The organism is Chitinophaga sp., from assembly GCF_019236475.1.
GTDB lineage: Bacteria > Bacteroidota > Bacteroidia > Chitinophagales > Chitinophagaceae > Chitinophaga.
Genome location: NZ_JAFAIX010000006.1, coordinates 173,014 through 230,684, shown reverse-complemented (window position 1 = coordinate 230,684; position 57,671 = coordinate 173,014). Strand labels below are relative to the sequence as shown.

Genomic DNA, 57,671 nt, shown 5'->3' with positions numbered 1-57,671 from the left:
CATCAGGTGCTGGTTGATTTGCAGGTAGATTTCCCCGATTACGTGTAGGCCTGAGTTTTTGATCAGGCTGTAATTCGGTAAGATGCTGCCTGCGATGGAGTTTTCGATGGCCATGATACCGGCATCCACATCAGGTTGTGCTTTTACTTTTTTAACTAGTTCCGCGAAAGACGCGCAGTTTTCCGTTTCGATATGTTTACCGAAATACGATTGAGCAGCCACCTGGTGGAAACATCCTTCAAACCCCTGTATCGCAATTTTCATGTGTATGTGATTGATTGAATATTATTTTTAGTTGCTGTAGCAACTAGCTACTTAAAACAGAAAGGGCCCCGACAACGGGACCCTTTGCTATTTGAACTTTGATATGTAAAGTTTGATTATTGCAAACGAGTCCCCGGCTTCTTCGCATAAAAGAAGTAAGAGAAGTAATAAAAAAAGTAGCTAGTGAATTGCTTTTTCATATAATGAATATTGCTAAATCAAAAAGGCCTCCCGTTTCGCGGGAGGCCTTTTGTTAAGTATCTTTTATTTTAGAACACAAATGACCTCCCTATTCCTGGTACCAGAAATAATAAAAGCCAAAAAAACCAAAAGTCACTTGTGTGTTCATTATCGTGTTTGTTGTTTTTCGATAGAACAAAAATACAACGTGATTTTAATTATCCAATAGCCAAGACAGAAAAATACATTTTTTTCAAAAACACAGCCATTTCATTAAACATTTTCCAATACACATAAAAAATGGGCGGGTAGAATTAATGAAAAATGGGGTAATTACATTAATAATGTGAAAGCGGGCTAAGGCAGATTTTGGTATCTGGTCCTATCATATTGATCTGCTGCGAATTATTTTCTATAACCTTCAAAATATTTGGTTACTGCGTTGTGGATGAGTCTATTTAATCATTAATTTTAGAGAAATTACAAGAGTCATGTTTAAGTTAGATTTATTTACCATAGTACTTATTGTGGTTTACTTTTCAATAGTAGTAGGTGTTCCTTTGTTCATGGTTGTGAAAGCTTGTTTCTTTCCGATCAGGAAAATGAGGATTACAGGTAAATCCGGAACCACCGCCGAGTTGGATTTTAGAAAGAAAAATGATGTTGAATCCGTACTACATTTTGCGGATGTATTTCTTGGTCTTAAATAGTAAATCTTTTGGCAAATGTTAAACCCAAGGTCCTCCCCCCTGCCAAAGGAATTACCAACAACATTGATGACATAGCTGGAGCCGGTGGCGGTATGATATTACTGAAGCTGGCCCAAAACTTACCTGAAACCAGTCAACTGAAGTCCTGGTTAATAATTCTTGTGCCTGCATTTACCTTGTTAATGAAATATCTGTGGAGCTTCTGTTCCCCTGAGATAGTCTTTTTCATTAAAGGATACAAATCGAAGCGAGGCAGAAGAAGATTAATCACCCAAATCGATAATTTATTGAATGACCATTCTATCAGTGAGGCAAGTAAAGCAATGCTTCGAGAAAAAATAGAAAGGACAAAATTGTCTACTATAGAAGAATTGGAAGATCATCTCAAGTCGATTTCTTCTGTCGGATGAGGTAATTGATTGTCGTAGGCTTTGGCCAAACTGGAAAGGTATTAATAATTTGAGGAGAAGTAATTTTCCTTAAAAGGAGATGTTTTGCCTTGAAAGAATGGACTGTTATTAACAACTATTGGAAGAGAAACTGGTATAAGCGATAAAATAGGGAGAAGTAATTCTCCTCATTTAGGGATTTGCCTAGAAAAAGGTAGAAAAAGGTAGACGTGACGATACTGGGAGAAGCAATTCTCCTCATTTAGAGGTTTTGCCTAGGTAAAGATAGATGTGATGATACCGGGAGAAGTAATTCTTCTCATTTAGAGGTTTTGCCTGAAAAGGTAAAGGTGAGGATACCAGGAGAAGCAATTTTCCGCTATTAGAGGTGCGGCTTAGGAAGAGGGAGAAGCGATGGTTCAGCCTGAATAGGGCTTGGGATTGTTATAAATTATATAAAAATAATAACCGTCCCGGGATACGGGACGGTTATTTATTAATATGCGTTGTGTTGCAAATTATTTTTTAGCAGCAGCAGAGTCAACAGCTTTAGCTACGGAATCAACTGCTTTTTTAGCAGAGTCAGCAACAGCACCTACTGCTTGGTTAGCAGCGTTTGCAGCAGAGTCAATTGCTTGAGTTGCTTGAGTTGCAGTAGAGTCAGCAGCTTTTTGTTCTGCACCACCACCGCAAGCAACTGCGAAAATACCGAAAGCGAGAGCTAAGAAACCAAATTTGATAACGTTCTTCATTGTACAATAATTTAGGATGTTTTTTGAATGATTTACCTTTTATACCCAGATCACCCAAAAGGTAACCCATTGTTTTAAAAAATTTTTTTTTCGGTACTTTGGGTTACCAAAAGCCTTTTAACTGTATTAAAGAGTGAAGCATATTCAAGACATAGGAAAAGACAAGGATTTATTGCTGGGATTGGCAAAAAGTGATGGTAAATCATTGGAAATCATCTATTCAGAGAACTTTCCGGTTGTTTTACGCATGATTTTGCAGCATAATGGGTCTGAGGATGATGCCAAGGATGTGTTCCAGGAGGCCATAATTGTATTATATGAGAAGGTATGTGGTGGGGATTTTACACTGACGAGCCGGTTAAAAACCTTTCTCTATTCTGTATGTCGTCATCTGTGGCTGAAAAAGTTACAAAGCAACCACGGCCTCTATGCATTACCAGAGGAACTAGAGGAAACTATCCCAGCAACGGACATAATAGATGAACACCAGGCGAAAGATGAGCAATACAAGATAATGGAACATGCGATGGGAAGTCTCGGGCAACCTTGTAAAACCATTCTGGAAGATTATTACCTCCACAAAAAGTCCATGCAGGAAATAGCGGAGAAATTTGGCTATACTAATTCAGAGAACGCCAAAACCCAGAAGTACAAGTGTCTGATGCGACTCAAAAAAATATTTTTCGATAAATACAATACATCATTATAAGCAGCCATGAAAGAAGATTTGTTTCTGATCAGCGAAATTGAGCGTTACCTGGAAGGGGAAATGAGCGTGCAGGAGAAAGCTGCCTTTGATGAACTGCGTCGTACCAATCCTCAAATTAACCGCCAGGTGGAAGAACACCAGCTCCTACTCCAGGGACTGGACCACATGAGCCGTCGTCAACAACTCCAATCCCAGATGGATGCTATCCACGGAGAATTGGATATGAGTACTTTATGTATGGAGGCGATGGAAGCCAATCAGGCTGCCAAACGGACCCGCATACGTCGTCGTACAATTACCAATTTGGCTGCCGCTGCCTGCATTGCCTTGGTGACTTCACTGTCTACCATTGCGATTCTACAAAACAACAGCCGCAATAAGTCTACCGCTCAGTATGAGGACGTTAGACGCGTACTGAACAATATTCAACGCTCTCAAAACGCCCTGATCAACGATATTAAAGATAAAAACAAGGCACCAATCAATCCTGGCACCTATGGTGGTACCGGTTTTGCAGTGTCTGGAAACGGTTATATTGTTACCAACCTCCACGTAGTAGCTGGAGCCGATTCCATCTATGTACAAAATACCAAAGGGGAAGCCTTTAAAGCGGTCAGCGTATTTGAAGATATTTCCAGCGATCTCGCGGTTCTGAAAATAGCAGACAGTACTTTTAAAAGTCAACCACTGCCATACGCACTCAAACCTCAAAGTGTTACACTGGGTGAGGAAGTATTCACCATGGGCTACCCAAGAGATGAAATCGTTTATGGCAAAGGTTATATCTCCGCCAAAACTGGTTTCAACGGGGATACAACTGCCTACCAAGTTTCCATACCTGTCAATCCAGGCAATAGCGGCGGACCTCTATTGGACGCTAAAGGCGATATCGTTGGTATTATCACTGGCAAACAAACCACCGCAGATGGCATCGCCTTCGCAGTGAAATCAGCACATCTTAAACGACTGCTGGATGAAATGCCAAAAGATAAGCAACCTAAAAGGGAATGGAGCCATAAAAGCAAACTGGAAGGCCTCAACCGTGTAGATCAGATCAAAAAAGTAGAGGAATTCGTATACCTCGTAAAAGTATACAACTAATCGGGAGTACGGAAAGCTACCACCAACTAACTGTTAATGCAAGAACGACAGTGAACTGGTTTTAGCTCACACTCCATAGTATACAACTAATCCATTCAAGAAAAGTCAATAGATAGCTATAATAATACACTATAGCAGGATACTCCATCTTGCGCTATAGCAATTAACTAGCCTTGATAAATTTGCTGATTAAGCTAATATTCAGTGATTATTTAGAACAATTATGAATTGTTACTTCTTATTTAGGTAACTATTCATTAGATTTGAAATAATTGAGAATAGAGGTAACAGCCAACTATCAGTAAATATGTTCCTCTAACATTAGGCAGCAATCCACCAGAATTGGAATAATTAACAAAAGAGGTTACAGCCAACTATCATTTTCAACCATAGTGAAGTAGTTCCTCTCTTAATAGGCAGCAATTCATCAGCATAGGAATAATTCATAAAAGAGGTAGCAGCAAGCTTGTTAGACCATAGTGAACCAGTTCCTCTTGCATGGGCAACTACTCGTCAGAATAGGAATAATTTGATTTAAGAGCAGCCAGCTTGTAAGGCCATAGTGAACCAGTTCCTCTTGCATGGGCAACTACTTGTCAGAATAGGAATAATTTGATATAAGAGCAGCCAGCTTGTAAGACTATAGTGAAGTAGTTTCTATTTCATTGGCCGCAACTCTTCAGATGCTGGACTATAAATTAAAGCGATGACAATTAACTTTCGTTTTAACTACTAGTGAAGTAGCTCCTCCGATTTAAGAGTAATGCATCAAATTTGGAACTTTTACTGAAGCAGTTTGCAATCAGCTATTGACCACTATAATCAAATGGATCTGGTATCTAGAATAGCCTATCAATAGTCCAAGAAACATAATAAAAAAGACTAAAAACAAGCATTTTTAGTGCAAAAGCATAAAAATTGAAAGTATTCTAAGCTGTGATATGTTGATCTGACACCTAAGGACAATTAAACCCTTCCTTCAGCACAACTAATGGAAAGAAGGCACGTGTCTCCCGAAATTATCACTTTAATCACGTTTTTAACTGAAGATGAAAAATAAAGAAAGGGCCTGCATGATGCAGGCCCTTTCGACTTATATTCAGTCTCTTTTATTTCTTCTTCCAGCTTTTAAATCGGTCTGTAATCCAGTAATATAAATCATTCGTATCCATGCCACGCATCTGATCATAGGTAGGATAATTATCTCGTATGAAATGCTGCAGTGAATCACCCGACAAACCAGTTACCCGACTTACCAATAAAGGAGTAAACCTGGAATCGATATACTTCTCCTCCTCCATCTTTAAGTAATTCTCCTTAAACTGCCGCTTTTGCTTCTCTTTCTTGGAAAAACGGGTGATCGGACTGAAAACAATTCCCGCACCCTGTGGCGTATTTCCCCCTGCCAACGGTTTATTAGGCAAATCCAGGATATAGCCATATTGTTCCCTTCTGGCAATGGAATCCAGTTGATATGGCGAATACTTCGCACTGATATCCACCCCTTTCAGGAATTTACTGGTTACCGTCATTCTGATATTGATCGTCTGTTCCCCAGAAGCCGAAGTAACCGTTACCGTGTCGGAATTATACCCTACGAAAGAAACAGTAAGCCTATCTCCACGAGAGGCCGTAATCCTGTAAAACCCACCCTGGTCTGTAACGGAATGCTTTCCAGTTTTGAGGTTAGTAACGGTGGCATAAGGCAACACCAACCGGTTGGTATCAGATACCACCCCGGATACCGTCACCTGCGCCTGAACGAGCTGTATGGTTAACCATCCCCATGCACAGCATAAGGCCAAAATGCGGGCAAATTGCTTCATAATTTTCCTGTATTAGTTTAAATCCTAACGAACAACTCTTTCATTTCAACAGCTCAGACACTTCTTATGTTCAAGTTATTAACAATACAATATTAGGGGTTTAGTCTTTTATTAAAGCAAAAAATCCTTGCAACACGCAGTTGCAAGGATCTATGTTATTTGCTGCTGCGCCAGTAGCACAGCCATCTAATTTGTTAATTTTTACAGGATTTCTGTCTTGATGCAGGTATCAAATGTTCTTGTCTCACCTGGCGCCAGTTGTACTAACCCCAACCCATTATTGAAGGCATTGGGAGCACCCGTCAGATTTTCAATGGCAATACTATTGCGATGCGGCGGAATATATATCTGCAATACCGGATAGTTTTCCCCAGGGAAGAAACTGATACGAATCTGCTTTTTCGGATCATACAGTACCGCTAACGGTTGCGCCTGTACGAAATCTAACAGGAAAGAATTGTCCAACTCCACACCCGCTAGCAGCTTACCTTTTGTAAACTCCGTATAAGGCAACACCTTTCCGGTAGGAATCAGCTTGGCGTCGAATTCTACAATTTCCTTTGATGCAAATGTCAGTTCCAGTTCATCAACGGGAGTACCTGTGGTGAAATAAGGATGCCATCCGTCCATCAGCGGCATGATATCATTACTTCTGCTGGTGATACTCGTGCTTACCTGCAATTCATTGCCTGGCAAAAGCGTATAAGTTGCTGTGCAATCATACGCAAATGGATATCCTGCATCGTGCTGTTCATAGCTGTAAGCCAGTGTCAAAGATGCTTTGGTGTCATCGGCATGTTGTGCCACCACTTTGAATGGAGCATCGTACAGTAAGCCATGAATGGCATTTCCCGGCGCTATGGTCTGTTCCAGCACATAGTCTTTTCCATTGAAGGTATACCGAGCATCTTTAATCCTACAGGCATATGGACTTAGTTTTACATTCTTAAAGCTGCTTTTCAAATCCTGCTGCATATCGGCCAGGTCGCGATAACTATCAATCAAATTGAGGGTTTCCGCTCCTTTTGTAACCTTAAAACCGTGCAGCAATGCACCGTGTGCAGGGATGATTTCAACTGTGGCGCCAGCACCATCCTTCAGCGCTACAATATCAAAGCCTGCTTCATGTATTGAATGAATACTAAATCTCATTGTTCCTGTTTTTGAAATAAGGGCTTACAAATTAATTAAAAATATTAAATACAATTGTTAATAATATTTTCCAGCCATTCCTGTTTACCGCTGATCAGCTTAGGTTCCGGACCAGCAGCAGCGAAGTTGCGGAGGTCTTCCAGGGTCAGTTGACCTGCTTCGAATTCTTTACCTTTTCCACTATCGAAGGAGGCATATCTGTCCTTACGGAATTGCTTATACGTAGTTTGTGTCAGTACCTTTTCCGCTACAATGGCTGCGCGTGCAAAGGTATCAATGCCACCAATATGCGCGTGGAAAATATCTTCCAGATCAGTAGAGTTACGACGGGTTTTAGCATCGAAGTTTACGCCGCCACCAGCAAATCCGCCAGCTTCCAGGATGATCAGCATGCTCTCAATCAGGTCATTCAGGTTGGTAGGAAACTGGTCAGTATCCCAACCATTCTGTGCATCGCCACGGTTAGCATCTATGCTTCCCAACATACCAGCATCAGCGGCCACTTGTAGTTCGTGCTGGAAGGTATGTCCTGCCAGGGTAGCGTGGTTTACTTCTATGTTCAGTTTAAAATCCTTGTCCAGTCCGTAATGGCGGAGGAATCCGATAACAGTAGCGCTATCGTAATCATATTGATGTTTCGTAGGTTCGCAAGGTTTAGGCTCGATGAAGAAAGTACCTTTAAATCCTTGTTTGCGGGCATAATCACGCGCCATAGTAAGGAAGCGGGCCAGGTGTTCCTGTTCCCTTTTCATATTGGTGTTCAGTAAAGTCATATAACCTTCGCGGCCACCCCAGAAAACATAGTTTTCCCCATTGAGGGCAATAGTAGCATCCAGGGAGTTTTTCACCTGAGCGCCAGCATAAGCCACCACAGAGAATTCTGGGTTGGTAGAAGCACCATTCATATAGCGTGGATTACTAAATACATTGGCGGTTCCCCAAAGTAATTTCACACCACTCGCCTGCTGCTTTTCTTTTGCATAGGCCACTATTTGCTGCATGCGACTTTCATACTCCGCTACGTTGCTACCTTCGTCTACCAGATCCACGTCGTGGAAGCAGTAGTATGGCAGTCCCATTTTAGTGATGAACTCAAAAGCAGCATCCATTTTATCTTTCGCGCTCTGAACAGCATCGGTGGCGGTCAGCCATGGGAATTGCTTTGTACCAGGACCGAATGGATCTCCACCGGTGCCACAGAAGGTATGCCAGTATGATACCGCAAAGCGAAATAATTCTTTCATTGATTTGCCAGCGATGATCCTGTTTTCATCATACCAGCGATAGGCCAACGGATTATCCGTATTAGGGCCTTCATAGTTGATTTTACCGATGCCTTTAAAATACTCGCTGTTTCCAAGTGTAATACTCATAACTATGTGGATTTTTAAAATTTAGAGATTGTCAGCATTTTCACCGAGGGAAAGTTGCTGTTTCAGTCCATACAGCCAATGACCGTATGCATCCCGGTACTGTTGCTGTAAGTGTGACTGTGGTTCAATCACCGCCAAACATTCCATACCATGGAAGGCTGACTTAAAATTATAATAGCCTGCGCCGGTGGCTGCCCCTCTGGCCGCACCCTGAGCACCGTCTGTATTGTATAGCTCAATCACCACATTGGCAGTATTTGCGAATGCTTCGCGGAAGAGCGGACTAAGGAACATGTTTGCCTGTCCTGCGCGTACACGGTGTATAGAAGGTCCCATTTCTGCCATGATATCCATGCCATAATTCAGACCAAATACAATCCCTTCCTGCACTGCGCGCAGCAAGTGCGCTTGGCTATGAAGATTAAAATCGAGTTGACTAACGGTAGCCCCTATACGCATATTGCCCAAGATTCTTTCAGCGCCATTGCCAAATGGAAATACCTGTAATCCGCCGGCGCCAATAGGTGCAGTGGCGGCCAGTTCATTCATTTCTGGGTAGCTCATATCTCCTACGGCCGATTTCAGCCAACTGTTGGCGATACCGGTACCATTGAGGCACATCAATACGCCATTGCGTACGCCGCCACCATCCATGTTATTGACATGCACGAATGTATTGACTCTGCTCTGGCTATCGTGGGCATGTTGATCGCTGACAGCATATACGACGCCGGAAGTACCCGCTGTGGTAGCAGCTTCGCCGGGCTGTAGTACGTTCAGGGAGAAAGCATTGTTAGGTTGATCGCCAGCTCTGTAAGTAACAGGCGTACCTGGATGAAGACCCAGGATATCCGCGGCAGCTTCCGTTAGTAGGCCTTGCTCTCCGAAGGTAGGCACTATCGTGGCCAGCAATGCGGGATCAATGTTGTAATATTTTAATAGTTCGTCGGCTATGGATTGACGGGTAAAATCCCAGAAGGTGCCTTCAGAAAGGCCAGATACCGTAGTGGCGATTTGACCTGTGAGCTTCATGGCAATGTAGTCTCCCGGTAACATAATCTTATGTATACGCTCATACACATGCGGTTCATTTTCCTGTACCCAGCGCAGCTTGGAAGCGGTAAAGTTGCCTGGTGAATTCAACAGGTGGGTGAGACAATATTTCTCGCCCAATGCCGTGAATGCCTGACGGCCCGTTTCTACAGCGCGACTATCACACCAGATGATAGCAGGTCTCAGCACCTGCTGCTGTCTGTCTACGCATACCAATCCATGCATTTGATAAGCGATGCCAATACCCTTTACAATCTTAGGATCGAAGCTGAATTGCTGTTGCAATAACCTCGTGGCATTAATTATTTCACTCCACCACCGATCCGGGTCTTGCTCTGCCCAACCAGTATGTAAAACCTGCATGGGCATTTCCCTGGAAGGGCTGATAGCACTGGCCAGACATTTACCAGAATCGGCATCCAGTAATGCCGCTTTAATGGAGGAAGAACCTATATCGTAGCCTATAAAATACATATCGAATGATTTTTCGTTGGCAATAGATATTCAGCGGTCGCACCAAAATGGTGCGACCTACTGAAGTTATTTATTTTTAAGATTAAACGACTACCAGAAAACAGTGTAGAGTGCCATCAGGACACCGCAAATCAGCACTGCGCCAACAGTAAAGCCCAGTGATGGTTTGAACATAGAAGCATCGATGGCAAGTCCTTTCGGATTGTCTACGCTCTTAGGATTAGCCAGGGTGATAATCACCATACCAATCACGCAGATCAGAAATACGATACCCATTCTGTCGATGAATGGAATTTCAAACAGTCCTGAATCCGGGTTCATTACAGATAAGCCGATGGCGTTCAGGCCTTCTAAGTTTGCGAATCCAGGGAGGAATTTGAAGAAGAAAGACAGCATCAGACCACCGATCATAGCGAACAGTGCTGCGCTGGAAGTAGTGCGTTTCCAGAAGAAGCCCAGTGCAAACATGGCGAATACGCCCGGAGATACGAAACCGGTATATTCCTGGATGAACTGGAAGCCTCCTTTTTTGTCGATACCGAGGAAGTTAGAAATTACCACCGCAATCACCATGGCTATCACTACCACCCAACGGCCAACGCCTACGATTGTCTTTTCATCTGCATCTTTATTATAGATTTTCTTATAAATATCCAGGGAGAAGATTGTGGAGATACTATTCGCTTTACCAGCTAAAGATGCCACTACAGCGGCGGTCAGGGCTGCAAAAGAAAGACCTTTCAATCCAACCGGCAGCAGGTTCAGCAGTACAGGATAAGCGTTATCCGCATTTAAAGAACCATTTTTCATCATTTCCTGCTGGAACTGACCTTCTTTCCAAAGTACAAAAGCTGCGATACCTGGCAACACCACGATGATAGGCATCAGGAGTTTCAGGAAACCCGCGAACAACAAACCATTACGAGCCGTTTTTAGATCCGCACCCAAAGCACGCTGTGTGATGTATTGGTTACATCCCCAATAGTTCAGGTTTACAATCCACATACCTCCAATCAATACACTCAGTCCAGGTAAGTCCAGGAATTTCGGATTCTCCTTATGGATAATCATGTGGAAATGGTCGCTGGCATGTTGTGTCATCAGTTTGAAGCCATTCAATACGCCTGTACTACCAAACTGGCTGGATACCAGTTGGAGGGCCAGGTAAGTAGTGGCCAGACCTCCCAGGATCAAGAAAAACACCTGGATTACGTCTGTATAACCGATTACCTTCATACCTCCCAGGGTGATGATGATGGCAAATATCGCCAAGCTCACCATACACACGTAGAAATTAATACCAGAAATGGTAGTAATGGCCAGTGCGCCCAGATAAAGGATAGATGTAAGGTTCACAATCACGTACAATAGCAGCCAGAATACTGCCATGATGGTAGCTACCGTTTGATTATACCTGCGTTCCAGGAACTGGGGCATGGTATAGATCTTGTTTTTAAGGTAAATAGGCAGGAAAAAGACCGCCACCACTATTAGCGTAGCAGCTGCCATCCATTCATAAGTGGAAATAGCCAACCCTATATTGAAGCCGTTTCCAGACATCCCGATAAACTGTTCAGCAGAGATGTTGGATGCAATCAGGGAAGCACCAATGGCCCACCAAGTAAGAGAACCTTCAGCAAGAAAGAAATCTTTTGAGTCGGTTGTTGCCTTCTTTTTCTTCTTGTAAATGTAGTACCCGTATCCCGCAACGATGATAAAATAAATGAGGAAAACAAGGTAATCAAGATAATGCAGCGTGTGATTCATAACGTTCAAACGTGGTTGTTAAAATTAATAGCGGAACAATTTAGCGAAATAAATGTAAAAAATACCCTTACATCCCATCAAAACTAAAAACCGCAGTCAAAAATCTGCGGTTTTTAGGGTGGGTTCAAAACTATCATTTTCTGTCACATATCAAAGTCCGTTAACAAAAAATGTAACATTTGACACCCATCAAATTTACCGAACAATACCTTCCAGGGCTACTGTCTGGCCTTTTGCGGGTTGCAGTTGCACGGATTTTCCATTATACGTCACCGTTACCTTTTCACCTGTGAGCGATTTCAAACTGCCTTTTGTAAGCTGATGATCTTTCCAGGAAATACTTACTTCAAAACCTCCCCTGGTCCGGATACCAGAAATATTTCCCTCTTTCCAGGCAGCAGGGAGGGCAGGCAGCAACTCAATTACACCATCATTACTCTGAACTAGGGCCTCAGTGATACCAGCCGCTGAACCGAAATTACCGTCGATCTGGAATGGTGGATGATCATCAAAAAGGTTGCTGTAGATGGATTTCTTAAACAATGCCTGTACGTTTTCATATACCTTCTCCCCATCTTTCAAGCGGGCATAGAAGTTAATGATCCATGCACGAGACCAACCAGTATGGCCACCACCATGCGACAGGCGGTATTCCAGGGTTTTACGGGCCGCGGCATAGAGGTCTGGCGTATGTTCATTGATTTGATTTCCTGGGTACAGGCTGAATAAGTGCGACATATGTCGATGACCTGGATCTTCTTCCTTGTATTCTTTGATCCATTCCAGGATACGGCCGTCCTGCCCTATCTTGGTGGGCGGAAGCTTGCTAATGACCTGTTGCATGCTATCAGCAAAGGCAGCATCTTTTTTCAGTATATGCGCTGCCGTTATATAGCGGGTCAGGAATTCGCGGATAATTTGGTTATCCATCGTAGGACCGTAGGTAAGTGATTGATTTTTACCTGTTACGGGATCTACATACCAGTTTTCAGGAGAGTAGGCCGGCGCGGAAACCAGGTATCCTTCCGGACTTTTCACCAAGAAATCCTTGATAAACTGTGCATGTTCATACATCGCGGGATAAGCGGTATCCGACAGGAACTTCAGATTACGGTTGTAATCATAGTGATCCCAGAAATGCATCAGCACCCAGGTGGTGCCCATCGGGAAAGTGCCGTAAAACATTTCATTCTGTAACCCAGTTTTCCCGAAAGCATCCGTAGCATGGTGCATCGTCCAGCCGCGGGCACCGTACATTTTACGCGCCGTCATACGACCTTCCGGACGAATATTATTGATAAAATTCACCAGTGGCAACACCGTTTCCGACAAATTACCAGATTCCGCTTGCCAGTAATTCATCTGGAGGTTGATATTGGTGTGGAAATCGGACTGCCAAGGGGCATTGATATGATTATTCCAGATACCTTGTAAGTTAGCCGGCAAAACACCTGGTGCGCGGGAAGAACCCAGCAAGAGATATCGACCATACTGGAATAACAACGTGGTTAACTCTGGATCATAGGCCCCATTTTTAACGGCTTGCAACCTTTCATCGGTGGGAATATCCTTTCCATCGGTACCTAGGGAGAATTGTACCCGGTTCATCAAAGCAGCATGGTCTTTCACATGCGCGGCCAGGAGACTTTCCCAAGATTGGCCTTTCAGCTTAGCAGCCGCTTTGTTCAGCAACTGTACAGGGTCTGTATTATCGTTTATAGAGAGACGCGGGAAATCATAGTTGGTAGCGCCATCGATGAGTAGCACTATTTCGCTGGCTCCTTGGATCTTCAGACTGTCGGTTACTGCATTTAGGGTACCGTTCTGTTTCACTACGGTCACAGATCCTGCGAATTTCATATGTTTCCCTTCTGGGCCTTCTGCGGGGTTTGTATCCACAATTTGACCGCTGAGTAAAATACGATTAATGCCTGCTGTGCGGGTAGTGCAATCCTTGTACAAAGTGGTAGCTCCTTTGCTATCGTCTGGGCGGTTCACGTAAATGGTAGTGTTCAGGGCTTTAGGCGTACTGGCGGTAAGTCTTACTACCATTACATTTCCCGGAGCAGAACTGAAGGCTTCTTCTTTATATGTCACGCCCTCTTTCGTATAGGTACTGGTAACAACACCTGTGGTGAGATCCAATTCCCTAGAAAAATTGCTAAACTCCCGCCTATCCATGAGGAGGTTTACATTCATCAGGGTTTGATAGGAACGGAAGCTCCTGGCCAGTGTGGTGGAGTTTTCACCATTTACGGCTACCATGTTGGGACGAGCCAGGGCAGCGGCTTCTGACGTTTTCCCTTGGAACAGGAGTTGTCTTACGGTATCGAGTACACGAAGACTACCAGGGTTAGCGTCATTGAATTTCACGCCAGCCCAAAGGCTTTGTTCGTTCACTTGAATAGTTTCTGATTGGGGATGACTGAAGACCATGCCTCCTAGTCGGCCATTGCCTATGGGCAAGGCTTCCATCCATTTTTCGGCGGGCTGTTTGTACCACAGCTTTAAGGGTTTCTGCTGCGCAAACGTGGAATTGGTCGCCAAGAGGGCGAATACTAGCAACTTTCTCATTGCCCCAAAATATGTAAAATAGAAAGCCCTGTCAATACTGGGGTTAAACGGGTATTAGGAACGGGGATAATAATCTTAGCAATGGATTGCAAAAAGAAGTGAATTTGACGTCTGCGACGTCAAATTCACTTCTTTTTTTTTCGTCGTCCCTGGCCGCTGGCCAGGGACGACAGACAGGAGAGTTTTGCCTTTTTCTTATTTGGATTTTTTTCAGTATTTGCTCATTACAAGTAGGGCATTATTGCATTGCCATATGGGCTAGTTGTGCTCCTACCTTTGATCCTATGGCAACGCCCATCCCTCCCATTCTTACGCCTAGTGTGATATTAGTGGAATGATTGCGGATGATGGGTTGTTTGGTTTTTCCGAAGGCCATAATGCCGGTCCATCTGTCGGCGATGGTGAAGGAGTGGTTAGGAAGAATAACCTTACGTAATAAGTTTTCTAGTTCATATTGAATGCGATCGTTGTAGGCGAAGCTGGTAGTGGATTCTCCGGCGAAATCCAATTGGCGGCCGCCTCCAAAGAGCACTCTACCTTCGAGTTCGCGGAAATAATAGAATCCTTCTTCAAAATGAAAAATTCCTTTGAAAGGGAGTCCTGGTATCGGATTGGTGATGAGCACTTGGCCGCGTCCCGGAACCGTGTCTCCCTGATCCTGCAACAACTCTTTTGTAAAAGCATTGGTACAAATGATGAGTTTCCGGGCGCTGAAGATTAGATCTTCCTGCAAGAGATGATGCGGCACAACCACATTTACGCTATGCTGCAAATCTTCCACTCTTGTAACCGTGGCGCCGGTTTTCACTTCAACGCCTAAACGAAATGCCAGGTCAATCAGGCTACGCATCATTTTCCCTGTATGTAATTCGCCTTCGTAATTATTGCTGACGATGGCTTTCACGGTATTTCGGTCGAATCCGAATTCGGGGAGTTTACTACTAGCGATTGAAAAAGCTTTCTGTGGGAAGAAGTGCCCTAGTAGGGAGTTCACTTGTTCTATTTTATCAAGTGCCCATTCATCGTGGGTGGTGATGAGTTCATAGCTACCATTTTCCGTATAGCCGATAGGGTTATCGCCCAGGCGTTGGCGGAGTAGTTGCAATCCTTCATACCGCATTTGGACCAACTGGAGCACGTCTGGCTCCGGCATGGTTTGCAGATCAGAGAGGATTTCCGTCAGACTACCGATACAGGCAAAGCCCGCATTTTTAGTACTGGCCCCAGTAGGCAATACTTCTCTTTCCAGTACCAGTACGCGGGCATTTTCATCCGCCTCTTTGATACTGATAGCGGCAGACAATCCTACAATTCCGCTGCCAACGATGATATAATCGTATTGTAGTAAGCTAGTTTTTTCCCAATAACTCAGCATCTCTCTAAAAATTTATACGGTACCAACAGAGCCGCCATCTACCCGAAATACGGCGCCAGTAATGAATGAAGCCTGTTCTGAAGCCAGGAAGGCAACGATGCCGGCTGTTTCCTCCATCTGACCTGCTCTACCCAATACTTGGTAAGGGCGATTTTCTTTCAGGAATGTACGGGTAGCCTCTTCCCTGGTTGTGTTTGCTTCTTTCGCTATTTTATCCAACATATCATCTAGCAATGGCGTACGGATAAAGGCCGGTGATACAGTGTTTACCAAAATATTATCCTTGCCATAAGCCATGGATAAGGTTTTGGAATAATTATTCAAAGCCGCTTTTGTAGCGTTATAATGTGCCATCATGCGATCTGGTTGAACTGCATTTTCTGAGGAGATATTGATGATGCGTCCGCCTTTTTCTTTCAGCATGACGGGAATCACGAGGTTGGTCAGCTCTACGACGCCAAAGAAATTGACTTCGAAGATATATCGCCACTGGCCTAGTGAGATTTCATTGATGGGCGCAATGGTATCAATGGTGCCGGCATTATTGACCAGGATATCTATACGTCCGTAGCGGTGCAAAGTAGCGGCCACTAGTTGTTCCAGATCCGACTTTATGGACATATCTGCTTGTACAGCGGTTACATCATAACCATCGAGGCGGAGCGTTGCAGCAGCGTCTTCCACCTCATCCGTATTCCTTGCGCTGATAATCACTTTAGCGCCTTCTTTCAGGAGCGCTTCTGCAATGGCTTTTCCAATTCCTTTGCTACCTCCTGTAACGATGGCTACTTTTCCTTTTAATTGCAGGTCCATATCGTAATATTTTGCATGATGAGTAATCGGGATACCAAAACCGTATTCAATCTACAAAATCCGTAGCTTAGTTAAAATTTTTTCCTCATGAACGCAACCCAAGCTTATGCGGCGCAAAGCGCCACCACTCCACTAGGCCCCTGGAGTTTCGAGAGGCGCCCAGTAGGTGCACATGATGTACGCATTGATATCCTTTACTGCGGCGTATGTCACTCCGATATCCACCAAGTACGAGACGAATGGGGAGGGTCTTTGTATCCAATGGTGCCCGGCCATGAAATTGTAGGCAGGATTACTGAAATCGGATCATCCGTAAAAAATTTCAAAGTAGGCGATCTCGCTGGCGTAGGCTGTTTCGTAGACTCTTGCAGGGAATGTCATCCTTGCAAAGCAGGAGAAGAACAGTATTGCGAAAAAGGCAATGCCGCCACTTACAACGGTACGGAGATGGATCGCAAAACGCCCACCTATGGCGGTTATTCCACCCAAATTGTAGTGGATGAAAAATACACCCTGCATGTGTCCGACAAATTACCCCTGGATGGCGTAGCGCCCTTGCTCTGTGCCGGTATTACCACTTACTCTCCGCTGCGTTACTGGAAAGTAGGCAAGGGACATAAAGTAGCGGTACTCGGTCTGGGTGGCCTAGGACATATGGCGGTAAAACTAGCGGCTTCTATGGGTGCAGAAGTAACGATGCTGAGTACCTCTCCTTCCAAAGAACAGGATGCCAGAAGACTTGGTGCACATCACTTTGCGCTGATCAAAGATGAGGAGCATATGAAAGCTTTGCGTAACCAATTTGATTTTCTCATCAACACCATATCTGCTCCACACGAATACAGTAAATACTTATCCCTGCTGAATCTGAATGGTGTAATGATCTGCCTCGGCGTACCGCCGGAAGCCTCTCAGGTGCCGGCTATTCAGCTTATCCTAGGACGTCGCAGCATAGCAGGTTCATTGATTGGTGGCATACGTGAAACCCAGGAAATGCTGGACTATTGCGCCGCTCACAATATTACTGCTGATGTAGAAGTGATTGACATCTCCAAGATAAATGAGTCTTATGAACGTATGATGAAGGGAGATGTGAAATACAGGTTTGTGATAGACATTGCCAGTTTGAAGAAATAGGCAGTAGTTATAACTAAAAAAGTAGCTGTATCAAAAAACCGGAATTGACTGCGTCAATTCCGGTTTTTTATTTTTTCGTGATGCCTGCCCGCTGGGCAGGGACGATAGTCAGGAGAATTTTGTTAAACGAGATAGCCGAACAGGTTATCATCTTTATTCAATTCTGTAAAATTCAGGTTGTACTTCCGGAAGTTGGCAATCAGCACATCATAGTCTTCTTTCCTTCCTAGTTCAATACCAATCAGTGCAGGACCGGATTCTTTGTTATGCTTCTGGATGTATTCGAAGCGGGTGATATCGTCATTTGGGCCCAGCATGTGATTCAGGAATTCTTTCAATGCACCTGGACGTTGTGCGAAACGTACAATAAAGTAATGTTTCAGTCCTTCGTAGAGCAGTGATCTCTCTTTGATTTCCTGCATGCGGTCGATATCGTTATTGCTACCGCTGATAACGCAGACTACTTTCTTCCCGCGGATTTCATCGGCAAAATCGTCCAGGGCCGCTATGGAGAGGGCGCCGGCAGGTTCTACAACGATGGCATCTTCATTATATAATTTCAGGATGGTGGAGCATACTTTCCCTTCGTTTACGAGGTGCATTTTCTCCAGTACTTCCTTGCAAATTTCGTAATTGAGTGTACCTACGCGTTTCACAGCAGCACCGTCTACGAATCTTTCGATTTCGTTGAGTGTAACAGGGCCGCCATTTTCCAGCGCGGTGAGCATAGAAGCAGCTCCTTCTGGTTCTACTCCGATGATACGGGTTTTAGGACTATACGTTTTGAAATAGGTACCAGTGCCGGCTGCCAAACCGCCGCCGCCTACTGGAACAAAGAGGAAATCAACCTGGGATTGATCCTCTAGAATCTCCACTGCTACGGTACCTTGTCCTTCAATAATTTTTGGGTTATCGAAAGGAGGAATGAAGGTCATGCCTGCTGCTTTCGTATATGCTTGTGCTTCTGCGGAACAATCGTCGAAAGTATCGCCGACTAAGCGAATTTCGATGTTCTCTCCGCCGAACATGCGCACTTGATTTACCTTTTGTTTGGGAGTGATAATCGGCATGAATACCACGCCTTTAATATTCATTGCTTTACATGCATAGGCAAAGCCCTGTGCATGGTTACCTGCGCTTGCACAGGTAACGCCTAATGCCAGCAAATCGGCAGGTAGGCTGCTAATCAGGTTATATGCCCCACGCAATTTATAAGATCGTACAATTTGCATATCCTCTCTTTTCAGATACACATCGCATTGATAACGTCTGGAGAGGGTTGCGGAGTAAGTGAGTGGAGTACGGTTAACAACTGGTTTCAGTTTTACCGCCGCATCCAGTATGTTGAGTGAGCTGACGCCCGTGGTAGTATTGGTGGACATAAAAAGAAAAAATTTGAAATAACAGGCTGCAAGGCAGCCCTGCAGCCTGTTATAGTATATTACGCATTAGGGCGCAGCTTGCGAACAGCCGCACCTGCTTGCCACATTTCGCTTTCGCGCAGTTCTTTCAGTTCTTCGTTCAGTTTCTCGCGGTAATCCGGAGTACTGTTGGAAGCGATTGAACGTGCAGCTTCTTTACCAGCAGCAACGCTAGCATACAGTTCGTCGAATACAGGCTGAGTAGCATCTTTAAACTTCTTCCACCAGTCGAGCGCACCGCGCTGAGCAGTAGTAGAGCAGTTAGCATACATCCAGTCCATACCATTTTCTGCTACCAATGGCATCAGCGATTGAGTCAGTTCTTCTACTGTTTCGTTGAAAGCTTCAGAAGGAGAGTGACCGTTTCTGCGCAGGGTTTCGTACTGAGCAGCGAAGATACCCTGGATACAACCCATCAGGGAACCGCGTTCGCCAGTCAGATCGGAGAATACTTCTTTTTTGAAGTCAGTTTCGAACAGGTAGCCAGAACCAACGCCGATACCCAGTGCCACAACGCGTTCTTTAGCGCGACCAGTAGCATCTTGGAAGATAGCGTAGCTAGAGTTCAGACCTTGACCAGCCAGGAACAGACGACGCAGGGAAGTACCGGAGCCTTTAGGAGCTACCAGGATAACATCCACGTCAGCAGGAGGAACGATACCTGTTTGATCTTTATAAGTGATACCAAAACCGTGAGAGAAGTACAGTGCTTTTCCAGGTGTCAGGTGTTTTTGCAGAGTAGGCCACAGGGTAATCTGACCAGCATCAGAGAGCAGGAACTGAATAATAGTACCTTTAGCAGCTGCTTCTTCAATGTCAAACAGTGTTTCGCCTGGTACCCAGCCGTCAGCAACAGCTTTATCCCAAGTTGCAGAGTTTTTACGTTGACCAACGATAACGTTAAAGCCGTTATCTTTCAGGTTCAGTGCCTGGCCTGGGCCTTGTACACCATAACCGATAACTGCAATCACTTCGTTTTTCAGCACTTCCCTAGCTTTTTCCATAGGGAATTCTTCTCTGGTTACTACTTGTTCGAGTACGCCGCCAAAATTGATGGTTGCCATGTTGTTTTCTTTTTTGCATTTGGCCCGTGTAGTACACGAAGCCAGGTGTGAATTGTGAATGAATAAGATGTCTAAGATTAATAGCTGGCTACGGATTTATCCAGTTCTTTCAGATGTTCATGGAAACGACGACTCCACTTGACAATCGCTACGCGCCCGCTTTTAGTATATTCTATCAGCCCATATGGTTCCAGCTTCTTGATAAAATCAACCAGCTCTTGCTGATGGCCTGTTTTTTCTATTACGAAATAGTCGCCGGTAATAGTGAGAATACGTGCATTATTCTCGCGAATCAGCTTCTCCACATCTCCGGCAGTATGTAATGCCTTGGTAGAGATTTTATAGAGAGCCAGCTCCTGGTATACCACCTCGTCTTCCTCATGTACAAATGCACGGTGAATCTCAATCAGCCGCTCAATCTGTCCGACTACCTTGTCCAGCAGTTCGCGTGTAGACATTACCGTTATAACAAACTTGTACACACCAGGAATCTCTGTTTCAGCAGTGGTAAGACTGGTGATATTGATGCCCCTGCGGGTAAAGATGATGGTGATACGGTTGGTGATACCTATACGATCCTCCGTATATACCGTGACTGTATATTCTTTTTGCATAAGTCCTGTTGTGAATTACTGATAAACAATACGCGTGAATGCTGCGGTACTACTCTAAGCGAATAGAGGAGACCGGAGCTCCTGCAGGTACCATAGGGAATACGTTATCTTCTTTTTCCACCACAATTTCCAGCAGGTATGCGCCTGGTGTAGCGAGCATTTCGTCGATTGCTGATGACAGGTCTTCCCTTGCTGATACTTTCTTACCGGGGATAAAGAATCCTTTGGCAATCTGTACAAAATCAGGATTAGTCATTTCAGTGGAGGAATAGCGTTTGTCAAAAAACAGTTGCTGCCATTGTCTTACCATTCCCAGGAAGTTGTTGTTCAGGATGACCATTTTCACACCAATCTGTGATTGGTAAATAGTTCCCAGTTCCTGTAATGTCATTTGGAAGCAGCCATCGCCAATTACGGCTACGACCTCTTTCTCTGGAGCGCCCATTTTTGCGCCCATAGCGGCAGGTACAGAGAAGCCCATTGTACCCATACCACCGGAGGTAATGTTAGTATTTGGATTTTTAAAACGGTAGTAGCGAGACGCGATCATTTGGTGTTGGCCCACGTCCGTCACCAGGATGGCTTCACCCTTTGTTTTCTCGGAGATCAGTCGTACCGCTTCTGCCATTTTTATTTCACCCGTCTCTGGATAGAGTTCGCGGTGCTGCACTTTATCGTATTCTTTTTTGTGACCAACTTCGAACTCCTTTAGCCATTCGTCGTGGCGAGCAGGCATGATCAGCTTGTTCAGTGCTTCCAGCGCTGTTTTCGCATCTGCATGAATAGCTACATCTGCACGGATGATTTTATTGATCTCAGCGGCATCGATTTCGATATGGATTACTTTCGCTTGTTTAACGAAAGTATTCACGTCGCCGGTTACACGGTCGTCGAAGCGCATACCTACTGCAATCACGAGATCACATTCGCAAGTGAGCATGTTGGGTGCATAGTTCCCGTGCATACCCAGGAGACCGCCGTACAGCGGATGATCCACTGGTACAGCAGATAATCCGAGCAGTGTAGAAGCAACAGGGATCTGCGCTTTCTCTGCCAGTTCGAGGAGTTGATTTTCAGCGCCAGCAATCAATACGCCATGACCACAGAAGATATATGGTTTCTTAGCGCTATTGATCAGTGCAGCCGCTGCTGTTACCGCCTCATTATCCAGTTCTGGGATAGGCTGATAACTGCGGATGAACTCACATTTTTTGTATTCGAATTCACATTTGCCTACCTGTGCATTCTTGGTAATATCCACCAACACAGGGCCTGGACGGCCACTGCGGGCAATGTAGAATGCTTTGGCAATAGCAGCAGGAATATCTTCCTGTTTTGTGACTTGTATATTCCATTTAGTGATAGGCATGGTAATACCAATCACGTCTGTTTCCTGAAAAGCGTCAGTACCTAAGAGAGAAGCAGCCACCTGACCAGTGATGCAAACCATAGGTGTACTGTCCATATAAGCATCTGCCAGACCTGTTACCAGGTTGGTAGCGCCTGGGCCGGAGGTAGCAAAAGCTACGCCCACCTTGCCGGAGCTGCGCGCATAACCTTGAGCGGCATGCGTCGCACCCTGTTCATGCCTTACAAGTATATGATGCACTTGATCCTGAAAATCGTACAGGGCGTCATAGATTGGCATAATAGCACCACCAGGATAACCGAAGATCGTTTCAACGCCTTCTGCTACGAGGGAACGCATCAGCGCTTCTGCGCCGGTGATTACAGGTTTAACGTCTAACCGCTTATCGGCTTCTTTCTCAGCCTTCATCGGTAACACATCCTTCTGTTGCATTTTTTACAAGTTTTGCGTACTTAAATAAAATTCCATTGGATGCTTTCAATGCAGGTTGTACCCATTTAGCACGACGAGCTGCCAGCTCTTCATCGCTCACTTCTACATTGATGATATTGTTCACTGCATCTATTTCGATAATATCGTTGTCTTGAACGAGGGCAATATTTCCGCCTTCAAAAGCTTCTGGCGTGATATGTCCTACTACGAATCCGTGTGTACCACCGGAGAAGCGGCCATCGGTGATCAGTGCCACGCTTTTGCCTAATCCTACACCCATGATAGCGGAAGTAGGTTTCAGCATTTCAGGCATACCTGGCGCACCTTTAGGGCCTACTTGGCGGATCACCACTACGTCCCCTTTTTGCACACGACCTGACTGGATACCAGCGATGAGTTCAAACTCACCATCGAATACGCGGGCAGGGCCTTTAAAGCGTTCGCCTTCTTTACCAGTGATTTTAGCAACAGAGCCTTGTGTAGCGAGATTGCCGTATAATATCTGGATATGTCCGTTTGCTTTCAATGGTTTTTCCAGCGGAACGATAATATCCTGTTTTTCGAAGTCAATATTTGGTACGGACTCCAAATTTTCTGCGATTGTTTTACCGGTTACTGTCATGCAGTTTCCGTGTAGGCGTCCCTGTTGTAGCAGGTATTTCATCACTAATGGTACACCTCCGATATTGTGGAGGTCTTCCATCAGGTATTTACCACTAGGCTTCAGGTCAGCGATCAGTGGAGTGGCGTCGCTGATGCGTTGGAAATCTGCTAAAGTTAACTGTACCCCAACAGATTTAGCGATCGCGATGAGATGCAGTACTGCATTGGTACTACCACCCAGTGCGATGATGACAGTGACTGCATTTTCAAATGCTTCTTTTGTCATGATATCGCGGGGTTTAATATCTTTTTCTAAGAGCAGACGGATATATTTACCAGCATCTTCACATTCTTTCTTTTTCTCCGGGCTCAAAGCGGGGTTGGATGAGCTGTAAGGCAAGCTCATACCGAGTGCTTCTGCAGCAGAAGACATCGTATTGGCAGTGTACATACCACCACAAGCGCCAGCGCCTGGGCAAGCATTGTGTACGATACCTTTGAAGTCTTCATCTGCAATGGTACCAGCCATTTTCTGGCCTAGTGCTTCGAAAGCAGAGATGATATTGAGGTCTTGACCTTTCCATTTTCCGGGAGCGATAGTACCGCCGTACACCATGATAGACGGGCGATTGAGGCGACCCATTGCCATGAGTGAACCAGGCATATTTTTATCGCAGCCAGGTACGGTGATCACCGCATCATAGTATTGTGCACCCACAACAGTTTCAATAGAATCAGCAATCAGATCGCGGCTGACGAGAGAATAGCGCATACCTTCCGTACCGTTGCTAATACCGTCGCTGACGCCGATAGTGTGGAAGTTAAGTCCGACCAGATCATTTGCCCAGACGGCTTTTTTAACATCCTTAGCGAGGTCGTTGAGGTGCATATTGCAGGTATTGCCATCATAGCCCATGCTCACCACGCCTACCTGTGCTTTTTTCAGATCTTCGTCTGTCAGACCAATCCCGTGCAACATAGCTTGTGCGGCTGGTTGCGTAGGATCTTGCGTGATCGTTTTGCTGTACTTGTTCAATTCCATTGCTGTGAGTTATTATAGTTCAGATTACCAATGGTTTATAGTAACCCTATTTTAAAAGTTGGTTTAAAATTAGCCGGTGGGGATTTGATATTCAAACTAAGAATTCATTTTAAACCGGTCTTCAAATTTGGCTTCATCGCCCGAAAACCCTTTACAGTTGAGGGTTTTTACTTTTTCGTTTTACAGTCTTCAAAAAAATCAGAAGGCATTAAGCATGAAGTATAAAGCTAATTACATTGACTGAAGTCGAGTTGCTGTTACGCATTTCATAATAACTCCGGAGGCTTCATACTCAATGCCTTTTGAAATATTTTATGCCAGTTGCGGTGTACGTTCGAATGCTGTTTCCAGTACTCTTGCTTTATAAGCCTGTTGTAGCACTTTACCGAGAGATGCTGCCCATGGTTTGCCGAATGCCTGACCATCCAGGGATTCGAGACCGATTACCTCAGCAGCGGTACCACAGAACCATGCAGCATCTGCTTGTTTGAGTTCATCGATAGTGAAGAGTTTTTCTTCCAATGGGATATTCAATTCTTGGCAAAGTTCAATAACGGTGGCACGGGTGATACCAGGGAGGATAGAGCCAGGAGGGGGAGTGAATACTTTACCGTCTTTTTCGAAGAATACGTTGGCACCTGGTCCTTCTGCAACGTAACCTTGCTGATCCAGCAGCAGTCCTTCATCGTAGCCTTTTTCTTTGGCTTCCTGCGAGGCGAGTATGGAGTTTACATAAAGGCCTGCCGACTTAGATTCGATCTTGAAAGCTTTCGGATTTGGACGTTCGAAGGAGGAAGTCATTACTCTGAGTAGTTTTTCACCAAGGTAAGCGCCCCATTCCCATGCGCAGATCAAGATGTGGCTTTCTGCTGCGGCTTTGAGTGTCATGTTTGGCGGGCAGAACACCAATGGTCTGATGTATGCTTCTTCCATGTTGTTCATCTCCAGCATCTTGTAGGTAGCTTCGATCAGTTCTTCATTTGTCCACTTGAAAGGGATATGGATTAATTCGCAAGAGCGACGGAGCCTGTCGTAGTGTTCTTTTGCTTTGAAGATTTTAACTTCTCCGTTTGCGGTTTTGTAGGCGCGGATGCCTTCAAAAACAGCGTATCCGTAGTGGAGAGATTGTCCATACAGGTCAGTAGTAGAAGCAGATGCTTTGCGGAATTCACCGTCGAGATAAATAATGGTGTTGTCGTTGTAATAGCTATACATAAAATTGAAATTATTAACAGTCAATAGTGGTCAAAAAAAAAGCCTTCCTCTTTGCGGAGGAAGGCGTATCTCAGTGTGTTATATGCACGTGTACCTATCCCCCATACTGGTGGCTAATAATGACAACGACAATAATCACGACCTTTGTGATCGCCCAGTTCAACTGAGGAACAATGTGATTAAGTTTTATATTGTCTTTATATTCCCACATGGAGGATTGTGATATTTTTTTCTATCGATACAAAAGTATTCGTGAAAAAAATAAAAAACAATAAGGCGCTAAATTTTTCGTCAAAAATTAATTGCTATAAGGGATTTTGAAAATATTCAAAAATCAATGCGGTTAGTTAGGGGTTTTCTAAACAAATTGCAATTTTAATAGTGAGATGACAGTGTGGATTTTGTGTAGAAATGACCATTTTTTGCTTTTCAGCGGATTTTTGTCGGAATAAAAAACGGTCGCGTTGCGACCGTTTTTTATTCCGATGCGGCATATGTTCCCCCGCGATGCGGGGGAACATATACATTAAGGGAAACATTTCATTGAAATAAGGAGGCCGTTTCCAGCGGAAACGGCCTCCAATAGCTTCATTTCTTTTGTTCACTTTCTAAACCTGTTCACTGACACGCAGGCATTTATTAATTATTTCCTGCAAAACATCTTGTTTTTCGATCAATCGCTGAAGTAATGTCAGTTGATTTTTAGCACGATCAAAATTATGAGTTGGGTACTTGATTGGGTAATAGACATCCCCGTTCAGATAATCTGTGAGGAATCGTATTCCCTGCATGTAGATCATGAACTTTCCTGCGAAGAACAGTTGTTCTTTTTCCACTTTGGTAAGTGTACCGCCAATTTCTCCGAGATATCCCTGCATTAATGCTTCGAAATACTCTTCGCGGATAACGACTTGCGTGAAGTCTTTCTCTTCTTCAGACACAGGGCAGACGTAAGTTCTCACCATGTCGCCGAGATCAGAGATGATTTTTCCCGGCATCAGCGTATCCAGGTCGCACACACATATACCTTCGAAAGTATCCTTATTGAGTAATACGTTATTGATTTTGGTATCGTGGTGCATCAGATGGTCCCTGAATTCCGGGTTTGTCTTCAACTGCTCATACGTCACTGCGATATCGGAGTAGCGGAGGAATTCATCAATCATCCCTTCTGCAGCATTTCTTCTTTCTTCTGAAGCATGACGTATAGCTTCCTGGAAGGCGGCATAACGCAGCGTAAGATTGTGGAAATTTGGAATAGAAGCTTTAAACGGTTTCAGATCGATCCCCGAAAGGTAATTGGCCATGCGTCCAAATTGTTTGGCAGCTTCAAAAGCCTGCTTTGGGTTATCTGCCTGATCCACTGTTACAGAATCCGCAATAAAGGGAATCATACGCCAGTATTCGTTGTCGATCACAAACAGCTCATCTCCGCTAACAGTGGGAATGGGCGTGATAAACAGATACCCCGGATGATGTATTGCCAGATAATCAGCTGCCATTCTTTGATTGGAGGCTATAATACCTGGTTCCTTGAATACGTTTACATTGATTTTCTGTAAAACATATTTACTGCCATCCTCTTTCTTTTCCAGCAGAAAAGTGTTGTTGATATGTCCTGATCCGAATCGTCGGACATTCAATCCTTCAGGCTCAAGTCCGAAAGCCTGAAGGATTTGCTTGTTGGGCATTATTTCCATAAATTGTTGGGATATGCTCCTTGGGCTACCAGCTCCGACAGGCTAGCCTGTACGCCCGGTGCATCTTCTTTGTAGGTAACACCGAACCACTGAGAACTGGTAGGCAGCACTTTCACTTTCCCTTTGCCACGACGAATAAATTCATCGGCTACGATCGGAATGAAAAACTCTGCCTTTGGATTGCTGATATTCTTATCCAGGAACTCATTAAACAGATCCTGGCTCAGCGCGAACACACTAGGATCAAAACCCCAGAAGTTCATGGACACAGGTGTTTGCGCTCCCAGCGGGTGTTTGCTACCATCGCCGTTTTCGTAAACAATCTGTCCGTTATCTGTATAAATTTTTGTACGCTCATTGATTTCAGACAGGAATCCAGCACCATCTACTGCGCAAACGCCGCGAGATACAGAACCATGCTCACTGATGGTTTTGCCCAGCTCATAACCTACTACGCTGTAGATATCAGTTTTAGACTCCCCATTCAGGAATGCTGCCATTTTTACAAAGGCATCCGCACCATAGAAATCATCTGCATTGATTACCGCAAATGGCTCGTTGATGGCGTTTTTAGCACAGAGAATCGCATGTGCAGTACCCCAAGGCTTAGTTCTGTCTGCAGGTACCTCGTGATTTCCCACAAATGCATCCATTTCCTGATATACATAATCAGTTGCCACACGCCCTTTCAGCTTAGGCTCAAATATTTCTTTAAATTCCTGCGCAAAATTCTCGCGGATGATAAATACTATTTTACCAAATCCTGCGCGTATTGCATCATAAATAGAGTAGTCAATAATGGTTTCTCCACTGGGGCCAAATTGCTGGATTTGCTTCAAACTGCCGTATCGACTGGCCATACCGGCCGCCAAAATCAAAAGAGTCGGTTGCATTTGTTTGTTTTAGATTTATAATTTTCAATTATTTACCTGAAATAATCGGCGCTAAATTTAATCAATACTTACTATTTTCACACTTCTTTTTGTGTTTAGCACTTATTTCAAAGACTAATTTAAACGGAACGATGAGAAGACTGATCCTGCTGGGTGCCTGTGCCTTTCAGCTATTTTCAAGCGCAAACGCGCAACAGAAAACAAATCCCACCGAAATTAAAGACAAAATGCAGTGGTTCGCCGATGCCAAATTGGGCATTTTTATCCACTGGGGCATTTATTCTGTAAAAGGCGTGGACGAATCCTGGTCATTCCACAACAAGAAAATTTCTTATCCTGATTATATGGCTCAGCTAAAAGGATTTACCGCTGATAAATATAATCCACAGGAATGGGCGGACCTCATCAAGGAATCCGGCGCCAGATACGCAGTGATGACCACCAAACACCATGACGGTGTAGCCCTGTGGGACAGTAAATTAAGTAAACTTGATGTAGCTAACAGCACACCGGCAAAAAGAGACGTTCTGACGCCCTTCTACGCCGCATTGCGCCGCGATAGCATCAAATGTGGTGCCTATTTTTCGCTAATCGACTGGTCTAACAGTAATTATCCGCAGTTCCTGAAAGACAGCAACCGCTACGATATTAAAAAAGATCCAGCTAGATGGCAGAAATTCCAAACCTTCTATGAAGGCCAGATGGCAGAAGTGATGAATAATTTCAACCCCGATCTGTGGTGGTTTGATGGCGATTGGGAACACTCTGCGGAAGAATGGGAAGCAGAGAAAATGCGTAAAATGCTCACCACCCATAATCCGAATACCATCATTAATGGCCGTCTGCAAGGGTATGGCGACTATGACACCCCTGAGCAGAACTTCCCAGTTACCCGCCCTCATTACCACTGGTGGGAACTGTGTATGACCATCAACAATAACTGGGGATGGCAACCACAAGACACTAACTGGAAAACGCCTTTCGAAATCATTACCATCTTCGTAGATGCCGTGAGCAATGGCGGGAACCTCCTGCTGGACATCGGACCTAAAGCCGATGGTACCATCCCTGCGGAACAAGTACATGTGCTCAAAGAACTGGGCGCCTGGAACAAGAAAAACGGAGAAGCTATCTTCAATACCATTGGAGGTATTCCGCAAGGCCACTTCTATGGCCCTACTACCCTTTCCAAGGATTCAAGTACCCTTTACCTCTTCCTGCCTGGTAAAACCAGCGGTCAGGTAGCCATTAAAGGTCTGAGCAATAAAATTGAAGATATCAGCGTAGTTGGTAATGGGACTAAACTACAACACAAAGTTGTAGGCAAAATCTCCTGGAGCCCTGTACCAGGACTGGTTTACATCGATGTTCCTGAATCCGTTCAAGATAAATATGTAACCGTTCTGAAAGTTAAACTGGACAAACCAGTGAAACTTTACCGTGGTAAAGGAGGTTTCTTGACCAACGAATAACCGATCTCTTTTTCCAATAGCGGGGCGCAAAGGTATCTTTTTTTACCATTGCGCCCTTTCTTATTTCGTATACTGTACCTTCGCCCCCATGGCTGATTATAACAATATTACCCTGGATCCCGTTTGTCCTTCCTGGCTTCCGGAGGGGATGAACGCATCCATGCTCCGACTGGATAAGCTGGATCCGGTCATTTCCGGCAATAAATGGTTTAAGCTAAAATATAACCTGAAAGAGGCCAGGGAAGCGGGTTATCAGACCATCATTACCTTTGGAGGCGCCTGGTCTAATCATATTGCTGCCACCGCACAGGCTTGCAGGGAAAATGGATTGTCGTGTATCGGTATAATACGGGGAGACGAAATTCACTCCAACACCAATACCACCCTACGTCATGCCGCCGCAAACGGCATGCAGCTCAGGTTTGTGAGTCGCGCTCAATACAGCGCCATGCAGCAATCCGGGCATCCTGAACTGGAAAAGCTCCGCCAGGAGGGCTTTGTCATTCCAGAGGGAGGCCATAATGCCGCCGGAGCAAGGGGCTGTGAGGAAATCCTTTCCCTCTTTCCGATGGAGGAGTATACACATATCCTCGTTGCCGCTGGCACCGGCACCACCGCAGCAGGACTCATCAACGCTGCCGGAGCTGCTCAGGAAGTACTAGCCATAGCGGTTTTGAAAGGGGCCGGCTTCCTGGAGAAAGAAATCCAAGCCCTGCTTTCACCATATCATCGCTCCACTTGGAAATTGCTCACCGACTTTCATCAAGGAGGTTATGGCAAAATAAACCGGGAACTGATAGCGTTCATGAATCAATTCTATCTTCAAACCGGCATACCTACCGACATCATCTATACGGGCAAATTGGTCATGGCATTTCACCAGCTACTGGAGCAACAATACTTCCCGGCGAACAGCAAAGTACTGCTGATTCATACGGGCGGGCTACAGGGCAACCAGTCACAGCAGGAAGGAATACTGGCATTTTAAAAACTGTTCGTTATATTTGGCAGGTAGTGTATTTTTGCCAACTTTAAGAGATAGGATTATTATTAGTATGAAGCAGATCGTGCAATTTTCTATTGCTATAGGAATTTTATTAATAACCACCCTCAGCGTAAGCGCGCAGAACCAGGAACCAGAAAACCCACCGGTATTACCGCAATTTAATGCGATCATTAAAACCGGGAAGATTTCACTGGAATGGCTTTCCGGCTTCCGAGATGTGAAGGAGATTGGCGTACAGCGCTCTCTGGATAGTGTGATCAACTTTAACACAATCGGTTATGTAAATAACCCTAATGAAACACGCAATAACTTCCAGGATAATAAACCATTGCCTGGTACTAACTATTACCGCTTTTTCATTCTCTTCAACAGCGGTCGTTTTTTCTACAGTAAAACGATACTGGCAGTGAGCGACAGCACCATTCGCGCCGATATGAAACTGCAATATGCAGATATCAAAGACGCGGCTCGTGGCCTTCGCGGGAAAGAACAGGAAAACAAGGAGCCAGAGCGCGTGGTTTGGCACCCTTCTAACTTCGTGTACACCACTGCGGACGGTAATGTGAACATCAAATTGCCAGATGCCGAAAGGAAACGCTACAGCGTTAAATTCTTCGAATCTAATGGCGCATATCTCTTCGATATAGAACATGTAAAGTTCCCTTCTCTTATCTTGGAGAAAGCGATTTTCTTACATGCAGGTTGGTTCAACTTTGAATTATTTGAAGATGGGAAACTGAAAGAGAAATGGAATTTCTTTATTCCGCTGAATTATAAAATGTAAGGTAACAACATACTTTTTCAATAAAAAGGACTGGAAATATCCAGTCCTTTTTATTGAATACTGCTCTAAAAAATCTGCATTAGACTGGTAATGCCAGTTTTAAATGTGGATTCACATATAGCCTGCCTGTTCTAAAAATACTTCTTACAACAGTATTTGAATCGATAATACCATATTCTAATTTATCATCACCAGTGACCCGCCATCCAAGGGCTTGCAATTCTCTCCTAATTCCCTTACCAAACCTTTCAGCAATTACACAAAAAGAAATGATAGCTTCTTCAACTGCTTTTTCGGCATCATTTTCCTCTATTGCTATTGTCTCAAAACCTAAGAGTGGAATGTTTACGGATAGATTACCGCAATCATTCCTTCTAGTCCAAATGGGTATACGGACTGATATGAAAGTGGTTTTCCCTTCATTCTTAGTGATTATAATCGTCGCCTCGGTAGTCATTGCTATATCAAGGTTTAATTGTTAATAGTCATTGCCCGACCAGGCAGTGGCTGGCTTTTTTATGCTTTAATTTGTACTGAAGGAGTCATAATCCGGTGGGAACATATTTTCTTCTTGTACGATACAATCCATGACTGGTTTGAAATCATCCTGGAAGCATCTATCTATATTCTGTTGAAATGCATCCATTATATAATAATGTTGAGGATGACTCACTCTTATAATCATGGAAGCATAAAATCCATGTTGATGATAACGATAGGTACTATCATACTTAACAACTTTATTACGAAATGGTAAGCACCATCGCTGGAAAAGCTTGTGTCTAGCGGCGGCTAGCCCATCGGAAGTATCACAAATAAACAAAATTGGGATATTGGGATTTTCGTCAACGTATTTGGTGAGAATAAATCGAATTGTTGATCCTACCATACGATCCATATGATTACAACTTTTACCTCTTACAGCAGGTGGTTCACGTGTTATTGTCAACATTACTGTATTAATTATATTTTCACGATAATCCAAAAGCTGAAAATCCTCAAAACCAACTTTGTAATAGACGAGAGAATTTGTACAAAAGGATAATTTATTTCCTTCCCTAATAACTTCGTAAATCTTTGGAGCAGTCATGAATATTAGATTTATTCAATGGGTCAAAAATCGGGATTCGTCCTGGCGGGAAAGGGATTCTCCTCGATGCTCATTAAGATCTACTTGCAGGTAAGAAACCTTAGATTTAACAGTTGTCCGTGAAACAGACAACTGTTAAAAATTTAATGCTGGGCTTAACTCTTTCCAAAAAGCAATTGTTACTAACAATCCCATTTTGCAACGATATCTTCCGCACAATCATAACCATCAGATTGAATAAAACTCACATCAGCAAACTTGATATCTGTTAATTCCTCCCATGGTATTCCATTTTCGCTTGCATGAATAAGTCTTCTCTGATCCCAGATCATTTGATGGATAGGATGCATTTCCTCTCTTGGCCGTGGCAATGGCATCGGCGCTGGTCTTTGTTTTACATGCTCCATGTTCTTTTAATTTTTAAAATTTGAAAATGATTGTTGCTAACCCTTGCGAAGATTTGCTCTTCATTGACCTGTATTTACACCATGTCTAATGATTACGCGTATACGCTCATCTTCCTCTTTCTTTTTCTTCTTCTTACTTTTCGCTTTCTCAATAGTCATTTTGATATCTGACAATTTCTCTAGTGGAATGCCATTCTTCAAAGCATGCGCAATTCTCTTTCGATCCAAAATTAACTGGTGAATTGGAGGCATCTCCTCTCTCGGCCGCGGTAACGGCATGGGTTTGGGTTTAACGTCTTTCATAACTAAAAACAGGTTTTTCTACATCTAAATAACAGTTATTTTATGGAAGAATTCGTTAATAACATGTTAATAACTAATATCTATAAAATTGATTTTAAATTGATTATATCATTATCAGGATGATAATTTGCAAATTATTATGACCACAAAAAACTGTATTAAAAAAGGCGAAATTGACGACTGTGTCGTCAATTTCGCCTTTTTATTTTTTTCGTCGTCCCCGCCCGCTGGGCGGGGACGACAGGCAGGAGAGTTTTGCCCAATATTTAATAAACTAAATCATTTCGGCATCAAACACTTCACTAAAATGCTTCACCAGCTTAGCTTTCACTTCTTCTACATCCACATCCCGACCTACCTCTTTATTCAAGGCTGCTACCTGTTTATCCGCAATACCACATGGAATAATATTCCCGAAGTAAGATAAAGGCGTATTCACATTCAATGCAAAGCCATGCATGGTCACCCAGCGGCTACATCTCACTCCCATCGCGCAGATTTTACGTGCCTGTGCTTTATTGTGAGGGTCCAGCCAGACGCCGGTTTCCCCCTGAGAGCGATCTCCTATAACTCCGTATTCGCCGATAGTACGGATAATGACTTCTTCCAGGAAACGTAAGTATTTGCCAAGGTCGGTAAAGAAATTTTCGAGGTCTAAAATGGGATAACCCACTATCTGGCCAGGACCATGAAAGGTAATATCCCCTCCGCGATTGGTGTTCACAAAGCCAATGCTCTTCTCTTCCAATTGTTCTTCAGACAACAACAGGTTTTCCAGGTGTCCGCTTTTACCCAATGTATACACAGGCGGATGCTCACAGAAAAGCAGGTAGTTGGTGGTAGGCTTAGGACGAATATCGCCAGCCGCCGCTTTCAACTGTACATTTTGCTTCAAAAGACTTTCCTGATAGTCCCAGGCTTGCTGATAATCAATCCTTCCAAGATCCTTTACTACAATCTGTTGTTTACTCATTGTTTTTGCACCTGGCATTTAGCCCGCAAAGATACGTACCTTTGCAAAAATTTGATCTAATGGCTGAAGAATTGCTGGAACTGGAAGATGAGCTGGAAAACGGTGATGGCAGCGAGGAATTATATGAAAAAATCAATATGGTTGTAGATAAAGGTCAAGAGCCTGTCCGTATTGATAAATTCCTCACCGCACGTATTGAAGGCGCCACCCGCAATAAAATACAACAAGCCCTCGATGGGGAAATGGTACTGGTAAACGACAAACCAGTAAAATCCAACTATAAAATCCGCCCGTTGGACCGGATTCTCGTGTACTCCAACAAAAACCCGGAAAGCACAGAAGTCCTGCCAGAAGAACTACCGCTGAATATCGTTTATGAAGATGAGGATGTCATGATCATCGATAAACCCGCTGGCATGGTAGTACATCCTGGCTGTGGCAACTATACAGGTACCCTCGTAAACGGCCTCTCCTGGTATCTTGGAGATAAAACCCAAGCTACGGAACCGGCTATTCCTAGATTCGGATTAGTACATCGTATCGATAAAAATACGAGCGGACTCCTCGTGGTGGCTAAGTCTGATAAAGCCATGAACGACCTGGCCAAACAGTTTTTTGACCACACCGTTCATCGTCGTTATATCGCATTGGTATGGGGAGATTTTAAAGAAGATGAAGGCACTATCGTTGCCCACGTGGGCCGCCATCAACGCTTCCGTAAAATCATGGACGCATACCCAGATGGCGAATACGGAAAAGAAGCCATCACCCATTACCGTGTATTGGAACGCTTTAATTATGTGACCATGGTGGAATGCCGACTGGAAACTGGTCGTACTCACCAAATTAGGGTCCATATGCAGCATATTGGCCACTCCCTCTTTAATGATGATACCTATGGCGGTAATCGCATCGTTAAAGGCACCATTTTCGCCAAATACAAGCAGTTTGTGGAAAACTGCTTCGAAATCATGCCAAGGCATGCCCTCCATGCCCAACAACTGGGTTTCATTCACCCACGCACCCGCAAACAAATGTATTTCGAAAGCCAACTCCCTACTGACTTCACCACCGTGCTGGAGAAATGGAAACGCTATGTTGCCGCTCGCCCACTAGAAGAAAAAATCACTCCCAATCAAAAATGGGATGATGATGCACAATAATAAAGTTAGTCGCTCCGCATCCCCGCGGGGCGACGTTTTTAGCAATCCAACCTATTAAATATTTGTTTCTTCATATTATTTACTCTCTTCACATTATTTTTTTACATAATTTAGTAGGCAGTTACCATGTCACCACACATGAGAAGCCTATACATGTTCGTCCGTTCTAACTATCTCCGTTACATGCCCCTAATGTTGGTCATGCTACTGGTATGTCCGCTCCTGCTCCAAGCACAGTCGTTTACTTTTTCTTCCACCTGTGTGAATGATAGCGTCTACTTCGCTATAAAAAACACGACCGGAATAGACTCCGTTAAATGGCATTTTGGAGACCCTGGCAGCGCAGATAAGGATTCATCTGCCAGCATCAAAAAAGCATATCATATTTATACCACTACAGGTACTTATACGGTTTCGCTGACTACCTGGACAAACGGTATATCCCAAACCGCTACCCAACCGATCACGATCGTTACACCAATAGTGTATAATTTGGGGCCACAGGACGTAACCCTTTGCCAAGGCGGCAGCATGGTCCTGCAGGGACCTATCATTCCGGGGGCCAGTTATCTCTGGCAAGACAGCTCTACACAATCTTCTATCATCGCTGATACCAGCGCTACCTATAAACTGAAAATCAATGGCTGCCTGATACCAGATTCTGTGAATGTTTTCTTCACTCCTGTTCCTAAGATAAATCTGGGGCCAGATCTGGTGCTTTGTACCAATGAAAATATTCAACTGGATGCCACCGCACAAAACTGTACCTATCTCTGGAACACAGGAAATACAGAGCCCGTGCAGGATGTACGCACCTCTGGTACCTATTCAGTAACCGTACATCCGGCAGGATGCCCAGATATGTTCTTTAGTAAGAAGGTCACATTTACAGGTCCGGAGTATCCGTTCTCGTTAGGACCAGATACTTTGCTATGTCCGGGAGAATCTGTGACGCTCGCGCCTAAAGTGCCCGAAGCCACGGCCTGGCTATGGAGTACAGGTTCAACGGCTCCTTCCGTGACTATTAGTTCAGAAGGGAATGTTTGGGCCTTGGTAGAAATCAATCATACTTGCAGCGTAGTAGACACCATTTTTGTGAACTACAATAGACTCCGTAAAATAAACCTGGGCAATGATACCACGCTTTGCCAGGGTAATTTCCTGGTGCTGACAGCCGATTTCGGGAATGGTATCTACACCTGGCAGGATAATTCTGACCAGGCCACTTACTACGTCACTAAGCCTGGCAATTACTATGTACATGCACAGATCGGAAGATGCGAGTCTTCCGATACTATACACGTTTCCTATGTAGATTCCCTGAAAGCCAATCTAGGCATGGATACGGTCTTATGTCGCGGTACGCCGTATATGCTGTATCCACGCGGTGCAGGTGGCAATTTTAAATGGCAAGACAGCACCAGTGTGCCGGTATTTACGGTGACTAAACCTGGTGTGTACAGTGTTAGCGGATATAATGAATGTGGGAAGACGGTAGACTCAGTGGTGGTAAAGTATACAGAATGTACCTGTACGGTTTTCTTTCCAAATGCCTTTACACCCAATGGCGACGGCCGAAATGATTATTTCCGGCCGGTATATCGATGTCCGGTGACCAGTTTCCAGATGAGCATTTACAACCGTTGGGGTGAAAGAATGTTCTATTCCACCGATCCGCAAGTGGGATGGCGAGGCACCTACAAAGGAGAGCCTGTACCGATTGGGACTTACGTATATGTTGTTGATTATGTAGACAACGATACGCGAAAGCCAGTTCATGTAACCGGGGCAGTAACGGTTGTCTACTAATTACTACTCGTAAAATTTTGGAATTGGGCGATAAAAGCCGCCGTTTCTCTCTTTTTGAAGGCCACATTCCAGGTACCGGCGTAAGTAACCAGGGAAGGAATGAGGAGGTCGTTGAATTTAGTCATTTGTACATTCATCTGTACATTGAAGTCGAATAGGAAGGTTTTATAAGAGAGTGCATATTTTCTCCCTACGATCTCGAAATTATCTTTATTGAACCAGGTGATCAGCTCATCGATAACAATCTCTCCCCTATCCATCCGACCTAGATCGGGTTTTGCTTTAGCGGTGAAAACATAGCAGGGAATACCGTTGACATAATTTTCAGAGCGGATAGAGAAATCATAATACCGCATCACATCGGAATTGAAGATAGCCACCTTAGCTCCTACAATAGGTACGCCACGCACGGGTTTTCCAGGATTAAAGATCAGTTGTTTCAACTGGGCTTTATGTTTGGCCAGGGAGCCATTGGAACGTTCAGGCGCATTGCCGCTTTCATCTACACAAACTGTTCCTTTGGTAAAAAACAGGTTGGCATATAATTCTGCTGTATAATAATTGTAATTGCCTTTTCTGTCGTAGAAATCGCCGGTTACTTTTTCGTCTGTTACTTGCATGGTACGGCATCTTCCTTTCATTTGCTGAGTGGTCGTGCTTTTCAGGGACGCTTCCACTTGGCCTTTCTTATCATAGATGCGAATGTCGTTATCACCGGTAAACCCAACGATATGGAGATTTTTGAATGCTCTGTAGAAAGTAGTATCCTCTTCCACGCGCTTAATAAAGCTGTTTACATCGAATCCGATTTTCTTGGCGGCAACGGTGAATTCATCCAAGTTGATGGTCATTCCTTTATAGTGGGCAGTATCCTGGGCCTGGAGGCCATTTATGCAGAGGCATATTATAACGGTGACGAGTATACTTTTCAAACGCATAGACATACCGCAAGTTAATGAAATAGAAGAAGTAACAAAATGAAAGCTGGTAAAAGCGCGGAAAAGCGCCTCTACCAGCTTTCTTGGATGATGTGGAAATCATCTTATTTATTGATCTCAGCCTGGGATTTTCCCGGCTACATACATTTGTTCTAGTGTTGGTTGTAATGCGCCACCTTTCTGTTCGAGGGTAACGGCAAACATTTGTACTTTGTCTGTAATCTTCATTTTCTGGAGGAGTTTGGCGGTATCGCCCATTTCGAAGACGCCCATATCTACTGGTTTGCCGTCTACGATCGCCCAGAGTTGGTATTGTTTGTTGGCCGCAGGTTCTGGGATGTTGTTAACCTTCAGGTACACCTGTTTGTTCTGGGTATTCCAGAATACCGTAGCTACCGCGTCAGGCGAGAGTTTGGTACCTGGCATTTTCACTTTCATCACAGCAGGGTCTTGCATGATATCCAGTGATTGTTCCAGTTGTTCGATGCGGGCTTTGTTGGCTGATTGGATGGAGTTTTGGGATACCAACAGTGCCTGGTATTTATCTTTATACTCGCGGAATTCTTTCCAGCGGTTAAAGAAAAAATAGTTTAACACTAGGCTGACAACCAGCAACAGGAAAGCGATAGCGGCGATGGATTTCCAGGATGTGCCTTTCGTTTCTTCCATAGGCTTCGCCAGGGAATCGGTTGGGGTGAAATTGCGTGTCTCCATTTACGGAATTGTTTTAGTTTATAGATTTGGTTTTAAAGCGACAGGATAGCTATACCAGTAATGGTTACTGGGGCCATGACAAATCTGATGGGGATGCATTTGCACATGGGGACAGCAGTAACATTAATACATGACGGATATACTAATATTCACACAAAACAACAGCAAGGCTGTACAATCAATAAAAACAGTATCTGATAAATGGCTAAATGTGGGGTATATGATAGTAGTAGGGAGACACGTAGTACACTAACATTCAACGGTATCCACTACTTGAATTTTGCGGTTTGAAAGATCTCCGCATCATTGGGGCTTGCCGCATCACTTTTCGGTTCTAGGGTAATGACAAAGCCTTTAGGATTTTCTATTACTCTTTTCATATGTTGGAGTTTGCCGGTATTGAATTTACTGATTTCCGGCATTCCGGCGTCTTGTAACTGATGGTCTGTTACGGACCAAATATGAAATTGTTTGTTGTCGGGAGGGGTAGGTAGTTGCCAGTTGATGAAATAGATTTCTCTGGAGTTTTTATCCCAACCGAGAGAGGCGGCGCCGCTTTCGTGGCGGCCATATCCGGAGGTTTTCACCCAGATCACAGCGGGATCATGCAGCAAAGTTTCATCGGATTCATTTTCACGGAAACTGGCGGTTTGATTGGATTGTTGTGATTTATCCGCATCAATTTTCTGTTGTGCCGCAATGAGGCGCTGGTATTTTCCTTTATAGTCAGAAGAATCTTTAAAGAAAAAGAGGTTAAGACCTACGCTGATGGCGAGGATCAGGAGGATGGCAGCGGCCATCATTTTCCAGATTTGGTCTTTATTTTTTTTTTTCGAGATGGGCATCGTGGCCAGGGTGGAGGGAGCGGGTGCCATTACTGGAGGGAGGTTTAGTCTCAGCTCTTCAGGGAGCAGGGCTTCGCCTTCCGGGGTAGATTCGTTATGGATCATATCCAGCAACTGTTTTTTCAAAGAGGGAGGAGGGGTTACGGCATAACTGGTAACGAAGTCTTCCAATTGATGTTGCAGATTATTGACCACTTGACGAACCTCCGGATATTGCAAAACTATGGCTTCTACTTCCGAATGTTCTTCATCTGGAAGCAGACCATACACATAGCTTTCCAACACTCCTGAGGATATGTAACGGTTTATGTCCACGCGGTTTACAATTGTTGTTTTAAAAGGCCACGCAATTGCATAATGGCATTGCGCATCCTGGTTTTCACGGTTCCTAAAGGTATGTCAAGTACTTTTGCTATTTCTTCCTGGGTGCAGCCTTTGAAATAGGCCAGGTCAATGATGATTCTCTGTTCTTTTTGGAGCAATTCCACTGCCTTGCTAAGGCCGAGGTGATCTACTTGGAGGTGTACCGCCATTTGGGGTTCATACATCAAAGCATGGTTATTAACGTCTGTGATTTTCTGCTCCAGTTTATATGCTTTGGACCGCAAACTATCGATGGCGGTATTTCTTGCTATATTCAGCATCCAGGTAAAAAGACGGCCCTTAGAGGCATCGTATTTGTCAATACTTCGCCAGATCTTTACAAATACCTCCTGCAGGACATCGCCGGCAGTAGTTTCATCAGTAATGACCTTAAGGGCCACACCATATAGTGCAGGGGAATAATGATCGTACAAATAGCTGAATATTTTTTCGTCCCTGGCTTTCAGGCCCTGAACCAGTTCAGCTTCAGTGTATGTAAACGTAGCGCCCAAGAGGATATGGATGTTAATCTTTGATGGATGTCTGGATATGTATGTCCAAAATAACTGCTTTTATTTACATTACAAAATATTTTCCTATTTCGGGAAAGACATTTTGTAATCCACTCTCACTTTTCCTTTGGTAATATCGTCGAGTTTGCTTTTCAACATCCTGCGTTTCAGCGGTTTAAGATGATCGATGAACAATACTCCGTCGATATGATCATATTCGTGTTGGATAACGCGAGCAGTAACACCGGTGAAGGTTCTTTCGTGTGGTTGGAAGTTTTCGTCCACATAGCGCAGGGTAACGGTTTGCGGACGGTCTACATCTTCTCTTACTTTAGGGATACTCAGGCATCCTTCGTTGTAAGGCCATTCTTTACCGCCAGTTTCCACGATATGAGCATTGATGAATACTTCTTTGATCCCTTCATCGCCAGGGTACTCGTCTTTCTCATCCTCCTCCAGGTTGTCAATGATTTGTTTGGAGTCCACTACAAACAGGCGAATGGCTTTATTGATTTGTGGCGCCGCGATACCTACACCATTGGAGGCATACATGGTTTGCCACATATTGGCGATCAGTTCTTTTAACTCCGGGTAATCCGGTGTGATATCTTCCGCAACCTTCCTCAGTACTGGATGTCCGTATGCTACTATTGGCAATATCATGATTCTTATGACTTGGTTTAAATTACAAATTTAAATATTTTTTCCCCGCTGCATGTACTCCTGTAAGATAATGGTGGCGCTGATCTCGTCCACCAGGGCTTTGTTCTGGCGATCTTTCTTCTTTAAACCGCTATCCAGCATGCTCTGGAAAGCCATTTTGGAAGTAAAACGCTCATCCATCTTTACGATGGGAATATCGGGGAAATTCTTTTTCAGGATGCGGATACATTCTGTTACCAGCGCAGTAGCGTCTGTGGCGCTACCATCTAGGTTTTTAGGCTCTCCGATCACAATGGTTTCCACTGGTTCGGCAGCAAAGTATTTCTTCAGGTAAGGAATCAGATCATGGGTAGATACCGTGGTAAGGCCACTAGCAATCAGTTGCAAGGGGTCTGTCACCGCCAGCCCCGTTCTCTTCTTCCCGTAATCAATCGCCATAATACGTGGCATATCATCAATTTTTTTAATGTAAAAATATTATCCCAAGAACACCATGTCTGCGATAGCAAAAACAGCAAATACCACGCTGGCAATACCATTCGTGGTCATAAACATGATATTAATCCTGCTGAGATCATTAGGTTTCACCAGCATATGTTGAGACACGAGCATACTCACGAATGCTGCTGCTCCAATCCAATACAGCCAATGAAAATGGCCCACGATACCGATGGTAATCACCAATGCAGCCGCAATCACGTGCAGCACTTCGGAGAAACGCAGGGCGCCAGATAAACCCAGCCAAGCAGGAATGGAGTTCAGGCGTTGGGAGCGATCGAAATCCTCATCTTGGAGGGAGTAAATAATATCAAAACCGGATACCCAACATAAAACTAATACGGACACCATTACTGGCAATGCGGCAAACTGGCCTGTAACTGCCAGATAAGCGCCGATTGGAGCCAGGGAAAGGCCCACGCCCAGCACCAGGTGGCAAAGGGCGGTAAAACGCTTTGTATAGCTATATCCCAGCACTACCAGCAAGGCCACCGGAGATAAGAAAAAACAAATACGGTTGATGAACCAGGTGGTGACGATAAACAGTATCACATTGGCCAGGATAAAGGCCATTGCATTCTTTTTGGAGATAATGCCGGCAGGAATTTCGCGCTTGGCGGTACGAGGATTCAGTTTATCAATATCCACGTCCAGCCAACGGTTGAATGCCATGGCGGCACTACGGGCAAATACCATACAGAGTAATACCAGCCCGAATGTAGCCCAACTGAAACTGCCCCCTCCCCTCGTGATGGCCATCACAAAGCCAATCAACGCAAAGGGCATCGCGAAGATGGTATGGGCAAATTTTACTAGCGACAGATACTTATTTATAGTTGTATACATATGTCAACAATATTATTTAATGGTTAGCTTGCAGTTTAACAAAGATATCCCAAACCACAATACCGGTAGTCACTGAAATATTCAAAGAATGTTTCATGCCTAGTTGTGGAATTTCAATGCAGCCATCCACCACTTTCATTACATCTCCATCCACTCCGCTCACCTCATTACCGAAAACCAGTGCTAGTGGCTGTTCTTTGCTTGGCTGGAAATGATCCAGGCGCACGCTGTTGACCGCCTGTTCTACTGCCATTACCTTGTAGCCCGCCTCTTGGAGGTCTTTCACCGCTTCCATCGTGGTGGTAGCATACTGCCATTCTACCGTTTCAGTGGCGCCCAGGGCCGTTTTGTGGATATCGCGGTGTGGAGGCACCGGCGTATAGCCGCAAAGGATAATACCCTGTAACAGGAAAGCGTCTGCTGTACGAAAAACCGAGCCTACATTGTGCATGCTCCGGATATTGTCCATCACCAGGACAATAGGTGTTTTATTCGCGGCCTTAAACTCCTCAACGGTTTTACGGCCTAATTCATCCATGCTAAGTTTTCTCATTGCCTGCAAAGATAACAGGATGGGTTGAGTTTTATATATTTGCGCCATGGCAAAAAGCAAATCGGAAGAAACCCCGCTCATGCTACAGCACAAAGCCATCAAGGAAAGATATCCCGATGCCGTGCTACTGTTCCGTGTGGGCGACTTTTATGAAACATTCAATGAGGACGCGGTGATTGCCGCAAAAGTGTTGGGGATCGTACTGACAAAGCGGGCAAATGGCTCTGCATCATATGTTGACCTAGCAGGCTTTCCCCACCATGCACTGGATACTTACCTCCATAAACTCGTGAAAGCGGGTTATCGGGTGGCGGTATGCGACCAACTGGAAGATCCCAAAACGGTGAAAGGTATTGTGAAACGTGGTGTAACGGAAATGGTTACTCCAGGTGTGGCTGTGAATGATAAACTGCTGGAAAATTCCAGCAATAACTTCCTGGCAGCGGTACATTTCGGTGAAGACGTGACGGGCGTATCTTTCCTGGATATTTCCACCGGTGAATTCTTTGTGGCCGAAGGTAGCATTGAATATGTGGATAAACTCCTGCAAAGCTTCCGCCCTGCGGAAGTATTATTTGCCCGCCAGCAGCAAAAGCATTTCAAGGCTACCTTTGGTACCCGTTTCTATACCTATACCCTGGAAGAATGGATTTTCACCACTACTTATGCGGAAGAAATCCTGCTGAAACATTTCCAGACCCATTCCCTGAAAGGCTTTGGCGTAGAAGGACTGAATGCCGCCATTATCGCGGCCGGCGCTACGCTCCATTACCTCAAGGATACGGAGCATCCTAATCTCCAGCATCTGACCCGCATGCAGCGGATCGATCAGGACGATTTTCTGTGGATGGACCGCTTTACCGTGCGTAACCTCGAACTGCTCAACAGCAGCGTGGAAAATGGGCATACCCTGCTCAAAACCTTGGATAACACGGTCACTCCGATGGGCGCGCGTCTCCTTAAACGCTGGTTAGTATTTCCCCTCCGCCATAAAGACCGCATCAACGAGCGACTGGACACCGTGGAATATTTGATCAAGGAAGCTACCTTGGCGAATGATTTACGCGGACATCTGAAGCAAACAGGCGATCTAGAGCGACTGGTGTCTAAAATACCACTGAAGAAAATCAACCCTAGGGAAGTGATGCAGTTGGCCAAATCCCTGGAACAGGTGGCTGCTGTAAAAACTCTCTTAGGAAAAAATACCAACGATTACCTGGAACGGCTGAATGCTAAATTGGATAGTTGTCCGGGTATTATGGACCGCATCTTCAACGAAGTGATGGAAAATCCTCCGGTGCTGGTTAATAAAGGCGGTGTTATTAAAGATGGCGTGAATAAAGAGCTGGACGATTTGAGAGCCGTTGCCACAAAAGGTAAAGACTATCTCCTCCAGATCCAACAGAAAGAATCAGAAGCTACTGGTATCCCTTCTCTGAAAATAGCCTTCAACAACGTTTTTGGCTATTACCTGGAAGTAACCAATACCCATAAAAACAAAGTTCCTGACACCTGGATCCGTAAACAAACCCTTGCCAATGCGGAAAGGTATATCACACCGGAATTAAAGGAGTACGAAGAAAAGATTGTAGGGGCAGAAGATAAAATCCTGGTACTGGAATCAAGGTTGTTTGACGAGCTGCTGGCAGATCTGCAAAAATATATTGAGCCGATACAGACCGATGCACAAGTGTTTGGTCGTATGGACTGTCTCCTTTGCTTTGCGCATAATGCTGTGCAGTATAAATATCGCAGGCCGCAGATAACGGATGGTTATGAATTGCGTATTACCGAAGGGCGTCATCCGGTGATAGAAAGAGGGCTCCCAACAGGAGAATCCTATGTAGCCAATGACATTACGTTGGATAAAGAGGCGCAACAAATTATCATATTGACCGGGCCGAACATGAGCGGTAAATCAGCGCTGTTGCGTCAGACGGCGCTCATCACGCTGATGGCGCATATGGGTAGTTTTGTACCTGCTGCTGCCGCAGAAATTGGGTTGACAGATAAAATCTTTACCCGTGTAGGCGCATCTGATAACCTGAGTGGTGGCGAATCTACCTTCATGGTGGAGATGAATGAAACGGCCAGTATTGTGAACAGTATTACCCCGAGAAGTCTGGTAATATTGGATGAAATCGGGCGTGGTACTAGTACTTACGATGGTATCTCCATCGCTTGGAGCATTGTGGAATACCTGCACGACATGAGCACGCATCGGCCTAAAACCCTTTTCGCTACCCACTATCATGAACTGAATGAGTTGGAAGCAAAACTGGGCCGCGTGAAAAACTACCATATCACCAATATGGAATCGGGCAATAAGATTATTTTCCTGCGCAAACTGGCGCCAGGTGGTAGTCGACATAGCTTTGGTATTCATGTGGCTAAGATGGCCGGTATGCCGCCAGAGCTGATTAACAGGGCCAATGAAGTGCTTGCGCAACTGGAAGAAAAACATATCGATGGTGCGCTGCAACAAAATGTAAAAAACATTGCTACTTCCTCGCAGAAGCTACAGCTCAATATATTTGATGCCCATAGCGATACTTTTAAGGAGATACGTGAGCGTCTGGATAGTGTGGATATCAACAGATTGACGCCAGTGGAGGCTTTGCTGAAGCTGAGTGAGATTAAAGGGATGATTGGATAGCTTCTGCGGATGCCCTAGGCATTTTGTAAAAACGGATTTGACGTCTGCGACGTCAAATCCGTTTTTTATTTTTTAGTCGGCCCTGCCCAATGGGCAGGGCCGACAGACGGGAGAATTTAATGTTTTAGGTTCCCTGCTCAGCGGGTAGGGATGACTGGCGGAAGAGTTTAATGTTTTAGGTTCCTTGCTCAGTGGGCACGGATGACAGGGAGGCGGGAGATGTAAAAAAGAAATCCCCCGCTTTCGCGAGGGATTCTTCTTCACTCTTTACTGTACTATCTAATCATCACAAAATGATTACTTATTTCATATCCCACCAAACACGGCCGGTATAATCATTCATATCGCCGTATTGGCCGGTTTTCTGCATATCGGTGATAGCATTCTGCCAGTTTGTTTGTTGTTCTACAACAGTAGGACGAGGCAGTGCCCAACGACGAGGCAGGGTCATGGTAGTACCATTGGAAACCATTGGTTCCAGGTTCAGGATACCACCAGCTTTAGGATAACCTGTTCTTTTCCAAGAACCCCAAGCTTCCCAAGGAGATTTGAAGTGGTTCAGGAATATCTGGATATCAATTTTTTCCAGATCAGAAGCCTGATTGCCAGTCAATGCTACGTTAGCGTTGGCGATGTATTTATCTACATCGGCGCTGTTAACCGGAGTATAGTCCTGGATATCAGCCAGACGGGCCATATCATTGTAAGCAGCAACAGAGGCTTTGATACCATTGTTGTACCAGGTAGCAGCATCCTGACCAGTGATAATACCGCGAACGGAGAGTTCAGCGATCATAAAACACTGTTCAGCATAAGTCAGGATAGGTTGTGTGTAGACACCAGCCGTACGACCTTCTGCTTCTGCGTTGAAGAGACGGTGCTGTATATAGGAAACGGTATCGATTTTTCTTCCAACAGTTTTACCATTGAAGGTCATGGAGTAGTTTCTCACTACGAAGAAGCCTGCATTTGCCGGATCCTTACGTTTATCAGGAGAAGCCGGAGCACCTACATATTGTTGGTTAGGATATACAGAACCAGGAGCGAGTACACCACCTGCAACCAGGGAGTCAAACGCCGCTTTGGTATAACCATTCTTTTCGTAGAACAGTGGCAGACGAGGGTCATTGCTGGTTACCATGTAATCAATGATACCTTTGGAGCCTACTAATGGGTTGTTGCCCATGTTCCAGTTACCGCTTTTCGCAAAGTTATTTGGACTGGAAACAAATTTCCATTCATCATTATTGCTGGCGAAGAGACCTGCAGGGTTAGCCATTACATCCTGTGCGATAGCAGCAGCTTTCTGCGGGTTTCTGCTCATCAGACGCATAGCCAGTTTCAGACGCAATACGTTTGCAGCCTGAGCCCAGTTTGCTGACTTACCATTGTAGTAGATATCGAAGTTGGTCGCTTTCACCTGGTTAGGCAATTTGGCGTTGAATGCCGCCAATGCAGACTTCAGTTCAGTTTCCCAGATATCGAACAGTTGTTCCTGGTTATCGTATGCAGGGGTAAAGGTACCACCGTAACGTGCGCCAAAGGCTTTACTGTAAGGGATACTACCATTTGCATCGGATACTCTCCAGGCAGCATATACCTTCATTACTTTGGAGATAGCTACGACCTCAGCAAAGTTAGCGCGGGAAGCCGCTGGCATTTTGCTAACAGTACTGTCGATATCTACCAGGTTTGGACCGATACTGGTATAAAAAGCATTGTAGAAATTGTTAGTATTCTCCGGGCTGAACAGACGGCCCAGGGAAGAACCAGGAGCAGGAACGCCATATTGCATCCACTGCATTTGGTATTGGTAACAATCATAGAACCAATCGAAATCGCGGTCAACGATTGTTTTACCAGGAAGAGTAAGCATCATTTCAGGAGAGGTAGAAGGACTCACCTTCGGATTCTGGTTCAGATCCTCGAATCCTTTAGTGCAGGAAGTCAGGGTTAAACCAACCAGTGCTGCACCAATTCCTAATTTATTTATAGTCTTCATTTTAAATTTTGTTTGAGTTAAACAGCATGATTAGAATCCGATCTGGATAGTAGCACCGATGTTACGGATGAACGGAACAGCACCATATTCAGAGAATGCAAATGTTGCGTTGTTACGAACAGCTTCCGGATTAATATGATCAGGCAGGTTATTAAACAGGTAACCCAGGTTACGACCTACCAGAGATACGCGGAGGCTTTGCATTTTCAGACGTTGAGCAATTTCTTTAGGCAATGTGTAACCCAGAGAAACTTCACGCAGTGCCACATAAGAAGCATCAAAAACAGAAGCTTCACGGATACCGATACCCCAGTCGCCAATCATACCGTAGTACTGCATTGGAGTAAGTGGAGAAACGTAACCTTTAGCATAAGCGTCTTTGTAGGTCATGCCACCGATATTAACATCTTTACCGTCAACAGTAACAGTAGTACCGTCAGCGAGTACGCCATCAGGCAGCATACCGTCGTTACGTTTGGTACCATTACCATCTGTCCATGCCAGACCACCATGAGCAGCATCACGACCAGCTTCGGTATTAGCAGTAGTACCACGGCCAGTACCATATTGGTGAGAAGCAGAGAAGAAGTCGCCACCGATACGAGCCTGTACGAGTACGCCCAGTGACCAGTTTTTATAGGAGAATGTGTTATTGAAACCCAAATTCCAGTTAGGCTGGATATTACCAACTACTGCATAACCGCGTTTGAATTGAGCAGGGAAGTCAGCGCCAGCACCGTTCAGGGTGATGATTGGCTGACCAGCAGCGTTGCGGGTATAACCATAGTTTGTAACCAGATTACCGTAGGCACCACCTACCTGTGCAACAGCATCTACGTTTTGATCGCTACCCAGAGTGTAACTGGTTAAGCCATCCACCAATTCGAGGACTTTATTCTTGTTGCGGCTACCATTCAGGGTAACATCCCAGGTAAAGTTTTTATTTTGGATTGGAGTACCGTTGATTGCGAGTTCAATACCTCTGTTCAACATTCTACCGGCATTAATCAAGCGGCTACTAACACCACTTTCCATGGTAGCGGTCAGAGGGAGAATCTGGTTGTAAGCAATTGTGCGATACCAGGCCGCATCGATACCCAGTCTGTTATTCAGGAAACGAACATTAGCACCGAACTCCCAGCTTTTTGCCATAGAAGGTTTCAGGTTCATGTTAGGCAACTGACCGCTTGGATAGAAGGTGATCAGTGGTAATGGGCTGCTACCGTTAGTGCTGGCGCCATTGAAGTAGCCAGAGTTGTAGTAACCGGCGTTGATAGTGTATGGATCGGTATCACCACCTACCAGTGCATATGATCCACGGAGTTTACCATAGCTAACCCATGAAGGCATGCTACCTTTCAGTGTCTGGGTGAATTCCCATGCAGCACTTACAGAAGGATAGAAGTAACCATTGGTAGTATGACCGATGCTACCTCTAGGGTAAGTCAGTGAAGAAGACCAGTCGTTACGGCCGGTTACATCCAGGAACAGTTCATTATTGTAAGCGAAGCTGGCAGCAAAGAACAGAGAGTTGATACGTTTGCGCAGCAGCGGATCATTGTTTACAGAAATAGCACCGATACTGTTGCTCAGATCGTACATGAACGGAATACGCAGACCACCGGTGGTGGCGTTATTGTATTGTTTACCAATACCGCTGTTCCAGGTTTCAGCACCCAGGGTCAGCATGGAACCGTCCCATTTTTTACCCATTTTAGGAGTGATTTGAGCGAGACCAGTAAAGGTATATTGTGTTTTGTTTACACCAGCTTGCATGTAGAGGCCATCAGCACCGGTAAAGTTAGGACCGGTACCAGCTTCTTTACGTTCGTCGGCAGACTGCTCGTTGGAGAAGTTGGATTTCAGGATAAATTTCAGCCAGTCAGTAGCAGTTACGTTTACAGCGATGTTACCCATGAAGAGGTTTTCTTTGCGGGTCCAGCTATTGTAAGCATTCTGGAAGAAGTAATCCGCACCAGGGTGAGTACCCAGATCAGCACGACCGCCGTTAGGACCGGTGTAGTTCTGTGCTTGGTTCCAGTAGTTAGGATTGTAGTTACGAGGAAATACATATACCCATTTACGACCGATGTTGTAGCTGGTATAGTCACCACCCTGGCGGTCAGGGTTTAATGTTTTTGAATTAGCATAAGTTACGCCCAGGTCAGCGCTCAGTACTTTAGAGATAGTCTGGGAACCTTTGAAGGCGATGGTGTTTCTGCCGAAGCTGTTGTTAGGAGAAACGGAGTTGTTATCCAGGTGAGAGTAAGACAGGCGGAAAGTACCTTTATCATTACCACCTTCCATGGAAACGTTTGTATTGTAGTATTTACCGGTTTGGTAAAGATCTTTTACGTTGTTTGGCTGAGGAACGTATTTAGCAGTAGAGCCATCGAGGAGTTTCACATCGCTACCGTCCATTTTGGAACCGAAGCTGTAACCACCCCATTGGTTATCGTATACGCCATCGATACCTTGACCGTAGCTATTCTGCAAATCGATAGGGCCGCGGTATACTTTTTCAAACTGTACAGTTTGGCTAACGTTCACACCGATACCTTTTCTAGCCACACCTTTTTTAGTGGTGATGAGGATAGCACCGTTGAGTGCGCGGGAACCGTATAATGCGGTAGCAGCAGCACCTTTCAACACGGATACTGACTCATAGTCATCCGGGTTCATGTTTTTCAGTACGTTACCGAAGTTAACGTCGTTGGCAGTTACATCGTTTTCGAAGATCACACCGTCGATAACGAAGATAGGTTGGTCTTTACCAGTCAGGGTTTTAGCACCACGGAGAATGATACGTGGAGCGGCCTGCGGGCCACCGGCAGCGCTAGAGATGTCCACACCTGCAACTTTACCCTGGAGGGCAGCAACCGGGTTTACCTGGTTGGATTTTGCGAGATCACCACCTTTCAGTTCAGTGATGGCATAACCCAGTTTACGTGATTCACGTTTAATACCCAATGCCGTTACGACAACTTCATTGAGGTTTTTATTATCTTCTTTCAGCACTACTGCAATGGAAGACTGGTCGCCTACAGCAATTTCCTGGTTAGCGTATCCGATGAAGGACAGCACCAGTGTAGCGTTAGGAGTGATAGAAATTTTGAAGGAACCATCGGCAGCGGACATTGTTCCATTGGCGGTGCCTTTTTCTTTCACTGTTACACCAGGCAACAGTGTTCCTTTTTCATCTTTTACGGTACCCGTAATAGCTTTCTTATTCTGTGCCCATGCAGTAACAGCGCAGCATAAGAAAAGCAACGTGGCGAGAAGAAGTGATCTTCGCATAGTTTCCTTTTGGTTTAATTTATTACAAGTGAGTCAGTCACATGGCATATAGGAGGCTACCCATACAGTTATCCTTCCATAGTGGAATAGGTTCCAGTAAGCATTTTGGTTTCCGTCCTCGAAAAGTTTCCGTCTCTAAATAATATCCGTTCTCTAAAAATTTGACATCGCGCGCCCGGTAATTCCGTTGGCATAACTAATCTTTCAGCATAGTTGGTAAAACACCAGTAGTAAAACGTTTTAGCATACTACTAATAAAAAAAACCTGTAGCGTATCGATTTCACAAAATTCAACGTTCACAAGTACAAGTTTAATAGCGTGGCTGGAAAGTCCAGCAGTAAAACGTTTTAGCAACTACTAATAAAAAAAACTTGTAGTATCTCTCTCACAAAAATTCATAATTCACGTTTACAAGTTTCAAGCTGGTTGCTGAAAATAACAAACCAAACATAGCTATAATTCTGAGATTGTCAAAAAAGAATTAACAATTTTTTTATTTTCTGTTAACTGTTTGTAAACAGTGTGAAAATAATATGTTATTAAATTAAAATAGCATTACTCGGGGTTAAAATAAGAAATCCTGCCCTTTTCAGGGCAGGATCTTGGGGCTAACCTTGCTTATAAAGGAAAAGTTTAATAGTTATAATCGTTACGATAGTAGGATTCCGCGCGTTTATCCGTAGGTACCCAGAAGATCGGAGAAGAGAAATTGTCATCTGCCTTCACTTTCAGATAATTGTCGGTATTGGTTTGGAATTCGGTACTTGGGTAGCGAATCCTTTCCGCCACCGGTTTCATTGCCTTACCACCGAAAGTGAATGGTTCTAATTTCGGATGGCGGGTACGACGGAGTTCCGCAAAGAGTTCCATGGTACCTGGCAGATTCAGATGGATGTATTTCTGCTGCATTAGGATTTCCATTTTATCCTCCACACTGCTGGCGGCATCGAATTTAGCACGTACGGTAGCGGCATAAGTAGCTACAGTGGCGGCATCAGGAGTAGCAGGATGGAGTACGGAAGTTTTCTCATATGGGCTCAGGCCATTTACCCAGTACCAATAAGCAGTTGAATGCACTACTGCGTCTGCAATATGTTCACCTGCTGTTTTACCAGTTGTACCCAGTCCTTTCAGTGCAATTTCAGCCAGCAGCAGATCCAGTTCTCCCAATGTCATCCAGTTGCCAGGCATGGTATTGCGGTGGTAGGTAGCATGGTTATACATGGACTTGGAATTCTGTGCGAGGGAAGAATTTAAGTCGTCTGCGCCAACATAATACTTATCCCCTGCCAGGTAAGCAGCTTCCTGAGCATCTGCATTCATGGAAACGCCACGGTAATCGCTATATTTTGTAGGCATGGCGATTACTGGCAGACGAGGATCATCTACGCCTGGTTCATATTTATCAGTTCCAAAATTCATGCGTTTCAGGATAGTATTCGGAACGAAAGAAGCAAATGAATTTTCGTACCAGCCACGCTCCCAGGTACCGCCACTCTTAGGATCCGCCACGAATGGCATCTGCCATACGAGGTCTTTTGACGGTCTCGGTTTGCTTAATTCTTCGCTCAGGACTTGTTTTGCAAGTGTAGGATTTACACCTGAAATACGTACTGCATATCTTATACGCAACATGCTGATGTACTGAATCCACATATTGATATCTCCTTTCGATGCGAAATCCTGTTTTACGAAATCGGATTTATTGGCAACCGAAAGATTATTATACAGCGTAGGCAGTGTATCCGCGATGCTTTTCAGCTCTCCGAGAATAATCTCTGTAGTTTTCTGTGCATCGTCGTACTTTGGAAAGAATACACCGGAAGTACCTTGCCAGGACTCTGTAAAAGGAATATTATTCACCAAATCAATCAGCTTCAGCGCACCATAGTCTCTTACTACAGTGGTCAGCTTCAGATAAAACATGGCTTCATTACGCTGATCAGCAGGAGCTGTGGCGTATAAGTCCCTCATTTCCCCGAAGTTGCGGGTGTTTCTGTAGAAGGAGTTAAAATAATCCCTAATGGCGTTATCACTGAAACCATTACCAGTGGTCAGATCATCATAAGTACTGAACCAGCTATAACGGGAAGTAATGTAGCGTTGTGAAATCTGCGCATACCCAGGAATACCGGTACCTGGATTCATCATCCAATACCATTCGCCATAGTCGCCTACATATAATTTCCAGCCATACATCGTAGCGGTAAACATACCAGACCATTTCTGATCTAATGGCGGATTGGATTTCTCAGGATTTTTGAACTGATCTTCCAGTTCTTTCTGGCAGGATGTCAGCGAAGCGCCAAGACATAAGCCAATAAATATTTTAGAGAGATTAATTTTCATTTGTCAGCATTTTTCTAATTAGAAACTAACATTTACACCAACACTATAAGAACGCACGGAAGGGTAGAATGAATTCTCGATATAGATATCAGTACCCAGTGTGGACTCAGGATCTACGTTTGGTAATGTTTTATACAGGTAGAACAGGTTACGCGCAGCGGCTGTTACTTTTACACCTTGCAGATGAATTGGTTGTAGCCATTTACGAGGCAGATCATATGCAACAGACAGTTCACGCAGTTTGATATAATCATTTTTGAACAATCTGTCCGGACCCCATCCGCTACTCATATCGCTGATGTAAGTCTGGTAATATTGCGTGGAGGAAGCAATGCGATCATTCTTCTCATAAGTGGTTTTACCATTTGCATCAGTTACAGCTTTCACACCATCCAGGATGATACCGTCGTAGTACAGTCTGCCATTCTTAGCCTGGGCAGGTGCAGGTTGGCCGCTGGTCCATGCTACGTTCTGGTTGGTATTTTTATCGATGTAATAAGTCAGACCACCATGTTCTGTATCTCTGTATGCGAGGGTATTTTTAGTAACGCCCAGACCAGTCAGGTAGTAGTTGGTGTAAGAGAAGATTTGTCCACCGAATTTATAATCCAATCCGAGGTGCAGCGTAATGTTTTTATACTTGAAGTCAGAGAAGACACCGCCCAGTACTTTTGCCTGTGCATTACCTACAGTGGTCATCTGGCTGCTCAACTGGTACAGACCATTTGCATCCACAATTTTATTTCCTTTATCATCCTTCAGGTAATCGAACATTTGGATTTCATTAACAGGACGGCCTTCGCGTGCCACCACTTTGAAACCATCGTTACCGCTGATAGGATTGGTATTAATACCAGGATAGAGTTTCAACACTTTGGAGCGCTGTGCGGCAGCAGTGATGCCTACCATCCAGGAGAAATCTCTAGTTAATACAGGCGTTCCTTTCAGGGCCAGTTCATAACCCCAGTTTTTCACGTTACCAGCATTGATACGGATTTCTTTAGCACCAGTAGCGTTAGACAGTTTAACCGCCATGATCTGGTTGTATACGTTGTTGGTGTAGAAAGAGAAGTCTACAGACATACGGTTTTTCTCAAAGAAACCTGCTTCGAAACCTACTTCATATTCGCGTTTACGTTCTGGCAACAGTTCATTGGCGAACAGGGATTCCATACCGATAATGGTAGTAGCGTTGTTATAACCAACGATACTGTTCACGTCGTAGTATCTGTAAGCGAAGTAGTTGTCGTTGGTACCTTTACCAACGTCCGCCCAACCGATACGGAATTTACCGTAGTTAAGTTTTGGAATTCGGATATCCTTGGTGAAATCCCAGGTGAAAGACAAGCTAGGATAATTGAAGTGGTTATACTTTGGATACAGGGTAGAGTTCCAGTCAGTACGATCAGTTGCCTCAATGAAGTAGCGGTCTTTCCAAGCCAGTTGGAGAGATCCGAAGGCGCTGTAAACGATACGGCTACCTCTGGAAGCGGATCTTGCTTTACCAGCATTACCCAGATCTGGGAAGCTGGCACTGTTATCCAGGGAGAACCAGCCTGGTACGCGGAAACCACCAGTTGTGCTGGCAAAAATGCTGTTATAATTATCCTGTTGCACAGCACCACCTGCGAGTGCATAAACATGCAGGTTATTGTTGAGGAAGTCGTGATTGTAAGTAAAGTGTGATTGATAAGTTTGGATGGAGTAGTTATCCCTTTTCATAGAAAAAGTACCACCTACCATTTTAGGAGCGATTCTAGTTTCTTTTTCTTTACTAACGAAGTCCGTATTGGTATAATCCAGACCTGCAAATGTTACCATAGAAATATCTTTGGTAAAATTGAGGGTTACTCTTGCAGAAGAAATCAAGTGAGTTTTGGTATCAGTGTTGAAGTTATCATACTGATTCCACCAGAAGTCAAACAGTTTCGTGATCATGTTTGGCAAGCCTGCGGCATCCAGGTCTGGTCTGTGACCAGTTGAGTCGCGGTAGAACTGACGAAGTTGTGCTAATGGATAATCCCTGTTCATACCCCAAGCCACCAGGCCGTCGATAGAAGGGCGGCGGTTGTTGGTTTTAACGTTGTACAGGTTAGAAGTTACTTCGAAAGTAGCAAATTTGGAAGCCTTCATTGTACCATTGAAGCTGAAGGTATTCTGTTTCTGCCATGAGTTTTCCAGAACATCATCATAACCCATGTTGGTATAGGAGAGACGCATACTACCTTTATCATTAGCACCAGAAATAGCTACGTTTGTTCTGTTGGAGTTACCATTTTTGAACAGGCTCATAAAGTTATTGGGTACCGCGCTGTAAGGACGGATAGTACCGTCGAAATACTGCATTGGTTCGCCTGTGAACTTAGGACCAAAGCTGAAACGGCTAGCAATTACTTTTCTGGTTTTTACGCCATTGATATAAGTATAAGCGGTATCGTATGGCGTGGTACCGGAACCATATTCATTTTGAAAATCGATGTAGTTCACTGGTTGTTCCACAGAACGTTGGTGCGAAAGGGTTACACCAAAACCTCTTGCATTAGCACCAGATTTGGTGGTGATCATCATTACACCATTCGCGCCTTTTTCACCATAGAGAGCGGTCGCTTTAGCACCTTTCAGAATTTCAACAGACTCAATATCATCAGGGTTGATATCATTGATACCAGTACCATAGTCAACAGAGTGCAATGGATCATAGTTACGGGAAGCCATGCTGGTATTGGCATCGCGGATAACAACTCCGTCCACAACGATTAAGGGGCGGTTATTAGCACCTTCAGTTAGGGACGCAGCACCACGGATTTTAATGTTGATACCACCCATAGGACCAGCGGAACCGGCGATCACGCCAACGCCCGCAGCTTTACCGTAGAGGGCTTGCACCGGATTGAGGGTAGTACCTGCCTGGGTCAGCTCATCTCCTTTGATAGAAGAAACAGCATAACCGAGGGATTTACGATTTTGTTTGATACCCAGCGCAGTTACAACTACTTCATTCAATCCTTTGGCATCGTCCTGGAGTAAAATATCATAAGATGTTTTAGCGGTAGTGGCAACTTCTGTTTTGCCATAACCTACCATAGAAACCTGGATGGTGGCTCCAGGCGCAACAGCGAGTGAAAATTTTCCGTTGGGATCAGTTGTTGTACCTGTTTTGGTACCTTTTTCCAGAATTGTAACCCCTGGTAATGGGTTTCCTTTGGCATCGTGCACAACGCCGGAAATGTTACGTTTGTCCTGCGCTAAAACGATTTGGCAACAGAGCGCCAAAAGGACCGCAAGTAACTGTAGCGATCTTTTCATGGTTTACTGATTTAAGATAACAGATAAGTGAACAGAAACGGCAGCATTGTGCATAGCAATGGTATGCCGCTATTTTTCTTTTGGAAAAACCGGTTTAAAAAAAGCACTGGAATCAAAGCAGTATTGCACGGCTACAGCACAATGAGCCACAGGTGTGGTCATGTCAATCGTCACTTACGGTTCGCAATGGTGTTCCTTATAAGTCTGTGAAATCAAGGGGCATGGCAATACCCTCCTGGTCAGCAGGTTGGAATGTTACGTGCATTGAAACGCTAATACTGGTTGATAAACTAAATAAACGAATGTCCTTTTAACTCATTTTAATTATTTCGTTGGTATTGTTTAGGATCTCTTGCTACACTACTCTCTCAACTAAGTACTAATTATTTTATTTGATTTTGGCCCTGTATTATTCTTCGATTTCGGTTCTCTTCCTCTGTAAAGTTGTAAGTTATAAACACCGTAGTAAAACGTTTTAGCTACTGCATCTAAAAAAAAGAAAGCCTTCAGGGATTATTATCTCATAGATTGCTTTCTAATACCAAACTTAGGCAAAGTTTTCATGACTCACAAACATTTTGTTAAAATTATTTTGCACTCGAAAATTATTTGAATTGTGTAAAAGGTACACACAAGGCTATATAGCGGGCTGACTAAGAAGTGATTTCATCACAGCATTCTCCTTAATTTTATTAACTAAGTGTGAAAATGTTTTTTTATAAAATCCTTACCTGCGGTAAGTTTGGGGATGTATAAAAAATATTGCTTTTATGCGATTTTGAAAAAAAATGATTTGACGTCTGCGACGTCAAATCATTTTTTTTATTTTTTTCGTTGTCCCTGCCCTGCGGGCAGGGACAACAGACTTGAGTGTTCTGAACTGCTGGGAAGGGACGACAGTGTTCTGACCTGCTGAGCAGAGACGACCCGCAGGAATGTTTTGGGCAATTCACTCAGGGCTTATCCCACCACATGGGCGTAGTAAATAGATCCGGGCCTTGCACGCCATTCGCTGCGTTTACATGCGCACCATTGGAGTTATACTCTCCACGGGGATACCGCAACCGACGCGGTATTTGGCCATTGGTTTCATTATTCTTGTAATTGGTAGGCGTAAGC

46 protein-coding genes (2 of these 46 only partly in view) are annotated in these 57,671 nt (G+C 44.4%); 10 read left to right on the top strand and 36 right to left on the bottom strand.

What is annotated here, in order from left to right; all coding sequences use genetic code 11:
- Window positions 1-264 carry the beginning of a prephenate dehydratase gene (locus JO154_RS10245; protein WP_291944713.1) on the bottom strand. The gene continues 561 nt to the left of window position 1, outside the view, so 264 of the gene's 825 nt are visible here — the first part of the coding sequence; it begins with the start codon at window positions 262-264; the stop codon falls past the left edge of the window.
- Window positions 265-1,162: 898 nt separating this feature from the next.
- Between JO154_RS10245 and JO154_RS10240 the strand changes: the two genes are divergently transcribed.
- The gene (locus tag JO154_RS10240) at window positions 1,163-1,564 is read left to right on the top strand and encodes a hypothetical protein (RefSeq protein WP_291944710.1); all 402 of its coding nucleotides are present in this window, start codon (window positions 1,163-1,165) and stop codon (window positions 1,562-1,564) included.
- Between the two features lie 497 nt (window positions 1,565-2,061).
- Here the strand turns inward: JO154_RS10240 and JO154_RS10235 are convergent, their stop codons facing one another.
- Entirely contained in the window at window positions 2,062-2,295 is a 234-nt protein-coding gene (locus JO154_RS10235) for a hypothetical protein (protein ID WP_291944707.1), read from the bottom strand.
- Between the two features lie 133 nt (window positions 2,296-2,428).
- Here JO154_RS10235 and JO154_RS10230 point away from each other — a divergent pair, with 133 nt between their 5' ends.
- Window positions 2,429-3,004: a sigma-70 family RNA polymerase sigma factor gene (locus JO154_RS10230; protein WP_291944704.1), complete on the top strand. Its 576-nt coding sequence runs from the start codon at window positions 2,429-2,431 to the stop codon at window positions 3,002-3,004.
- Window positions 3,005-3,010: 6 nt separating this feature from the next.
- Entirely contained in the window at window positions 3,011-4,105 is a 1,095-nt protein-coding gene (locus tag JO154_RS10225; protein ID WP_291944700.1) for a S1C family serine protease, read from the top strand.
- Window positions 4,106-5,214: 1,109 nt separating this feature from the next.
- On the opposite strand, the gene JO154_RS10220 is transcribed toward JO154_RS10225, so the two are convergent.
- The 8 genes from JO154_RS10220 to JO154_RS10185 all read right to left on the bottom strand — a co-directional run bounded on the left by JO154_RS10220 (window position 5,215) and on the right by JO154_RS10185 (window position 16,512).
- Window positions 5,215-5,931, bottom strand: a complete 717-nt coding sequence (locus tag JO154_RS10220) for a carboxypeptidase-like regulatory domain-containing protein (protein WP_291944697.1) — start codon at window positions 5,929-5,931, stop codon at window positions 5,215-5,217.
- Window positions 5,932-6,132: 201 nt separating this feature from the next.
- Window positions 6,133-7,083: an aldose 1-epimerase gene (locus JO154_RS10215; RefSeq protein WP_291944694.1), complete on the bottom strand. Its 951-nt coding sequence runs from the start codon at window positions 7,081-7,083 to the stop codon at window positions 6,133-6,135.
- A gap of 44 nt (window positions 7,084-7,127) precedes the next feature.
- Complete coding sequence (gene xylA, locus JO154_RS10210) at window positions 7,128-8,456, bottom strand: xylose isomerase (protein ID WP_291944691.1); 1,329 nt, start codon at window positions 8,454-8,456, stop codon at window positions 7,128-7,130.
- A 21-nt stretch (window positions 8,457-8,477) separates the two neighbouring features.
- Window positions 8,478-9,983, bottom strand: coding sequence for an FGGY family carbohydrate kinase (locus tag JO154_RS10205; RefSeq protein WP_291944688.1), 1,506 nt, complete (start codon window positions 9,981-9,983; stop codon window positions 8,478-8,480).
- Between the two features lie 90 nt (window positions 9,984-10,073).
- The gene (locus JO154_RS10200; RefSeq protein ID WP_291944686.1) at window positions 10,074-11,750 is read right to left on the bottom strand and encodes a sodium/solute symporter; all 1,677 of its coding nucleotides are present in this window, start codon (window positions 11,748-11,750) and stop codon (window positions 10,074-10,076) included.
- 195 nt (window positions 11,751-11,945) lie between these two features.
- Window positions 11,946-14,324: a glycoside hydrolase family 95 protein gene (locus JO154_RS10195; protein ID WP_291944683.1), complete on the bottom strand. Its 2,379-nt coding sequence runs from the start codon at window positions 14,322-14,324 to the stop codon at window positions 11,946-11,948.
- Between the two features lie 238 nt (window positions 14,325-14,562).
- Window positions 14,563-15,699 (bottom strand): FAD-dependent oxidoreductase, encoded by a 1,137-nt coding sequence (locus tag JO154_RS10190; RefSeq protein WP_291944680.1) that lies wholly within the window; start codon window positions 15,697-15,699, stop codon window positions 14,563-14,565.
- 12 nt (window positions 15,700-15,711) lie between these two features.
- The gene (locus tag JO154_RS10185; protein WP_291944677.1) at window positions 15,712-16,512 is read right to left on the bottom strand and encodes a glucose 1-dehydrogenase; all 801 of its coding nucleotides are present in this window, start codon (window positions 16,510-16,512) and stop codon (window positions 15,712-15,714) included.
- A gap of 87 nt (window positions 16,513-16,599) precedes the next feature.
- Between JO154_RS10185 and JO154_RS10180 the strand changes: the two genes are divergently transcribed.
- The gene (locus tag JO154_RS10180) at window positions 16,600-17,649 is read left to right on the top strand and encodes an NAD(P)-dependent alcohol dehydrogenase (RefSeq protein ID WP_291944674.1); all 1,050 of its coding nucleotides are present in this window, start codon (window positions 16,600-16,602) and stop codon (window positions 17,647-17,649) included.
- Between the two features lie 122 nt (window positions 17,650-17,771).
- Here the strand turns inward: JO154_RS10180 and ilvA are convergent, their stop codons facing one another.
- The 8 genes from ilvA to JO154_RS10140 form a co-directional block, all read right to left on the bottom strand.
- Complete coding sequence (gene ilvA, locus JO154_RS10175; RefSeq protein WP_291944671.1) at window positions 17,772-19,031, bottom strand: threonine ammonia-lyase IlvA; 1,260 nt, start codon at window positions 19,029-19,031, stop codon at window positions 17,772-17,774.
- A 59-nt stretch (window positions 19,032-19,090) separates the two neighbouring features.
- Window positions 19,091-20,134: a ketol-acid reductoisomerase gene (gene ilvC, locus JO154_RS10170; RefSeq protein ID WP_291944668.1), complete on the bottom strand. Its 1,044-nt coding sequence runs from the start codon at window positions 20,132-20,134 to the stop codon at window positions 19,091-19,093.
- Window positions 20,135-20,211: 77 nt separating this feature from the next.
- Window positions 20,212-20,748, bottom strand: coding sequence for an acetolactate synthase small subunit (ilvN, locus tag JO154_RS10165; RefSeq protein ID WP_291944666.1), 537 nt, complete (start codon window positions 20,746-20,748; stop codon window positions 20,212-20,214).
- Window positions 20,749-20,797: 49 nt separating this feature from the next.
- Entirely contained in the window at window positions 20,798-22,549 is a 1,752-nt protein-coding gene (gene ilvB / locus JO154_RS10160) for a biosynthetic-type acetolactate synthase large subunit (protein ID WP_366935581.1), read from the bottom strand.
- On the bottom strand, window positions 22,515-24,194 hold the full coding sequence (gene ilvD, locus JO154_RS10155) for a dihydroxy-acid dehydratase (RefSeq protein ID WP_291944664.1): 1,680 nt from the start codon (window positions 24,192-24,194) through the stop codon (window positions 22,515-22,517). The genes ilvB and ilvD overlap by 35 nt, the downstream gene beginning before the upstream one ends.
- A gap of 312 nt (window positions 24,195-24,506) precedes the next feature.
- Window positions 24,507-25,409, bottom strand: coding sequence for a branched-chain amino acid transaminase (locus JO154_RS10150; RefSeq protein WP_291944663.1), 903 nt, complete (start codon window positions 25,407-25,409; stop codon window positions 24,507-24,509).
- Between the two features lie 608 nt (window positions 25,410-26,017).
- Window positions 26,018-27,100: an aminoglycoside phosphotransferase family protein gene (locus JO154_RS10145; RefSeq protein WP_291944661.1), complete on the bottom strand. Its 1,083-nt coding sequence runs from the start codon at window positions 27,098-27,100 to the stop codon at window positions 26,018-26,020.
- Window positions 27,100-28,002, bottom strand: coding sequence for a sugar phosphate nucleotidyltransferase (locus tag JO154_RS10140; RefSeq protein ID WP_291944659.1), 903 nt, complete (start codon window positions 28,000-28,002; stop codon window positions 27,100-27,102). The genes JO154_RS10145 and JO154_RS10140 overlap by 1 nt, the downstream gene beginning before the upstream one ends.
- Window positions 28,003-28,133: 131 nt before the next feature.
- Between JO154_RS10140 and JO154_RS10135 the strand changes: the two genes are divergently transcribed.
- The 3 genes from JO154_RS10135 to JO154_RS10125 all read left to right on the top strand — a co-directional run bounded on the left by JO154_RS10135 (window position 28,134) and on the right by JO154_RS10125 (window position 31,264).
- Window positions 28,134-29,474: an alpha-L-fucosidase gene (locus JO154_RS10135; RefSeq protein ID WP_291944655.1), complete on the top strand. Its 1,341-nt coding sequence runs from the start codon at window positions 28,134-28,136 to the stop codon at window positions 29,472-29,474.
- Between the two features lie 88 nt (window positions 29,475-29,562).
- Window positions 29,563-30,462 carry a 1-aminocyclopropane-1-carboxylate deaminase/D-cysteine desulfhydrase gene (locus tag JO154_RS10130; RefSeq protein ID WP_291944652.1) on the top strand — a complete coding sequence of 300 codons (900 nt, stop codon included), beginning with the start codon at window positions 29,563-29,565 and terminating at the stop codon, window positions 30,460-30,462.
- 67 nt (window positions 30,463-30,529) lie between these two features.
- Window positions 30,530-31,264, top strand: a complete 735-nt coding sequence (locus JO154_RS10125) for a hypothetical protein (protein WP_291944649.1) — start codon at window positions 30,530-30,532, stop codon at window positions 31,262-31,264.
- A 79-nt stretch (window positions 31,265-31,343) separates the two neighbouring features.
- Here the strand turns inward: JO154_RS10125 and JO154_RS10120 are convergent, their stop codons facing one another.
- The 5 genes from JO154_RS10120 to lipB all read right to left on the bottom strand — a co-directional run bounded on the left by JO154_RS10120 (window position 31,344) and on the right by lipB (window position 34,037).
- On the bottom strand, window positions 31,344-31,721 hold the full coding sequence (locus JO154_RS10120) for a hypothetical protein (RefSeq protein ID WP_291944646.1): 378 nt from the start codon (window positions 31,719-31,721) through the stop codon (window positions 31,344-31,346).
- Window positions 31,722-31,787: 66 nt separating this feature from the next.
- On the bottom strand, window positions 31,788-32,354 hold the full coding sequence (locus tag JO154_RS10115; protein WP_291944644.1) for a DUF6169 family protein: 567 nt from the start codon (window positions 32,352-32,354) through the stop codon (window positions 31,788-31,790).
- A gap of 182 nt (window positions 32,355-32,536) precedes the next feature.
- A complete protein-coding gene (locus JO154_RS10110) occupies window positions 32,537-32,761 on the bottom strand; it encodes a hypothetical protein (protein WP_291944642.1) in 225 nt (74 codons plus the stop codon).
- A 60-nt stretch (window positions 32,762-32,821) separates the two neighbouring features.
- A complete protein-coding gene (locus JO154_RS10105; protein ID WP_291944640.1) occupies window positions 32,822-33,064 on the bottom strand; it encodes a hypothetical protein in 243 nt (80 codons plus the stop codon).
- Between the two features lie 274 nt (window positions 33,065-33,338).
- Complete coding sequence (gene lipB, locus JO154_RS10100; protein WP_291944635.1) at window positions 33,339-34,037, bottom strand: lipoyl(octanoyl) transferase LipB; 699 nt, start codon at window positions 34,035-34,037, stop codon at window positions 33,339-33,341.
- Window positions 34,038-34,096: 59 nt separating this feature from the next.
- Between lipB and JO154_RS10095 the strand changes: the two genes are divergently transcribed.
- Entirely contained in the window at window positions 34,097-35,200 is a 1,104-nt protein-coding gene (locus JO154_RS10095) for an RluA family pseudouridine synthase (RefSeq protein ID WP_291944628.1), read from the top strand.
- Window positions 35,201-35,338: 138 nt separating this feature from the next.
- Complete coding sequence (locus JO154_RS10090; RefSeq protein ID WP_291944625.1) at window positions 35,339-37,009, top strand: gliding motility-associated C-terminal domain-containing protein; 1,671 nt, start codon at window positions 35,339-35,341, stop codon at window positions 37,007-37,009.
- Here the strand turns inward: JO154_RS10090 and JO154_RS10085 are convergent.
- The 8 genes from JO154_RS10085 to JO154_RS10050 form a co-directional block, all read right to left on the bottom strand.
- The gene (locus JO154_RS10085) at window positions 37,006-37,947 is read right to left on the bottom strand and encodes a hypothetical protein (RefSeq protein ID WP_291944622.1); all 942 of its coding nucleotides are present in this window, start codon (window positions 37,945-37,947) and stop codon (window positions 37,006-37,008) included. The genes JO154_RS10090 and JO154_RS10085 overlap by 4 nt on opposite strands.
- A 117-nt stretch (window positions 37,948-38,064) precedes the next feature.
- On the bottom strand, window positions 38,065-38,661 hold the full coding sequence (locus tag JO154_RS10080) for an anti-sigma factor (protein WP_291944620.1): 597 nt from the start codon (window positions 38,659-38,661) through the stop codon (window positions 38,065-38,067).
- 269 nt (window positions 38,662-38,930) lie between these two features.
- Entirely contained in the window at window positions 38,931-39,821 is an 891-nt protein-coding gene (locus JO154_RS10075) for an anti-sigma factor (RefSeq protein WP_291944617.1), read from the bottom strand.
- A gap of 5 nt (window positions 39,822-39,826) precedes the next feature.
- Window positions 39,827-40,381 carry a sigma-70 family RNA polymerase sigma factor gene (locus JO154_RS10070; RefSeq protein WP_111590400.1) on the bottom strand — a complete coding sequence of 185 codons (555 nt, stop codon included), beginning with the start codon at window positions 40,379-40,381 and terminating at the stop codon, window positions 39,827-39,829.
- Between the two features lie 84 nt (window positions 40,382-40,465).
- Window positions 40,466-41,044 carry a peptide deformylase gene (gene def, locus JO154_RS10065; protein ID WP_291944613.1) on the bottom strand — a complete coding sequence of 193 codons (579 nt, stop codon included), beginning with the start codon at window positions 41,042-41,044 and terminating at the stop codon, window positions 40,466-40,468.
- A 30-nt stretch (window positions 41,045-41,074) separates the two neighbouring features.
- Window positions 41,075-41,494 carry a Holliday junction resolvase RuvX gene (gene ruvX, locus JO154_RS10060; protein WP_291944611.1) on the bottom strand — a complete coding sequence of 140 codons (420 nt, stop codon included), beginning with the start codon at window positions 41,492-41,494 and terminating at the stop codon, window positions 41,075-41,077.
- A gap of 27 nt (window positions 41,495-41,521) precedes the next feature.
- Window positions 41,522-42,388, bottom strand: a complete 867-nt coding sequence (locus tag JO154_RS10055) for a UbiA-like polyprenyltransferase (RefSeq protein ID WP_291944608.1) — start codon at window positions 42,386-42,388, stop codon at window positions 41,522-41,524.
- A gap of 16 nt (window positions 42,389-42,404) precedes the next feature.
- Window positions 42,405-42,941 carry an RNA methyltransferase gene (locus JO154_RS10050; RefSeq protein ID WP_366935580.1) on the bottom strand — a complete coding sequence of 179 codons (537 nt, stop codon included), beginning with the start codon at window positions 42,939-42,941 and terminating at the stop codon, window positions 42,405-42,407.
- A 46-nt stretch (window positions 42,942-42,987) separates the two neighbouring features.
- Between JO154_RS10050 and mutS the strand changes: the two genes are divergently transcribed.
- The gene (gene mutS, locus JO154_RS10045; RefSeq protein ID WP_291944605.1) at window positions 42,988-45,597 is read left to right on the top strand and encodes a DNA mismatch repair protein MutS; all 2,610 of its coding nucleotides are present in this window, start codon (window positions 42,988-42,990) and stop codon (window positions 45,595-45,597) included.
- A 301-nt stretch (window positions 45,598-45,898) separates the two neighbouring features.
- On the opposite strand, the gene JO154_RS10040 is transcribed toward mutS, so the two are convergent.
- The 5 genes from JO154_RS10040 to JO154_RS10020 form a co-directional block, all read right to left on the bottom strand.
- Window positions 45,899-47,599, bottom strand: coding sequence for a SusD/RagB family nutrient-binding outer membrane lipoprotein (locus JO154_RS10040; RefSeq protein ID WP_291944602.1), 1,701 nt, complete (start codon window positions 47,597-47,599; stop codon window positions 45,899-45,901).
- 30 nt (window positions 47,600-47,629) lie between these two features.
- Window positions 47,630-50,896: a SusC/RagA family TonB-linked outer membrane protein gene (locus JO154_RS10035; protein WP_291944599.1), complete on the bottom strand. Its 3,267-nt coding sequence runs from the start codon at window positions 50,894-50,896 to the stop codon at window positions 47,630-47,632.
- A 634-nt stretch (window positions 50,897-51,530) separates the two neighbouring features.
- Window positions 51,531-53,246 (bottom strand): SusD/RagB family nutrient-binding outer membrane lipoprotein, encoded by a 1,716-nt coding sequence (locus JO154_RS10030; RefSeq protein ID WP_291944596.1) that lies wholly within the window; start codon window positions 53,244-53,246, stop codon window positions 51,531-51,533.
- An 18-nt stretch (window positions 53,247-53,264) separates the two neighbouring features.
- Window positions 53,265-56,552, bottom strand: coding sequence for a SusC/RagA family TonB-linked outer membrane protein (locus JO154_RS10025; RefSeq protein ID WP_291944593.1), 3,288 nt, complete (start codon window positions 56,550-56,552; stop codon window positions 53,265-53,267).
- Window positions 56,553-57,505: 953 nt separating this feature from the next.
- On the bottom strand, window positions 57,506-57,671 hold the 3' end of the coding sequence (locus tag JO154_RS10020) for a SusD/RagB family nutrient-binding outer membrane lipoprotein (RefSeq protein ID WP_291944589.1). It continues 1,409 nt past the right edge of the window; the window shows 166 of its 1,575 coding nt (coding positions 1,410-1,575); the start codon falls outside the window, past its right edge; the stop codon is at window positions 57,506-57,508.

Bases quoted from the DNA above. Each gene is read 5' to 3' on its own strand.
- JO154_RS10235 (WP_291944707.1), bottom strand. From the start codon at position 2,295: ATGAAGAACGTTATCAAATTTGGTTTCTTAGCTCTCGCTTTCGGTATT.
- JO154_RS10225 (WP_291944700.1), top strand. From the start codon at position 3,011: ATGAAAGAAGATTTGTTTCTGATCAGCGAAATTGAGCGTTACCTGGAA.
- JO154_RS10220 (WP_291944697.1), bottom strand. From the start codon at position 5,931: ATGAAGCAATTTGCCCGCATTTTGGCCTTATGCTGTGCATGGGGATGG.
- JO154_RS10215 (WP_291944694.1), bottom strand. From the start codon at position 7,083: ATGAGATTTAGTATTCATTCAATACATGAAGCAGGCTTTGATATTGTA.
- xylA (WP_291944691.1), bottom strand. From the start codon at position 8,456: ATGAGTATTACACTTGGAAACAGCGAGTATTTTAAAGGCATCGGTAAA.
- JO154_RS10205 (WP_291944688.1), bottom strand. From the start codon at position 9,983: ATGTATTTTATAGGCTACGATATAGGTTCTTCCTCCATTAAAGCGGCA.
- JO154_RS10200 (WP_291944686.1), bottom strand. From the start codon at position 11,750: ATGAATCACACGCTGCATTATCTTGATTACCTTGTTTTCCTCATTTAT.
- JO154_RS10195 (WP_291944683.1), bottom strand. From the start codon at position 14,324: ATGAGAAAGTTGCTAGTATTCGCCCTCTTGGCGACCAATTCCACGTTT.
- JO154_RS10190 (WP_291944680.1), bottom strand. From the start codon at position 15,699: ATGCTGAGTTATTGGGAAAAAACTAGCTTACTACAATACGATTATATC.
- JO154_RS10185 (WP_291944677.1), bottom strand. From the start codon at position 16,512: ATGGACCTGCAATTAAAAGGAAAAGTAGCCATCGTTACAGGAGGTAGC.
- JO154_RS10180 (WP_291944674.1), top strand. From the start codon at position 16,600: ATGAACGCAACCCAAGCTTATGCGGCGCAAAGCGCCACCACTCCACTA.
- ilvA (WP_291944671.1), bottom strand. From the start codon at position 19,031: ATGTCCACCAATACTACCACGGGCGTCAGCTCACTCAACATACTGGAT.
- ilvC (WP_291944668.1), bottom strand. From the start codon at position 20,134: ATGGCAACCATCAATTTTGGCGGCGTACTCGAACAAGTAGTAACCAGA.
- ilvN (WP_291944666.1), bottom strand. From the start codon at position 20,748: ATGCAAAAAGAATATACAGTCACGGTATATACGGAGGATCGTATAGGT.
- ilvB (WP_366935581.1), bottom strand. From the start codon at position 22,549: ATGCAACAGAAGGATGTGTTACCGATGAAGGCTGAGAAAGAAGCCGAT.
- ilvD (WP_291944664.1), bottom strand. From the start codon at position 24,194: ATGGAATTGAACAAGTACAGCAAAACGATCACGCAAGATCCTACGCAA.
- JO154_RS10150 (WP_291944663.1), bottom strand. From the start codon at position 25,409: ATGTATAGCTATTACAACGACAACACCATTATTTATCTCGACGGTGAA.
- JO154_RS10145 (WP_291944661.1), bottom strand. From the start codon at position 27,100: ATGCCCAACAAGCAAATCCTTCAGGCTTTCGGACTTGAGCCTGAAGGA.
- JO154_RS10140 (WP_291944659.1), bottom strand. From the start codon at position 28,002: ATGCAACCGACTCTTTTGATTTTGGCGGCCGGTATGGCCAGTCGATAC.
- JO154_RS10135 (WP_291944655.1), top strand. From the start codon at position 28,134: ATGAGAAGACTGATCCTGCTGGGTGCCTGTGCCTTTCAGCTATTTTCA.
- JO154_RS10130 (WP_291944652.1), top strand. From the start codon at position 29,563: ATGGCTGATTATAACAATATTACCCTGGATCCCGTTTGTCCTTCCTGG.
- JO154_RS10125 (WP_291944649.1), top strand. From the start codon at position 30,530: ATGAAGCAGATCGTGCAATTTTCTATTGCTATAGGAATTTTATTAATA.
- JO154_RS10120 (WP_291944646.1), bottom strand. From the start codon at position 31,721: ATGACTACCGAGGCGACGATTATAATCACTAAGAATGAAGGGAAAACC.
- JO154_RS10115 (WP_291944644.1), bottom strand. From the start codon at position 32,354: ATGACTGCTCCAAAGATTTACGAAGTTATTAGGGAAGGAAATAAATTA.
- JO154_RS10110 (WP_291944642.1), bottom strand. From the start codon at position 32,761: ATGGAGCATGTAAAACAAAGACCAGCGCCGATGCCATTGCCACGGCCA.
- JO154_RS10105 (WP_291944640.1), bottom strand. From the start codon at position 33,064: ATGAAAGACGTTAAACCCAAACCCATGCCGTTACCGCGGCCGAGAGAG.
- lipB (WP_291944635.1), bottom strand. From the start codon at position 34,037: ATGAGTAAACAACAGATTGTAGTAAAGGATCTTGGAAGGATTGATTAT.
- JO154_RS10095 (WP_291944628.1), top strand. From the start codon at position 34,097: ATGGCTGAAGAATTGCTGGAACTGGAAGATGAGCTGGAAAACGGTGAT.
- JO154_RS10090 (WP_291944625.1), top strand. From the start codon at position 35,339: ATGAGAAGCCTATACATGTTCGTCCGTTCTAACTATCTCCGTTACATG.
- JO154_RS10085 (WP_291944622.1), bottom strand. From the start codon at position 37,947: ATGCGTTTGAAAAGTATACTCGTCACCGTTATAATATGCCTCTGCATA.
- JO154_RS10080 (WP_291944620.1), bottom strand. From the start codon at position 38,661: ATGGAGACACGCAATTTCACCCCAACCGATTCCCTGGCGAAGCCTATG.
- def (WP_291944613.1), bottom strand. From the start codon at position 41,044: ATGATATTGCCAATAGTAGCATACGGACATCCAGTACTGAGGAAGGTT.
- ruvX (WP_291944611.1), bottom strand. From the start codon at position 41,494: ATGCCACGTATTATGGCGATTGATTACGGGAAGAAGAGAACGGGGCTG.
- JO154_RS10055 (WP_291944608.1), bottom strand. From the start codon at position 42,388: ATGTATACAACTATAAATAAGTATCTGTCGCTAGTAAAATTTGCCCAT.
- JO154_RS10050 (WP_366935580.1), bottom strand. From the start codon at position 42,941: ATGAGAAAACTTAGCATGGATGAATTAGGCCGTAAAACCGTTGAGGAG.
- mutS (WP_291944605.1), top strand. From the start codon at position 42,988: ATGGCAAAAAGCAAATCGGAAGAAACCCCGCTCATGCTACAGCACAAA.
- JO154_RS10040 (WP_291944602.1), bottom strand. From the start codon at position 47,599: ATGAAGACTATAAATAAATTAGGAATTGGTGCAGCACTGGTTGGTTTA.
- JO154_RS10035 (WP_291944599.1), bottom strand. From the start codon at position 50,896: ATGCGAAGATCACTTCTTCTCGCCACGTTGCTTTTCTTATGCTGCGCT.
- JO154_RS10030 (WP_291944596.1), bottom strand. From the start codon at position 53,246: ATGAAAATTAATCTCTCTAAAATATTTATTGGCTTATGTCTTGGCGCT.
- JO154_RS10025 (WP_291944593.1), bottom strand. From the start codon at position 56,552: ATGAAAAGATCGCTACAGTTACTTGCGGTCCTTTTGGCGCTCTGTTGC.